Annotated in this window: 35 protein-coding genes; 24 read left to right on the top strand and 11 right to left on the bottom strand. The window is 44.7% G+C overall.

Annotation, left to right across the window (positions count from 1 at the left end):
* Window positions 1-192: 192 nt before the first annotated feature.
* Window positions 193-891 (top strand): recombinase family protein, encoded by a 699-nt coding sequence (locus ABD949_RS19725; RefSeq protein ID WP_345246177.1) that lies wholly within the window; start codon window positions 193-195, stop codon window positions 889-891.
* Between the two features lie 112 nt (window positions 892-1,003).
* On the opposite strand, the gene ABD949_RS19720 is transcribed toward ABD949_RS19725, so the two are convergent.
* Both ABD949_RS19720 and ABD949_RS19715 read right to left on the bottom strand, forming a co-directional pair.
* The gene (locus ABD949_RS19720) at window positions 1,004-1,681 is read right to left on the bottom strand and encodes an endonuclease/exonuclease/phosphatase family protein (RefSeq protein WP_345246175.1); all 678 of its coding nucleotides are present in this window, start codon (window positions 1,679-1,681) and stop codon (window positions 1,004-1,006) included.
* Between the two features lie 43 nt (window positions 1,682-1,724).
* Complete coding sequence (locus ABD949_RS19715; RefSeq protein ID WP_345246173.1) at window positions 1,725-3,674, bottom strand: DUF3472 domain-containing protein; 1,950 nt, start codon at window positions 3,672-3,674, stop codon at window positions 1,725-1,727.
* Window positions 3,675-4,212: 538 nt separating this feature from the next.
* On the opposite strand from ABD949_RS19715, the gene ABD949_RS19710 reads away from it, so the two are divergent.
* Both ABD949_RS19710 and ABD949_RS19705 read left to right on the top strand, forming a co-directional pair.
* Window positions 4,213-6,216 (top strand): McrB family protein, encoded by a 2,004-nt coding sequence (locus ABD949_RS19710; RefSeq protein ID WP_345246171.1) that lies wholly within the window; start codon window positions 4,213-4,215, stop codon window positions 6,214-6,216.
* A gap of 2 nt (window positions 6,217-6,218) precedes the next feature.
* Window positions 6,219-7,370, top strand: coding sequence for an McrC family protein (locus ABD949_RS19705; protein ID WP_345246169.1), 1,152 nt, complete (start codon window positions 6,219-6,221; stop codon window positions 7,368-7,370).
* A gap of 49 nt (window positions 7,371-7,419) precedes the next feature.
* Here ABD949_RS19705 and ABD949_RS19700 read toward each other — a convergent pair whose 3' ends face one another.
* Window positions 7,420-8,877 carry a sigma 54-interacting transcriptional regulator gene (locus tag ABD949_RS19700; RefSeq protein ID WP_345246167.1) on the bottom strand — a complete coding sequence of 486 codons (1,458 nt, stop codon included), beginning with the start codon at window positions 8,875-8,877 and terminating at the stop codon, window positions 7,420-7,422.
* A 118-nt stretch (window positions 8,878-8,995) separates the two neighbouring features.
* On the opposite strand from ABD949_RS19700, the gene ABD949_RS19695 reads away from it, so the two are divergent.
* The 7 genes from ABD949_RS19695 (at window position 8,996) to ABD949_RS19665 (ending at window position 20,353) form a co-directional block, all read left to right on the top strand.
* A complete protein-coding gene (locus ABD949_RS19695; RefSeq protein ID WP_345246165.1) occupies window positions 8,996-10,234 on the top strand; it encodes a DUF2130 domain-containing protein in 1,239 nt (412 codons plus the stop codon).
* A 62-nt stretch (window positions 10,235-10,296) separates the two neighbouring features.
* The gene (locus ABD949_RS19690) at window positions 10,297-13,551 is read left to right on the top strand and encodes a DEAD/DEAH box helicase (RefSeq protein ID WP_345246163.1); all 3,255 of its coding nucleotides are present in this window, start codon (window positions 10,297-10,299) and stop codon (window positions 13,549-13,551) included.
* A 77-nt stretch (window positions 13,552-13,628) separates the two neighbouring features.
* Window positions 13,629-16,055 (top strand): N-6 DNA methylase, encoded by a 2,427-nt coding sequence (locus tag ABD949_RS19685; RefSeq protein WP_345246161.1) that lies wholly within the window; start codon window positions 13,629-13,631, stop codon window positions 16,053-16,055.
* A 13-nt stretch (window positions 16,056-16,068) separates the two neighbouring features.
* Window positions 16,069-16,995 (top strand): hypothetical protein, encoded by a 927-nt coding sequence (locus ABD949_RS19680; protein ID WP_345246159.1) that lies wholly within the window; start codon window positions 16,069-16,071, stop codon window positions 16,993-16,995.
* A gap of 11 nt (window positions 16,996-17,006) precedes the next feature.
* Window positions 17,007-18,569 (top strand): type I restriction-modification system subunit M, encoded by a 1,563-nt coding sequence (locus ABD949_RS19675; protein WP_345246157.1) that lies wholly within the window; start codon window positions 17,007-17,009, stop codon window positions 18,567-18,569.
* Between the two features lie 23 nt (window positions 18,570-18,592).
* Complete coding sequence (locus ABD949_RS19670; RefSeq protein ID WP_345246155.1) at window positions 18,593-19,174, top strand: hypothetical protein; 582 nt, start codon at window positions 18,593-18,595, stop codon at window positions 19,172-19,174.
* Between the two features lie 27 nt (window positions 19,175-19,201).
* The gene (locus tag ABD949_RS19665; RefSeq protein WP_345246153.1) at window positions 19,202-20,353 is read left to right on the top strand and encodes a restriction endonuclease subunit S; all 1,152 of its coding nucleotides are present in this window, start codon (window positions 19,202-19,204) and stop codon (window positions 20,351-20,353) included.
* Here the strand turns inward: ABD949_RS19665 and ABD949_RS19660 are convergent, their stop codons facing one another.
* Together ABD949_RS19660 and ABD949_RS19655 are read right to left on the bottom strand one after the other, a co-directional pair.
* Window positions 20,354-21,223 carry a DUF3037 domain-containing protein gene (locus ABD949_RS19660; RefSeq protein ID WP_345246151.1) on the bottom strand — a complete coding sequence of 290 codons (870 nt, stop codon included), beginning with the start codon at window positions 21,221-21,223 and terminating at the stop codon, window positions 20,354-20,356.
* The gene (locus ABD949_RS19655) at window positions 21,220-22,086 is read right to left on the bottom strand and encodes a HipA family kinase (protein WP_345246149.1); all 867 of its coding nucleotides are present in this window, start codon (window positions 22,084-22,086) and stop codon (window positions 21,220-21,222) included. Before ABD949_RS19655 ends, ABD949_RS19660 begins: the two co-directional genes overlap by 4 nt.
* 59 nt (window positions 22,087-22,145) lie before the next feature.
* On the opposite strand from ABD949_RS19655, the gene ABD949_RS19650 reads away from it, so the two are divergent.
* The 4 genes from ABD949_RS19650 (at window position 22,146) to ABD949_RS19635 (ending at window position 35,672) form a co-directional block, all read left to right on the top strand.
* A complete protein-coding gene (locus ABD949_RS19650) occupies window positions 22,146-25,526 on the top strand; it encodes a DEAD/DEAH box helicase family protein (RefSeq protein ID WP_345246147.1) in 3,381 nt (1,126 codons plus the stop codon).
* A 78-nt stretch (window positions 25,527-25,604) separates the two neighbouring features.
* The gene (locus ABD949_RS19645) at window positions 25,605-29,150 is read left to right on the top strand and encodes a DEAD/DEAH box helicase (protein ID WP_345246145.1); all 3,546 of its coding nucleotides are present in this window, start codon (window positions 25,605-25,607) and stop codon (window positions 29,148-29,150) included.
* Window positions 29,151-29,187: 37 nt separating this feature from the next.
* Entirely contained in the window at window positions 29,188-33,921 is a 4,734-nt protein-coding gene (locus ABD949_RS19640) for a DarT ssDNA thymidine ADP-ribosyltransferase family protein (RefSeq protein ID WP_345246143.1), read from the top strand.
* A 551-nt stretch (window positions 33,922-34,472) separates the two neighbouring features.
* Window positions 34,473-35,672 (top strand): tyrosine-type recombinase/integrase, encoded by a 1,200-nt coding sequence (locus ABD949_RS19635; protein ID WP_345246141.1) that lies wholly within the window; start codon window positions 34,473-34,475, stop codon window positions 35,670-35,672.
* Between the two features lie 253 nt (window positions 35,673-35,925).
* On the opposite strand, the gene ABD949_RS19630 is transcribed toward ABD949_RS19635, so the two are convergent.
* A complete protein-coding gene (locus ABD949_RS19630; protein WP_345246139.1) occupies window positions 35,926-36,315 on the bottom strand; it encodes a hypothetical protein in 390 nt (129 codons plus the stop codon).
* Window positions 36,316-36,430: 115 nt separating this feature from the next.
* Window positions 36,431-36,862 (bottom strand): winged helix-turn-helix transcriptional regulator, encoded by a 432-nt coding sequence (locus tag ABD949_RS19625; RefSeq protein ID WP_345246137.1) that lies wholly within the window; start codon window positions 36,860-36,862, stop codon window positions 36,431-36,433.
* A gap of 142 nt (window positions 36,863-37,004) precedes the next feature.
* Here ABD949_RS19625 and ABD949_RS19620 point away from each other — a divergent pair, with 142 nt between their 5' ends.
* Both ABD949_RS19620 and ABD949_RS19615 read left to right on the top strand, forming a co-directional pair.
* Window positions 37,005-37,907, top strand: coding sequence for a pirin family protein (locus ABD949_RS19620; RefSeq protein ID WP_345246135.1), 903 nt, complete (start codon window positions 37,005-37,007; stop codon window positions 37,905-37,907).
* 48 nt (window positions 37,908-37,955) lie between these two features.
* On the top strand, window positions 37,956-38,339 hold the full coding sequence (locus ABD949_RS19615) for a DoxX family protein (protein WP_345246133.1): 384 nt from the start codon (window positions 37,956-37,958) through the stop codon (window positions 38,337-38,339).
* 274 nt (window positions 38,340-38,613) lie between these two features.
* On the opposite strand, the gene ABD949_RS19610 is transcribed toward ABD949_RS19615, so the two are convergent.
* A complete protein-coding gene (locus ABD949_RS19610; protein ID WP_345246131.1) occupies window positions 38,614-38,835 on the bottom strand; it encodes a cupin domain-containing protein in 222 nt (73 codons plus the stop codon).
* Window positions 38,836-39,034: 199 nt separating this feature from the next.
* Here ABD949_RS19610 and ABD949_RS19605 point away from each other — a divergent pair, with 199 nt between their 5' ends.
* Together ABD949_RS19605 and ABD949_RS19600 are read left to right on the top strand one after the other, a co-directional pair.
* Window positions 39,035-39,484 (top strand): LexA family protein, encoded by a 450-nt coding sequence (locus ABD949_RS19605; RefSeq protein ID WP_345246129.1) that lies wholly within the window; start codon window positions 39,035-39,037, stop codon window positions 39,482-39,484.
* Window position 39,485: 1 nt separating this feature from the next.
* Window positions 39,486-40,766: a Y-family DNA polymerase gene (locus ABD949_RS19600; RefSeq protein WP_345246127.1), complete on the top strand. Its 1,281-nt coding sequence runs from the start codon at window positions 39,486-39,488 to the stop codon at window positions 40,764-40,766.
* Between the two features lie 10 nt (window positions 40,767-40,776).
* On the opposite strand, the gene ABD949_RS19595 is transcribed toward ABD949_RS19600, so the two are convergent.
* Genes ABD949_RS19595 through ABD949_RS19585 form a run of 3 tightly spaced genes read right to left on the bottom strand, consistent with a single transcriptional unit; the run spans window position 40,777 to window position 44,040 of the window.
* A complete protein-coding gene (locus ABD949_RS19595) occupies window positions 40,777-41,523 on the bottom strand; it encodes a LytR/AlgR family response regulator transcription factor (RefSeq protein ID WP_345246124.1) in 747 nt (248 codons plus the stop codon).
* A complete protein-coding gene (locus ABD949_RS19590; RefSeq protein WP_345246122.1) occupies window positions 41,523-42,932 on the bottom strand; it encodes a sensor histidine kinase in 1,410 nt (469 codons plus the stop codon). The genes ABD949_RS19595 and ABD949_RS19590 overlap by 1 nt, the downstream gene beginning before the upstream one ends.
* Window positions 42,933-42,969: 37 nt before the next feature.
* The gene (locus tag ABD949_RS19585) at window positions 42,970-44,040 is read right to left on the bottom strand and encodes a hypothetical protein (protein WP_345246120.1); all 1,071 of its coding nucleotides are present in this window, start codon (window positions 44,038-44,040) and stop codon (window positions 42,970-42,972) included.
* 377 nt (window positions 44,041-44,417) lie between these two features.
* Between ABD949_RS19585 and ABD949_RS19580 the strand changes: the two genes are divergently transcribed.
* From ABD949_RS19580 to ABD949_RS19555, 6 genes are all read left to right on the top strand, one after another.
* Window positions 44,418-44,954: a helix-turn-helix transcriptional regulator gene (locus tag ABD949_RS19580; RefSeq protein ID WP_345246118.1), complete on the top strand. Its 537-nt coding sequence runs from the start codon at window positions 44,418-44,420 to the stop codon at window positions 44,952-44,954.
* 171 nt (window positions 44,955-45,125) lie between these two features.
* Window positions 45,126-45,371 (top strand): helix-turn-helix domain-containing protein, encoded by a 246-nt coding sequence (locus tag ABD949_RS19575; RefSeq protein ID WP_345246116.1) that lies wholly within the window; start codon window positions 45,126-45,128, stop codon window positions 45,369-45,371.
* Between the two features lie 245 nt (window positions 45,372-45,616).
* Entirely contained in the window at window positions 45,617-50,743 is a 5,127-nt protein-coding gene (locus ABD949_RS19570; protein WP_345246114.1) for a methyltransferase type 11, read from the top strand.
* Between the two features lie 228 nt (window positions 50,744-50,971).
* Window positions 50,972-51,304, top strand: a complete 333-nt coding sequence (locus tag ABD949_RS19565) for a hypothetical protein (RefSeq protein WP_345246112.1) — start codon at window positions 50,972-50,974, stop codon at window positions 51,302-51,304.
* A 62-nt stretch (window positions 51,305-51,366) separates the two neighbouring features.
* A complete protein-coding gene (locus tag ABD949_RS19560; RefSeq protein ID WP_345246110.1) occupies window positions 51,367-52,341 on the top strand; it encodes an ArdC family protein in 975 nt (324 codons plus the stop codon).
* Window positions 52,342-52,577: 236 nt separating this feature from the next.
* On the top strand, window positions 52,578-52,725 hold a 148-nt coding region (locus ABD949_RS19555), incomplete at its 3' end, for a helix-turn-helix domain-containing protein (RefSeq protein WP_345246179.1).

Raw genomic sequence — 52,725 nt, 5'->3', positions numbered from 1 at the left:
TTCGCAATAAGTTAATCTTACGGGCCTATGCCGTGGTGGGTAAAAACCAGGAATATGATAAAACTTATACATACACACTTGCTTAAACCATAGAAAACTCTAAATTTATAAATGCCAGTTAAGGTTCAGTACGGGTATTTACAAAGCCATAAGGAGCGTAACGCCTTTGTAAAATTCGCTATCTTAGACCCCATGGAGCAGAAATATATCGTCTACTACCGGGTGTCCACCAAGCGGCAGGGTGACAGCGGCTTGGGGCTGGAAGCTCAGCGGGCCTATGTTGAGCATTTCTATAAGAGTAAGAATATTATTGCCCAGTTTACCGATGTCCGCAGCGGTAAGACCATTCACAAGCGGCCCCAACTCCAACAGGCACTGGCGCTCTGCCGACAGGAAAACGCTACGCTCGTGGTGGCCAAGATCGACCGGCTGAGTCGGGATACGGAGCAGGCGCTTTGGCTCTATCAGCAGTTGGAGGGGCGCCTGGAATCATGCGATATTCCTCACCTGGATAAATTTACCCTTACCTTATTTATGGCAATTGCCGATCGGGAGAGGGAACTCATTGGTATTCGGACCAAACAGGCTCTACAGCAGAAAGTAAAACAGATTGGTGAATGGCGGTTGAAGGGCAAGAACGAGAAAAAGACCGCAGCCGCTGCGGTTGGGGCTCGGCTAAGCCGGGAGATGGCTAATGAAAATGAGAATAACCGCCGGGCAGCCGTGGTAATCCGGAATGGTCGAGAAGTGGGTAAGTCCTGGTCGACAATTGCGGCCGAGCTGAACGCCAACGGTTTCAAGACATCTAAGGGTAGAAACTTCCAAGCTGTTCAGGTACAGCGTATCCACCGCCGATACGAGGTTCAAGAGGCGGATGTTGCAACTGTGTGATCATTTTAAGGCTAAGCTTAGTAAGCCCCATACCTCTCCAAAGACGCTGAGCCAACTACTAAGGTCTTCGAAGCTCTATGTAAAGAAGTGATACGGAGGCTCAATCAGGTGGTCAATCTATTTCTGCTAGCATGGGTGCATGATCCGACAATTTATTATCCAGCTCATTTAGTGAATACCAAGAGCGTTTGATACGTGGTGCCAAGTCTTCAGTAGCAACTATATGATCGGGACGCGAAACACCGCCGGCAGAACTTCGATAAGACCATAAGGTTTTATCGGGGTTGTCTCGTTTCCATATATCTTTCCATCCAGCATTCCAAAGAGGCTGAAGTTGATTATAATTTCTTGGGTTTGAGCCTTTGGGTCCAAAGTAAAAATCTCCAGTGGCCAACGTTAATTTAGGACGGTAGCCATTTTGCAAAGCTGAAAGAAAACCGAAAAAGTTCTTTCCTACATCTTCCCTGGCACAGAAGGTACCGATGATGGTTACATCTCCTATTTTAGTAGCTGTAACATATTTCTGCAAAGCAGCAGGAACCTCAATTAAAGCATCGGTACCAATCCAGCGGCTAGCAATTACAACGCTATTATCATTTGGGAGAGCCTCCGCTTTTGTATGGTGCTCTAGCCCTAAATCTTTCAAATTCTTCAGAAGTTGCTGACCACTCATTCCGTTCCGGAACTCAGTCAGTACGACTACATCCGGGTTGTGTTTTGCAATAGCTTCCGAAATTGCGTTTAAATTTTTTGCTCCGCCATGGCAGATATTCCAATTTAGTAGTTTCATATATGCAACAGGTTTTTAGCCAGGCTGGAAGATTTACAGTACATTATGGTAAAGAAGCAAAGTCAATGATAGGGGGAGTACCCGTTGCCCCCCTACTAAAACTGGTGCTTATCTGAGTGAAGTCGTTAAAAAACCCACAATTTCTTAAAAAGAATCTTCCATTCAGAACCCCTCCAGAGTAATCCATTCTGTAACCTCTAGACGCTGTTTCATCAGCTGAGAATGTAACTCTGCTCACTTCAAACCGGTTGCCTCCCTTTGTAAATGCCCATTGATTACCGTAGTAAGCGCTTCGCTCGAGATTACCAGTGTTAGGATTGAAGTTCTCAAGGAAGGAGTATAAACCTTTGAGGTAGGTGTTGGTTTTAGGCCGTGAAAAGCTGGCTATTAAACGCCAGGTACCTTCTTCAGGCGCAAAAAAGTAAGCGCTGAAATCCGTATAATTGTTCATAGCGGGACGAGCACGAACTAAGAACTTATACGTATTTCCTGCCTTCCAATTATATCGCAAAAAACTCTGTCCTCCCGAGCCCTCATTCCCAAATTCGCCCGATACTACCTCACTCCCCTTTTTAAGTAGTTTAACTTTCTGGTCTTCAGGAATCTTGGTTGGATCATCAGTTTGGAATGGACTCCAAATTGAAAAGAGGATACGTCTCTCCGTAGTAGAATTCACCTGCATACCAAAGTATCCCCCGTCAAAGCCATTGGCCATATAATACGAACCAATTACATCGGAATTTGCAGGGACCGTTACTTCATTATAAAACCACTCTACATCCTCTTGTGTCGGTATAGTATACCATAAGTGAACAGATGGTCCGCGTCTTCCCCAATGAAAGTAGTTGTCGTTATTATTAGGTACATAAGATACCTGACCAGCAACGGAGGTTCCGCTAACTGCCACGTTGGTAATCAAACCGAACAATGTTCCAGATTTTGAAAGCCCTTGTAAATCAATTCTGACATAACCTGCATTAGCAATAGTCCACTCATCCACCATGTATTCAATCTGCTCAGTTCCTTTAGCTGTAAATTGTACAGTTTTTCCAGCAATAGTAACAGCGAATCTGCTTTCTCCATTTGGTACTCTAAGACCCACGGAAACTTTAAGGCTGCCTGCCTGAGCTACTCGTACATAGGTAGTCAGTGTAGTCTGTGCATTCTGCCAATTTTCTAGGCCCTCATTGCTTACGAATTCTACTCCACCTGTAGGACTTATAACCCAAGAGTTACCACCTACAGGAATAACCTTTTTATTACCATCGTGGACCATGTTTGTCTGAGGAGTTGCTTTATCTACTTTGACTTCATACACTTGTGTGCTACCGTCTTCAGCAGTTACTGTGTAGTTAACAGGATTCACGAAATTCTGAGTCACACCCGATGTAGGTGATACTGTTGCTTTTGCTGATACAGTGATGGTTGGTGTTAAAGCTGATAAGTTGGCATTGGCCGGAAGGGTAGCCGTGATCTTTTTGGTTGTTTGGTCAATGGTTGCTTGTACAACAGGGTTAAACGCTTCAAACGAGAACGCTGTTATTTGCTTCTCGGTCGCTTTTGGTGCTGCCTGAACAACAACTCTGACAATATATGTTCTGCTGCTCTTATCTTCGGCTGTAACTGTGTAATTAACAGGGTTTCTAAAATCCTGAATGGAACCAGACTCTGGTCTTGACGTCGCCCCTTGGGGCAACGAGAATGTCACATTAAGAGCAGAAACGTTGGTACCAGCCGGAACGGTAACAGAATAAGTACTGATGGATTGGTCAAACACAATATTTGCTCCAGGCAATCCCTCTACCGCTAGATTTGATATGTCTTTCTTGTCGCTCTTAACTGCATCCGGTTCAGCCGTTTTGCAAGCCAAAACGGCTATACATAAGACAAGCATAAAAAGAAAAGAAGAGCTTAAGAATAATTTAGAGGTAAGATGTAGTAAAAAATGTTCTGTAGAATTGATGAGGTTAGTGGGTCTGTAGACTTGATGCATGATTTTACTTTAAAATTCTCGTGACCTAGTTACAGATGAATTTTCAACTTTTCAATAACCGACTTATTAAACGGTAGTTAACTTTTACCGTATAAAGGAAGTATTGCTCCCGCTTGTATTAGTACTTGTATCACCACCAGTAACATCCTAATATCAGAGGGGTTACTCTTTGAAGTAAAAAGATAGCTAAGCCTCTGTTCATTTATACGAGGGGTTTGCTGGACAGTCCCTCCTTGGCCTGCCGTTTAAAAATTTGTGCTCAAAGGTGTTCACAATTCTTGTCTAGCATTATCTGTTCATTATTTTTGAAACTTGACCTTTTCTCTGTACAAAGTAGATCGTCAGCAGACGCTCGGCATCGATCAGTATCAGCAAACCCTTGTTTTTGGTCTGTGGAGCCTTTTACAGCGAGAACAGGGCTAGCGCTAAACCAACATGCAAGAATTAGAAGCCTTCACAGCTATCATCACTTGGGTGAAGGATAAGTCTCTGCCAAATAATTTTTCTACACCCTTAACAAAGAAGTTTACTTAATTCTATGTCATTACCGATTCAAGCTCAGCATTACCTCGAGCTGTTCAACCTAAGTGCCGATGCATTCTTTCATGAATTTGATTTTCAGCCAGATCGTATTCAATTCTTTAAGAAATTCAGGGAGAAATCTTTTTTAGAGACAGCCCAATGGCCTGACTTTCAAGCTTTACGTCTAAACTTGCATACTTTTCAGTCCCTTCGCTTAGCAGGGGCTAATGCTTTAGGAAACCCAAATCATTCAATTGAGCATTACCGGTCTGAATTTATTCAGCTCCTATATGGCGAGGCATCCCTCGCTACCCGTTTTGATCATTTCCAAAAGAGCGTAGATTATTTTGGGGATGCTACCATTTCCGAAATCCTCCAATGGTGCTTTCCTGATCAATTAATAAGCATGAATGATAGGACAATAAAGACCATTGAATATTTGGGGGTTTCGATAAAATACCCTAGGGGTAGTTCAAAGGGCAAACGGTTTGAGGTATTTACGGAGTCAATAAAACCTCTTATACAAGCTTATTTAGAAATTGTAGGGCAAAGAACTTCTACAACCGCCTACGTTGAATTTGACTCCTTCTGTTACTGGCTGACTATGAACATTAACAATCTACCACTACCCCCTAAATTACCTTCTCTGCCGCCAGGTCGGCGATTTTGGCTATTGGGCGCAGGAGCGAACGGTACAGAATGGGAGAACTTTCTAAACGATAAAGTTGCAGCTATTGGCTGGCCAGAATTAGGTGACTTAAGGCAATACGATACTAAAGAGAAGATTAGAGAGAAGCATATAGAAGTATATGGTGGTGAAACCAACCAAAGGAATAATGCTTTAGCTTGTTGGCAATTCGCACATGACATAAAAGAGGGCGACATTATTGTTGCCAAGAAAGGATTATATCATTACCTGGGTTGGGGGATTGTCACTAAAGAATATCTATTCGACGAGCAAGCTTCAGAGGCATACCCTAATCGGATCGGAGTGGATTGGAAAAAACAAGGGCTTTTTTCCCACGACCCGAAATTTCAACTTTCAATGAAAGCTTTAACAGACATTACACGGTATACCGACTATATCCAAAAGGTAATGCTATTGTTGGCTATTGAACTAGATGGATCAGGGGAAGTAAAGGCCAAAGAACCTCATATTCATGACCGCACTTACACCCTAAGTCAAGCTTTTGCAGACGCTCACCTCTCTGAAGATGAATTTGAAAGGTTAATTGCACTGCTAGAGCGAAAAAAGCAACTGATCTTACAGGGGGCTCCTGGAACCGGTAAAAGCTATTTGGCTAAAATTTTACAAAGGTATTTAACGGATGGGATCAAAGACCAGGCCGAAGTTGTACAATTTCACCCTAGCTACGCCTATGAAGACTTTGTAGAAGGTTACCGACCTGTTGAAGGAGGAGGAGCTACTCTGATGTCAGGCATATTTAAACTCTTCTGTGAGAAAGCCCTAATTAGCCAAAGAGCCAACGATGGTAAAAAGTATGTACTCTTAATTGATGAAATAAATAGAGGCAACCTGGCTAAAATATTTGGTGAGTTACTTTTCCTGCTCGAATACCGGAATGAACGAATAAAACTTACTTACCGTCCTGAAGAAGACTTTCATATTCCGGAAAACGTCTATTTGATAGGTACAATGAATACAGCCGACCGCTCCCTCTCCTTGGTTGACTACGCCTTACGTAGGCGCTTTTCATTCATCACACTTCGGACTGACTACTTGCTCGTTGCCCAACTGCAAGTGACAGGTTTTTCGGCTGAGAAGTTAGCTGAAAATCTAAAGAAGATTAACCTACAACTAGCTACTACGCCCTCACTTGGAGAAAGCTTTGCCATCGGCCATAGTTATTTTGTAAGTCCCAGATTGCCCTCTCCCCTTACTCCTGAGCTCTTGGAAGATATTTGGGAATTCGATCTGCAACCTTTATTAGAAGAATACTACATGGATGATTCAGCAAAGCTCTCCGAACTTAAGAGTTTATTTTTCAATCAATTATAAGCATGGAGTCCTTATTTCTCCAGGAACACGCAACTTCAGAACCAGTCTTATTACAGCCAGATGAGATAAAAGCTTTATTGAGGCTGGCCCCTCATTTAATAACCATTAAGCCGGCAGAACAAGGTTGGCGGATTACTACTCATTCGTGGGTAGGCAGTATGCTCTTGCCTACTGGACGCACCTTAGTGGTGCAGCCCAAAGTGCCTATTAATAATCTTCTGTTTATGCTGGCTAGTCAGTACCAGCTAGCACAATGGGAGAGGTACACTCAGTTAGATGCCTGCAAAAATTATGATCTATTAGATATCTATGTTTTTGTTTTATTAGAATGGTTGGAAAAGCTATTACAACGAGGCATGTTAAAAGAGTATCAAACATTGGAGGAGGACTTAGCTCGCGTGAAAGGTAAATATAAAGTAGGGCGTATACCAACTGAGCAAACTCGTTTCCGTTGCGAATACGATGAACTCTCGCACCAAACAGTAATGAATGGTATGCTACGAGGTACCTTGCGGCTGGCGTTGCAACTACCCCTTCAAAAACCACTGCTGACCCGAGTAAAGAATTATTATCGTCGATTGGCAGAAACAGGTGAAGTCAATCTAACAGAAGCTATGTTTCAGCGGCTGGCATATAATAAGCTTAACCGTCATTATCAATCAATTATTAACCTGTGTTATCTGATTTTTTCCAACACAGTGCTACATGAACGAAGTGGAGAGAGTCTGTTCTCAGGGTTTCTGGTTGATATGAATCGGCTTTTTGAAGATTTCATTCGTTCTACTATTCAACGGCAGCTACCTGAACGAAGAGTGGTAAAGAGTGTTAAAACAAACTGGGCGCAGGCAAGGCAGACGATCAGTCATTTACCTGCCCTTATACCTGACATTCTTATTGAGGGTAGAAAAATACTGGACACAAAATATTACCGAAATGCCATTCATCAAGAAAAACTGCATAGTGCTCATCTGTATCAATTAGCTACTTACTGTGGTGCTTATCAGCTTGATGGCATATTAGTATATCCTGAAAACGGACAAGCTATCAACGAAAGTTACCAATACAACGATACTTGCCTAAGCATTCGAACCATAAAGCTAGATGGCACTATAGCTGAACTGATCCAGTCTGTTGAAGAGCTGACGCTAAGTTAGTATATGATCCAAATTTTTGACGTCTTTCAAAACCTAAAAACTCCAATATTTAAATTTTATATTCTTTAATCCTGTCCATCAACGTATTTATTGAGCCATAGCCCAAAGCTTCTTTGGCTTTTGATTTATTGCCATTGAAATATTGAAGAGCACGCCGAATCAGCTCTTTCTCATGAAACTCCCACTTGAAGCTGCTTTCAGGGCTGTCCGGATGCTGGAGCCAATCCGGCAAGTCAGCAACATCAACGGTACCGTCAGTAAATACGTATAGTGATTCAATCAGGTTTTCCAGTTCCCGAACGTTTCCCGGAAACAGGTACATGTCCAGAAGCTTCTTAGCGGCTGTTGTAAACTTGAGTGGGTTAGGCTTACGAAAAGCTTTCTGTTTTGCTTTTACGAAATGCTTTATGAGTGCCTGTTTATCAGGTAGACCGCGTTCAGAGAGCGGTGGTAAGTAGAGCTCAGCAACAGAAAGCCGGTAAAATAGGTCCCATCTAAATTGTCCGTTCTGACATGCTTGCCTGAGTGGTTTGTGAGTGGCTGCTACTATTCTCACATCAGCTTTACGGGGCTTTGTAGCCCCTACGGGGGTAAACTCCTGCTCCTGCAATACGCGTAGCAACGTCTGTTGCATATACGGCGAGATGTCGCCGATCTCATCTAAAAATAAGGTACCACCCTTTGCCGCATCAAAGAAACCTTCAGTTGCTTTTTCCGCCCCGGTAAATGCCCCCTTTTCATGACCAAATAACCGGGATTCAAGCAGGGAGTCACCTAATGCGGAGCAATTCACAGCTATAAAGGGGCGCTTCACTCGATTTGATTGTTGATGAATGTACCGGGCCAGGTGTTCCTTACCCGTTCCGCTGGCCCCCTGTATCAGGCAGGTCACCCGTTCAGTTTCTGAAATACGTTTGGCTCGGCTATAAACAGGGCTTAATGCATCTGTAATTAAATAATCACTCTCTTGCTCAGGTGAATCGTTTAGCTGTTGTCGTACAACAACGGATATAGGGATAGTTGACTGCTCTGCTTCTACTGCTATCAATTCTGGAAGGTTATTCTGGGTGAATTTAGCCTCACGGGTCTGTAACAAGCGCATAGGAAGTCCCAACCCACTTTGACATAGATACCAGACTACCTGCATTGCAGGAGTTCCAGGTGAAATAAAGACATCAATCTGCTTAGCAGTAGCGGAGAGCTCCAGCAACAGCGCTTCTACTTTGGGTTTGAGTGCAAAGACATTGATTACATCATTATCCGGAATATTCATGTACCGTCCTTCTATTTTATCCCGACGGTCCGGGAAGTCAAGCATCAAGCGATTTAACAGCTTTTCCAGCCTAATATCTTCATCCGGTTTAGATGATAAAATAATATGCCTATCATGCGTAAAAAAATACTGGTGAAACTGCCAGGTCGGTCCTGACGTCTTTACCTCCCCCTTATCAAAGTCATTATTGCTCGCAATCCAGGACAGTAAGATTTTGCTATCATTTTTTGACATATAAATTCAATTATTGAAAAATAAATATGCAATAATTCCGCAAATAATCACAATTTTTGATTGGCACGATATTCGTACCCTGGAGAGACGTTGTCCACTTCAAAACTTCTTCCTGTCTATGAACCAAGCCTTTAGTTGTCCTCACTGCCATCAGCCAATCGACCTGGAAGCTTCCTTTACGCATCAGGTTGAACATCAGTTGGCGCGAAAGTATAACCAGCATTTTGCGGATCTGAAAGCGGAAATCAAAAAACGCGAAGAAGAACTGCACCGCGATAAGCTGGCTATGCAGGCTAAAGAAAAGGAATTACAACTGGAGGTACAAAAGGCAGTAGATACCCAATTGAAAGCCTTGCAAGCGGAAGCGCTTCAGAAAGCCCGTTCTGAGCAGCAATCCGCCATCGACCTGTTGCAGGAAGAACTTCGTACCAAATCGGAGACGGTCAAGTCACTCCAGCAGAAAGAATTGCTTTTACTACGGCAACAACGTGAATTGGACGAACAGCGGGCAGCCTTGGAGCTGGATGTAGAGAAGCGGCTTCAGAGCACGCTAGCGGAGGTTGAGCGAAAGGCTTTAGAAAAAGCCCGTGAGGAGACCCACTTAAAGGAAGAGGAACAGCAAGGGTTAATAAACGCACTTACGGCTCAACTGGACGCTATGAAGCGTAAAATTGAACAGGGTTCCCAGCAAACCCAGGGCGAAGTTCAGGAGGTTGCTTTGGAGAAACTCCTGAAGGATACCTTCCCTTTTGATGAAATTGAGGAGGTCGGCAAAGGCGTTAACGGAGCTGATTTGATCCAGGCTGTACGCAATGAGTATGGCCGATTCTGCGGTCGAATCGTGTATGAGAGCAAGCGTACCAAAGCCTTTAGCCCGGCCTGGATTGATAAGCTAAAAGCCGATCAACAGCGACACAACGGCGATATAGCGGTGTTAGTGACCGATGCGATGCCTAATGGGACGACCCATTTTGGCGAAATTGAAGGTGTATGGGTTTGTTCGTTCTCCAACGCCCGTGCCCTGGCTACTGTACTGCGTATGGGAGTCCTGAAAGTATCAGAAGTTCAGACCGCCAGTGAGAATAAAGGCGATAAAATGCAGCGGCTGTATGAGTATCTGACCAGTAATGAATTTCAGCAGTGCGTTCGGTCTATTGTTCGGGCCTTTCAGTCGATGCAGGCCGGACTTGAACAGGAAAAGCGCGCCATGAAGAAAATCTGGAGTATGCGTGAAAAGCAAATTAATGCGGTGATTGACAGTACAACCGCCATGGCGGGCTCTATCGGCGGCATTGCCGAAGGTGTAATGCTGGCTTTACCAGAATTAGAACTGGATACCTGTGAGATTGAAATCTGACTTGCTAAACAGGCAGAAAGCAACGTATATAGAACTTTAAACTTCCAAAACCATCCTCTTTTATGTTCACAAACTTACTTCCCTGGCACCTTACCCAACTTAACGCTAACTTCCCTTCTCAGAACCAGGTGTTTGTCTACAAAGGACTGCCCGTGTCCTTTGTGCAGGCAGTTGCCGCACATTTTCCGTTGATCGACTCGCAGGCTATTAATGCATCCGGGCAAATTGACCTGGATTACATCAACGAGACCATACTGGATTATGTACCGATTCTGCGCAAGCCCGCTTCGGGTAATCAGATAATGTTCTATGAGGAATTCCTTAAGCTCTCGCAGGAAGTACGGAACATGGAGCGAATGGGACGACAGTTTACCATTTTCGATAATACCTTCTACCGCCGGGTGCCTAATCAGGCGAACCATAGCTTCATTGACCTGGAATGGACAATAGAGCAGAATCGGCCTTTTGACGATGATGAAGTGTTTTGTTCGTTTTATGCCAACTGCTTTCGACAGCATGATAAGGATTACGTCCAATTCCTGGAGAATGAAGCCACTGCTTCCCAGAACGTAAAACGCCAATCGTTCTTTGACGGAGTTGATGTGCTGCCGGCAGCCCTACCCGTTACGGAGCAGCGCCTTCCAGTTGGAGCGATCCAGTTTAAGTCATCTGATAATGCCTATCAGGATTTTAAGTGGCAACTGTTTAGCGGTGAGTCGCCGGCGGAGCCTATCGAGATCCTGATCGACGAGAGCAATATCCGGACAGCAAGCGAGAAGCGGGAGCTGGCTATCCTGCACTTCATGCTCCAGCAGGCTAATGTTGCCTTTCAGTTTTACATCCGGAAAACGGAACGGGATACGTATTTCCGGCCTGAGTTACTGGCCATTCTGCAACGGCATTGGCGTACGGCAACAAATCCGGAGCCAAGTTTCCGAACCCTTAGGATTTATGATGATCCGGCAATCAGCAATGAACTGATAGAGGTCTCTCAGGGTGCGGTCGTTGAACACGTAGTGCGGCAGACGGAAGCGGCTCAGGCCAAAAAAGTGTACGAAGACGTGTTCCTGACCTCTCCAACGGGTGCCGGTAAATCCGTACTTTTTCAGGTGCCGGCCATGTACCTGGCCGACCGCTATGAGCTGGTCACAATTGTGGTATCTCCCCTTAAGGCGCTTATGTACGACCAGGTGGAAGCACTACGGCGCGACCGCCATTACGACAAGGCAGCCTATATCAACTCGGATATTACCCTCACGGAGCGTCAGGATATAATTGATAAAATTGCCCGTAAAGATATTTCGGTGCTGTACCTGTCTCCTGAGCTGCTGCTATCGTATGATATTCGCACGTTTATAGGCGACCGACAGCTTGGTTTACTGGTGGTTGACGAAGCCCACCTGGTAACTACCTGGGGCCGTGATTTCCGGGTAGACTACTGGTTTATGGGCAACTACATTCGTAAGATCCGTAAGTACTACGACTATCGCTTTCCGGTAATGGCACTCACCGCCACTGCCGTCCACGACGGACCGAATGATCTGGTGTATCAGACCATATCCAGCCTGAACATGCAGAATCCCACCAAGTACATCGGCAACATTATCCGACCGGAAATTTCGTTTCGGATTGACCGCCTGAACATCAACGTGGGAAATCATGAGCAAATCAAGCTCGATCAGACAGCCAGACGAATCCGGGATATGGTAGCGAATGGCACTAAGTCGATTGTGTATTTCCCGTGGGTACGCCAAATTCGGGATATTATGTCCCGTTTGGATGCATCGACTCGGTCAAAGGTGGCTATTTACTACAGTGGGGTAGCTCAGGCCGAACGAGAGCGTGCGCTTAATGGCTTCAAAAATGGAACAATCACGGTCGTGCTGGCCACCAAAGCCTTTGGTATGGGCGTAGACATCTCGGATATAGTAGAGGTTTACCACCATGCCCCTTCAGGTACCCTGGCCGATTATGTGCAGGAAATTGGCCGACTGGCCCGGCAAACCGGCCTGACGGGTGTAGGTAGTCTGGACTATAACGAACGTGATCTTAAATTCGCCAAAGTTCTGTTTGGTCTCTCATCATTGAAACAGTACCAGGTTAACCTGGTGTTGCGGAAGTTGTGGAATGTCTACCGACTGAAACACAAGCGGAATTTCCTGGTGTCGGTTGACGACTTCAGCTATATTTTTCCGCATGAGGATGATCCGGAGCAAAAAGTTAAGAGCGCTTTGCTGGTGCTGGAGAAGGATTATATAGCCCGCTTCGGGTACAATGTACTTATTGTTCGGCCCAAAGCGCTGTTCTCGACTGTTTACGCCAAAGTTAGCTACGAGGAAACAGCCGCTTTTGAAAGACAGTTTGGTCAGTTTGTTAGACGGCTTAACCGGCAGGAAAAAGTTAACAATGCGGTACCCTTTTCGGGGCCGGGAGGAGGCTTTATCATTCCTCAGGAGGATAAAAGTACTTGTTATAAGATTGAGCTGGATAAGCTGTGGGAGGAGTTTGCCCCGAATGAGAGCTTTCCGAAGGTAAAGCAGGAATTCTTTAGCGGTGAGTTCTTCACCCGGTTTGGCTTTTCCTCTGTTCTGCCCCGTCTCCAATACAACCTGACGCTTGAAAATGGGTGGAAAGAAACGCTCGATCTTTTGACGGCTCAACTAAATAAGCTGGAACGGGTACTACTTAGCTTTGCCGGCTTCTTCAGTAAAGAACAACTGACTCAGAAGTTGAATGTGGAGTTCGAGAACGAAACATTAGCCCGTAAAGCAGCTAACCTGCTAACCTCATTGTATAGCGAAAAGTCAGACTTTGGCCGAAATGGACACACGCAGGCTACGGGAACCAACTTTATCCAGACCCGCAAAGCGCAGACCAACGGGGAAACAGAGTACCAGGTAATCAACCTGGCACTATCCAAAGTGAAGAACTCTACCCGCCAGAAGTTCCAGAATCTGTTTGGAGCCCTTGCGGAGACGGAGACCACCTTACAACACTATATCTCTGTTAAGCCGGAGAAGAACCAGGAATCGCTCAAGCTTGCTTATATTCTGGAGATGTTTGATCTGGCCACGTATGAACTCTCTGGCGGCGAACTGCCTCAAATTTTTATCCGGATCAATGACCCTCTGAAGATTGAGCGCTTTGCTACCACAAATTATGAAAACTCCATTGTAAAGGATGTCCACCAGCGGCAGGAGCGTTCAGTGGAGCTACTTGGTCGCTTCTTCCAGACCGACATGACCGATGACAGGCGCTGGAAATTTGTAGAGGATTACTTTTTGGGGCGGGATGTGGAGGAGGTAGAAACGGTATAATATTAAATGAAAGTAGTCTAGGGCTCTCATGAAGTTGAGCCTTAGATTACTTTCACACAATCACTTTAGTAGAACTTATGAATGAACAGGCAAAAAAAGCGGTACTGCAAATAGCAGACATTCTCCTTAGGACTAGCCTCAAAGAAGATATAGTTATATTGCCAACGTTGCTGTATTTATCAAAGGGTCACCAGGACAGAGAACCATATAATTGGCTCTCATTAACTTCTCTATCACCAGAGAAAGCCATACCAACGTTTTTACTTGATATAGCAATTCAGAATGATCTAGAGCCTACGTTTCAAAAGTTAAATAAGCTACCTCCAAGCACATTATTTAAGATTATTACTGCCTTTGCCAAAGCACAGCAATCTCTGCACACTATTACTCCCGACGATTTTTTAGAAGTTGTTATCAAGCAGGGCAGCACGCCTAGAAAACATAACATCTTTTCACCTTTATTTATTGGTAGCCAAGTAGCCAGGCTTCTTAAAGAACAAGAACTAAAAAATACGGAGCCGATTTCAGTATTAGATTTAGGAGCCGGCCTTGGCGTGCTTACAGCTGCCTTGTTCAATGGTACATTGAATAAACAATTTCATTATTCCCTAATTGATATTAATAGTGAAATGGCATCTCTCGGCCAAATGTACCTCCTTTTATCAGGTTTAAAGAGAGAAGAGTTTAACTATACTGTAGCAGATGCATTAGCTTCCGATTGGGCGGGCAAAAAAGAATATGATTTAATCATTTCTCATCCGCCTTTCGGGACAGACCAGGCAAGTGTGAAAAAGTATGGATTGAACTTCTTTTTTGAGATTAGGTTTATTGAGCTTGCTATAGAATTATTAAGCTCAAGAGGAACAGCAATATTCGTTGTACCAGATTCATTACTTACAAGGAGTAATAGTCAACAGTTAGAAATCAGAAAAACTTTAGTCAATTCACAATTAGTGGTTAAAGTAGTTTCCTTACCTAAAGATGTTATTGCGAATGTTGGCGTTAGAACATCCCTCCTTCTAATTAGCAGAGAGAGTAGTTTTAACCGAAGAAATATCATCCAGTTTGAAGAGCTACAAGTTAGAGACTCCGTTACCAGTAAGGATTTTAATTTATCTGATCCTATACTAGAAAAAGTTTCAATCAACAAACATGCTGACGAGATCGTTAAAAATAATTATATATTATCGACACGTTACTACTTGCTTCCTAAACCAGAAAACGAAGAAGCATTTCACCCTTTAAGCGACTTAATTACAACTACTCGCCCAATCAGAGTTCAGAATAGTAGCCTTTTACAAGGGCTTCCATATATCAATCTACGTCAATTAGCAAGGAGTGCAAAATCCTTCCAAATCAACTATGATGATTTAGAAAGGATCAGAGCTGATATGAATCCTTCAGGCCAGATGGTTTATCAAGGAGATATTTTGGTCGCTAGAATGGGATTTAAGCTTCGAGCCTCATTATACAATGTAGATAAACCAGCATTTGCACCAATGGGAATACACGTACTTAGACCAGACACTACTAAAGTGCTTCCTGAGTACTTGGTAGCTCAACTCTGGAGCGAATATACCCATCAGCAGGTTGAGGTATTTAACTCGGGCTTTATGCTTAGCTTAATGGACCTTAATCAGATAAAGATTGAGCTTAGAGGTCTAAGTGAGCAAAAAGATTGGTTAAATAAATACCTAACCTCCTCCCTTCAGGAAAGTCAAGTGGCTTACCGTACAGCGCTTCAGGAGGAGGTATTAGTTACTTCCAGCCGGCTACAGCATACCTTAGGCAATTCGTTGCGAACAATCCGGATGAACCTGCAACATCTTATTAAGTTTGTTCAAGAACATCAGTTTGATCCGATAACTAAGCCAAACTCTCGTCCAGAGATCGCTGCTGAGAGTCGCCTGTCAGCTATATTGTACGAAATGCTCACCGAGACGGACCATGCCCAGCATTCTATAGGGTTGGCTAAAGAGTGGGTAACGGTGTCTAAAGGGCTCCAGAACGGAATGACCTTAGGTATAAAGAAGTTTCTGGAGAGTAATGTAAAAAATGGCCCTTGGCGGGACTACTGCTCAGTTGAGGTGATCGGGGACGAGATTGAGGTAACTTTCGATCCCAACCTGATTCTTATTCTGATCAGGAACTTCATGGACAATGCCGTTCGTCACGGGGAATTCCGACTCAGACCCAGAGAAGAAAACCGTATCCAGATTGAAATCGTACGAGTAGAGGAGGAACCCTCAGGTGAGACAGAGGACCCTACTGCGAAACAGGCGAATACAGTCTTTTACATTCGTAACAATGGGAAACCGTTTCCGGCTGACTTCACTATTAAAGACTTTACGGCTGAGGGTAATCTTGACGCAGGTAGCGGATACGGCGGAAATATGATTGACAGCATTGTAAAAGCTCATGGCGGAACGCTGTCTATAGTGTCGCCGGAACTGGTTGAACTCAGCGAATTTCCTGTACAGTTCAAAATAGAATTTCCTATCTAAATCCCTTAAGCTTATGAGTCAGGTTAAAATAAGGCTTCTGCTCGTCGATGATAAAAGTAATTTTAGGGAAGCATTTGTGAGAAAATTCGACGGTGAAGAATTTGAGGTGTATACCGAACCTCACCTGGTTGGTGCTCTTGACAAGCTCAGGGCAGATTTCTTCGGGTACGACTTTGTCATTTTTGATGGCTTAGGGCATACCAAACCAGGTTTAACTGAGGATCGCGGGGAGAAAGAATTTGCCTATAAGGCTATCAACGAGTTGCAGGCCCTTACCATGCAGTATAAGCGTGAGCTTCCCTGCTGCGTATTTACCATGTACCAGACAGAAGATATGATTCAGATGCTGGACAAGGTGTACCCGGACATACCAGTGTTTGCCAAAGATGATGCCGGTGAAGAACTGATGCTGAATTATGTGCGTGAACAGTATGCCCGACAGGCTGAGGCCACGTTTCGCCTGCGTCATCCTGAGATCGGGGTTATTTTCCAGAATGGATGGCTTCAGCGGGAACATGAGCAGGAATTGATAAAACTTTTTGAAAAAGTTGATTCTGGCGAGGTAATGCTCTTAAAAAATGCAGCTAGTTGTATCCGGCCTATTATGGAAGGGGTTTACACTAAGTTAGCAGAGCTGGATCGCCGTTTAGTCCCTGAAGGCTTACAACATGATAATCAACAAAGTTTAGGACAAGCAATTTATCATATTGCTGGGCAACCAAAGTGGGATAATAATACCCGAAAGTACTCTTTCAAGTCTAACCCCTTTATGCCTTTGCACCTATGGCTCACAGTTAATGCGCTTCAGAATGCAACCAGCACCGTATCTATGCATGCCTATACGCATCCAATTTCCCGCTACACTCTATCGAGTTATGCGAATATTTTAGCAGATTTGTTGCTTTGGTTTTCTGATTTCATGCAAAAACGCCCTCAATAGCGCCCTTATCTATGCTCACAGGTGAATTACGCTCCAGGATTGATAAAGTCTGGGAAACCTTCTGGACAGGTGGTCTGACTAACCCAGTTTCCGTTATTGAACAAATTACCTACTTGCTGTTTATCCGGCGGTTAGATGAGCTTCAGACAGCAAAGGAGCAGCAAGCCAACGATTTGCAGGAGCCTATAGAGGACCCGATTTACCAACCAGATCAGTACGAACTGCGCTGGAGCCGGTTCAAGGACAAAGACCCTGATACCCGTTTTGAGCTTTTCCGTAAGCAGAACGGCGTGTTCGATTTTATGCGCTCACTTGGTAAAGAGAGTAACTTTGGCCGGTTCATGAAGGGCGCTAATTTCATGATTCCGACACCGCGTCTGCTAGATCAGGTGGTGAGTCTGCTCGATAATATTGAGATGCGCGACCGCGATACCAAGGGGGACGTGTATGAATATCTGCTCTCCAAGATGGCTACTTCCGGCACCAACGGCCAGTTCCGGACACCCCGCCATATTGTGAAGATGATGGTAGCTATGATCGCTCCTGGCCCGGAAGATATAATCTGTGATCCATCGGCTGGCTCGGCAGGCTTCCTGGTATCGGCCAGCGAATTTGTAGCTGAGAACCACCGACAAACACTGTATAAACCAGCCGTACAGGAGCACTTCCGTAAACGCATGTTGATGGGTATGGAGTTTGACCCGCACATGATCCGGATTGGGGCCATGAACCTGCTGCTGCACGGTATTGAGCCGGAACGGTTGCTCGATGTAGATGCGCTTAGCAAAAGCAACAGTGAGTTTAAAGAAGAGGCTACTATTGTGCTGGCGAATCCGCCCTTTAGAGGTTCCCTGGATGCCGACCATGTGTTGCCGGACCTGCTTCAGAAAACAGTGACTAAGAAAACCGAGCTGCTATTTCTGGCGCTTATACTTCGTGGATTGCGTATTGGCGGCAGAGCAGCGGTGGTAGTCCCCGATGGTGTCTTGTTCGGGGGCTCAAAAGGACACTTACAGATTCGTCGGGAGCTGGTTGAAAAGCAGAAGCTACAGGCGGTTATTTCAATGCCTTCCGGAGTATTTAAGCCGTATGCTGGTGTAAGTACAGCTGTGCTCATCTTTACAAAAACCAACTCTGGTGGTACCGATAAAGTATGGTTTTACGATATGCAGGCTGATGGCCGCAGCCTTGATGACAAACGTACTGTAACTGGTGTAGAGTTTGAGACATTTGCTGATCTTAACGGACTGATTGAAAAGCTCAAAAACAATGAAGCGAACACCGGCGATTACAAAAACGACATTCCTGACCTAGTAATGCGTTGGCTAAATTTAGATGCTGAAGCTGATCGATCCCGCACCGAGCAGAGCTTTTTAGTATCTGTAGACGACATCCGCGCTAATGCTTATGACCTCAGCATCAACCGCTACAAGGAAGTGGTCTACGCCCAGAAGCAATACGATACGCCGGGTACCATATTGGAGCGGATCAAAGCCCTGGATGCTCAGCGACAAGCCGATTTGCAAGCGCTGGAGCAAATGCTTCAACTGACTAATGAAGTAGTCGCTGAATAATTATTATCCAGATTTATCGAGACATGGACTCATTTTCTTTATCAGAAGCGAATGCTTGCGTAGAATCACTAGTTGAGGAGATTATTTCAGATTTGGAAGATATACCAGGGTCGTATGCCAATCTGGAAAACTGCTGGGAAGAGATTTGCGTACAGCGGCAAAGTGAAGAGTTTTTTGAATGGTCACTTTACGAAGCAGCCATTGAAGGGGCTATTCATAACTGCTTTAAAGATTTACCACGCAAAGATAAATTGCTTGTGAATTATGCTGCGTTAGAGGATGCTACAGATATTGATGATGATGAGGTGGATTATGACTGCCTCTACGTTGACGAAATTAACAGTTACCTGTACAAAAAAGTACTTCTACGTGCGCTGAATGACAGACCTCCTCGTGTTAAGGCTTTTTTTGACGATGATATAGAAGAGGAAGATGACCAACAATACGTTGATAAATACCTCGTCCTGCGTATCGACCCTTCACGGCGAGAAGACTATTTAACCATGCTCAGAATGATTGACGGTGTTCAGTTAATTGAACTGGAAGAAGATGCAGTACCAATATTTAAGGAGTTGCTCGATAGCCTCAATGTTGAAGACGAGTAGCAGCCCCAATATTTAATTTCAAATTTTATGAGCAAAACTGTAAAGCTTGGCGATATAGCAACATTCGTGAATGGGTATCCGTTTAAACCAACGGATTGGAAAAAAGAAGGCTTACCCATTATTCGAATTCAAGACCTGACAGGCAATGCATATGAAACAAACTATTTTAACGGTACCGTTCCGGCGAAGTATTATATCCACAACGGCGATATATTAATCTCTTGGTCGGCTAGCTTGGGAATTTATGAATGGCAGAGAGGTAATGCGGTTCTAAACCAGCACATCTTTAAAGTTGTGTTTAATAAACTACCAATTGATAAGCAGTATTTCAGGCATATAGTCGGCCATAAATTAAATGTCATGGTAGCTCTTACTCATGGAGCTACCATGAAACACATCACAAAAGGGGATTTTGACAATATTCCCATTCCCCTCCCCCCCCTCGCTGAGCAGCACCGGATTGCGGCTTTACTAGACAAAGCTGATGCCCTCCGCCAAAAAGACCGCCAACTGCTGTCTCACTACGACCAACTCACCCAAGCCATTTTCCTAGATATGTTTGGTGACCCGGTGAGGAATGAGAAGGGATGGAAAGTAGATAAGCTGTCAAAAGGAGCTAAACTACAAGGAGGGTTTGCCTTTAAAAGCTCAGATTATAGCAACTATGGTACAAAATTAGTAAAAATTACTAATGTTCATTTTGAAAAGCTAATTTGGGACGATATTGACTTCATTCCAGAGAATATTGCTAAAGCCTATCCCAACTTCATGCTTAAAAGCGGTGACATACTTATGGCTATGACACGTCCTATTATTAAATCGTTATCGTCAGCAAAAGTTGTTAAAGTAGAGCACAAAGATTTGCCATGTATACTTAACCAAAGAGTTGGAAGGTTTATTATTGATAAAACCAAACTTAATACAAGTTTCCTATTACAACTCTGCTTTTCAGAATACTTTAAAAATAGAGTTGAAGAATGTTGCGCTGTAGCTTTACAACCTAATATAAGTAGTAAGCAAATAGAAGACTTTTTGATTTATTATCCTCCTTTACTCCTTCAGCAACGCTTCGCCGAAATGGCTATTCAAATTGAACAACAAAAGTTAATAGCCCAACAGCAGATGATGAACAGTGAGAATTTATTTCAACGTTTGTTACAAGAAAGTTTTGGAGAGTAATTAATCCTCCTGAAGCGCTTCAACTGTCTGGTAGGCATACTCTTCTAAGTGCTCCTCAGAAATAATACGCACAGATTTTGGGCGGTGCAAAACATCAAGTGCGCGTTCGTAATACTCCTGTAAAGAACGCTCCCGAGGAGCAGCAACCAGTACATCAAACTGAATGGTTTCTCTTTGGGCGTACTCGTCTAAAAGGGTAAATTCAGCAAAGTTGTTATATGCTTTTGTCTGAATAGATTGGCCTTGCTGCAAATCAAAGCTAACGGTCTTTACAAGGTGTAAAGCATGATTCTGCCAGCCGAAATCAAAACGAGCTGGTGCCACGGTATGCTGAGCCTGCTCAGGCTCTATAACGTAGTTTTCTTGAAAGGTCCGCCTAGGCGTTACAGATTGTAGTAGTCTCTTTACTTTGTTCTTGTAATTGGTCTTCAAATATTGGTCATCATGCCGTTCCACCTCTTCAACCGGATCGTATAGGGAAAGGTATTGCTGATATAAAGCTTCTGTAATCTTATTCAGGCTCTCCGTATAGAGGACAGAGGTCTTGACCGGCGCAAAAACCAAGGCACTGGCATCGGCTGCCAGAAACTCCCGGTGGATAAAGGTTTGGGGGTTCTGCTCGTAATCGTCAAAAAGCTCGGGCTGCCGATTAAGCTGCTCGGCTCTTTTCAAGAACGTTTTGAAGTAAGCCCTTAGGGTTTTCTCAGGTACATTCCTGTACAAGCTCTTTAATCGGGTAAGGCGCTCCGGAAACAGGAATCGTACCTGCTTCTGCACAGGAAATAGGACCAATACGCCCACATTCAGCACCTCTCCCAACGCTTGAGAGTGCCGATACTGGAGTAAGCTATATTGAAACACCGCCTTCATGCAATTAATGTTTTCAGTAGGTTGGTAAACTCAGTATGTCTGGCTTTAGTTTCCGACAGGTAATTTGTAATTCGGTCAACATGGCCGATAGAAACTCCTAATCGTTCTAGCTCACGGGCAGCCTGGCGTATAGTTCGTATATCCAGGTGGCGAAGATGTTCCTGAAACGTGTCGAAGGCTTCAAGTTTAGCCGTTTTTCGCAACTCCTTAAGGTAAGGAAGCAGCAGATGCTTATGGTAAGCGAAGTAGATCTTAGACCACTCAGTTGCATCAAACGACCAATCTACAGAAGCATCCGCATCAACGTCATCGGCGAAAGGAAACGTCTGTTCATGGTCGATAAGGAGAAAATTGTCATCGTTAATCAGCAGGTTTGGTTTATCGCGCAACCCACCCCGATCTAGGTTTTGCACCAGATTATCAAACGCAAAGATAGTGCCTAAATTATACTCTTTCAAGAAAGAAGGCAATAACCCCTGCTTAAAGATGGCCATGTCGGTGGCCAGAGCACTCCCGTATTTAAGTCCGCCATGACAGATTTTTAGCCTATTCAGTTGCTCATCAGACAAGGTAGTCATAAACTCAGGCCCGAACTCAATAAGGGCAAAATCAGGCACCGGTAGTTCAAATTCACACGCCAGCAGGTTACCATAAACCTCTTTGGCCACTGCATGTTGCTGTTCAATTTGCCGTTTAGTAAAAAGTTTTACCACATATGGCTCAATAGTATCTCGGTGGGTGAGTACCCGAATAATCCAGGGGTTTGTAGAACCTCCCTGATTTACAGGCGCATCGAACGATACAGCTTGATAGATAGGCAAATTCAATGGTGTATGGGTAGGCAGACTGTTAACAACAAACATACACAGTTTATCCTATATTTACTTTTCTGCTATTCCTAAATACCTGAATTCACATTTGCATGAGTTCTAACTTTACCTTCCTTGACTCAACGCTACCCGATGTTGGCGAGACCGCTGCGCTGGCCGAACAGTTTGCTTTAGTAAAACCTGTAGTGGCAACGGCCATGTGCCGCAAAGGGCTTGAGGAGTTGGTGATGTACATGTACGCCAACGACCCGCGTCTGACACCCCATTTCCCTACCGATCCCAGAGACCGCACACTGGCAAAGTTGATGGGACAGTTGGAGTTTAAGAAGCTAGTACCTACTGCCCTTAAGGATCAGCTTTATCTCCTGAAGGAGTATGGTAATCAGGCCGTTCATGCCAGTGACGCAAAACTTACCTCAGTTCAGTCGCTGGTAGCCCTAAAAGCGCTCTATGGTATTTGCGTGCTGGCCGTCAAAACATACTTCGGACCATCAATACCCGTCTCGCCTTTTGACGAGTCCCTATTACCAACAAAGGCCATCTACCAAACAGCCGATCAGATTGCCGAACTGGAGGCTAAGTTGCAAGAGCAGACGCTGCTTACTGATATTCATGCCGAGCAACTGAAGGCCAAAGAAGCCGAAATTGCTAAGCTCAAAGCGCAGCTTGATCAGAACACCGAAGCACTCCAAACCTACACGGGTGCATTCACCGAAGCAGAAACCCGCCAATTGTTCATCGACAAACTGCTGCGGGAAGCAGGCTGGATTATCGCACCCAAACCCGGCCGACGGGCTTATGGCGAAAATGTCTCCATCGAAGAAGCAATTACGCCGAGTGACGTTGCCGATTATGTGTTATGGGGAGATGATGGCCTGCCCTTAGCCGTAGTTGAAGCTAAGCGTACAACCGTAGATTGGGAAGACGGCAAACGGCAGGCTGTGCGCTACGCCAAGGCACTGGAACAACGTTATGGCCGTCGACCGCTGATTTACTATACTAATGGATTCCGGACCGGCTTCTGGGATGATCAGCGGTATATTCCCCGTACCGTGCAGGGATTCCACAAAGCCGATGAAATGGCCCGCATGATCGCCCGCCGGACCGAACAAAAGCCGGTTAAGGACATGAAGATTAATACCGCGATAGCAGACCGGTATTACCAGAAGCAGGCCATTGCCGCCGTAGGCGAACACTTTGCCGACAATTTCCGAAAGGCGCTCCTGGTGATGGCCACCGGCAGCGGAAAAACCCGGACCGCAGCCGCGCTCGTTGATGTACTGGTCAGAGCAAACTGGGTAAAGCGGGTGCTGTTTTTAGCCGACCGTAAAGCGCTAGTGAGGCAAGCCCACGAAAACTTCGGCCGCTACGTGCCAAGCCTGACGGGGGTAAACCTGCTAAAGTCGGATGAATACGAAGATGCCCGGATTGTGTTTTCAACCTACAAAACCATCCTGAACCGAATCGATACCGAATGGAAGAACGGAAACCGGGTATTTGGTGTAGGCTACTTCGATCTGATTATCATTGACGAAGCGCACCGAAGCATTTATAAGCAGTACAGAGCCATCTTCGAGTATTTTGATAGCCTGCTGGTAGGCCTGACCGCCACCCCAAAAGACGATACGGACCGGGATACTTTTGCTTTCTTTAACCTGTCGAACGGCAACCCTACCTATGACTACCCACTCAGCCAGGCCGTTGCTGACGACTACCTGGTGCCTTACAAGGGCAGATCTGTCCCGCTGAAATTTATGCAGCAGGGTATCCGGTACGATGAATTGTCGGATGAAGAAAAAGAGGAATACGAAGAAACTTTTGGGGATGAAGACGGCAATATTCCGGAAGGCTTTGATCCGGAGGAGTTGAATACCTGGCTTTTTAATAAAGATACAGTGGACAAAATGCTTGTCCATTTGATGGAGAAAGGTCATAAAATTGAAGGCGGTGACCGCATCGGCAAATCCATCATTTTTGCCAAGAAGCACGAACACGCCAAGTTTATCGTCGCCCGCTTCAACGAATTATTTCCACAGTATAAAGGGCAGCTCTGCCAGTTAGTTGATTACTCGCTGGGCAACGAAGCCGAGAGCCTGATCACTGAATTCGCCGACGAAAACAAAACCGATTTTCAGATTGCCGTTTCGGTAGACATGCTCGACACCGGTATAGACATCCCGGAGGTGGTCAACCTGGTATTCTTTAAGCGCGTTCTGTCAAAAGCCAAGTTCTGGCAGATGATCGGGCGCGGAACCCGCCTGCGGCCAAACCTCTTTGGCCCCGGCCTCAACAAGAAGAACTTCTATATTTTCGACTATTGCGGCAACTTCGAGTTTTTCGCCCAGCAGCTCGATGAAGCCAGTCCAGCTATTCCACCGAGTTTAAGTGAGCAGATTTTCATCACCCGTTTACGGTTGGCGTTAGCCCTTCCTGATGACCTGGATGCCGAAACACAGGAGCTGAAAGCCACCTTGCTAAAGACCTTACAAGCGCAGGTACAAAGTCTGGACGAAAACAGCTTCCTGGTTCGGCGCGAGTGGGAGCGAGTCATCAAATACAAGGACGAAGCGCGTTGGAGAGCCTTGGATGATGCCGATGTAACGGAGTTGGAAACCTACATAGCCCCGCTCATCAGCGACGAGAAGTCAGACGAAACCTCCCGGCGATTCGACCTGCTCTTACTACAGACCCAATACAACAGCCTTGTTGGCTCAAAACAGAAGGTAACTACGCTGGTGAGTAAGGTCCGCCGGATCGGACATGGTCTCCAGAAAAAAGGGGGCATTCCGCAAGTGGCCAATCAGATGAAGGTGATTGATGATGTTGCCGGAACTGACTTCTGGAAAACGTTAACTATTCCCTCCTTAGAGCCGGTACGGCTGTCATTACGAGGTTTGGTAAAGTACCTGGACAAAGAGAGCCGCCCCATTGTATACACCGACTTTACAGATGAGTTTTCCGGGGAGGAGCTGGTGCACGAGCATACTATAGGCTATGTAAGCAGCGAGGCCTACCGGGACCGGATGGAGCAAATTATCAGGCAAAACCAAAACCATCTAACAATCTGGAAGCTTAAAAATAATCAGCCGATTACGGAAGAAGAGATAAACGAGCTGGATCGGATGCTATTTGAAAGAGCTGATGTAGATTCCAGGGAGCACTTTGAGGAGGCTTTAGGAAAGCGTCCATTGGGTGAATTCGTGCGCAATATTGTGGGTATCGATAAATCAGCGGCCAAGGCAGCCTTCTCCGCCTTTCTGGACAACGGTCCTATGTCTACCGCTCAAATAGAATTCATCAATATGATTATCAACTATCTGGCAGAGAACGGAGTCATAGAAAAGAAAGTACTGTACCGCCAACCCTTTACGGATTTTGACAGTTCCGGCGTTTCCGCCCTATTCCAGAACAAAGTAAGCCAGCTATTCAAAATAATAGACGACATCAACAACAACGCGCAAGCGACGGCTTAATTCTGCATTTTTTAGTATAATTCAATACAACTCTATATAATACCATAGAGCTAAAACAAAGATCACACCTTAAATTTTATGGAGCCATCCAAAAATAACCGTCAATTCAGAATGACTCATGAAACAAGACAAAAACCTAAGCAGGTTACATCAAATCCAAAATTAACAGAAATCAACTTATGGTCTAAGTATATAAAAGCTCAGAAGAAAGTTCTGGAAAGCCTTTCAAAACCTATAGGTATTCTATATAGTGATCTTATTAACGAGGGAACTCTACGGGTTACAGTTAAGCCTAACGACGATAAAGCTGAAATACAGAATACTTTAATAAACAGGCTGGGAGTCAAACCGCAAAATATTCATTTTGATGATAGTTACTTTATTATACCAAATGATATACAAATCAAAAATGAAGTTATTGACGAGGTAAATACCAAATTAAGTAATAATTACTGTCGGGTTATACCTAGACCAGAAATTGACGGTGTTTTCAAATCAACAAGAGATAGTTTAAATAAATTGTTAGAAGAATTGTTACCTGATGAACCTGATATAGAAAGCCGCTTCTCGCAAGACAGTGCAATTTTTCTTTCTTTCGAAGAAATTACTAGACTTGATGACCTTCTTAAAAAGTACCCCAACCTAAGTAGGGATAAACGTATAGGTTGTATTTACAGTTATTCTGTCAATCCTATTGCGAGTCATATTCAATCTTTTTACAAGCCTCTTATCAATGTCGAGTCAAAATTTACAATCGTCAATGAAAAAAGTCTTGAATTTAAGTTAAGATCTAATAAAGTAAAAATAAGCAATGGATCTTTGCATGGTGAGGTAGAACAAGAGCTGAAAGATTTAATACGGTTAACACGACTTAACTTCACAATTAGTATTACAGACAATATTTCTGGAGAAACTTCTTTGCGGACTTTTTACGATAAGAATATAAACAATGTAGGTTCAAATGGAGATGAATTTGAAGAGTCTAAAGGTTCTTTAGATAATAGTGATTTTGATAATGCAGATGAAAGCTTTGCTTTTTGGTATAAGTATATCTTAAATGATAAAGTAAGGGGCAAATACACACTTAAGGTTGAAAACTCAACTTATGAATATGATATAAAGCAATCTATAGAGCATTGGCACTCACTTTCTAATGCAAGTAATGAGCTTATTTATAGATATCTGAATAGAACTTTGGAAACTACAAGTAAAGAAAATGATTTTCAATTTTACCCAGATGAAAGACGAATTGCTTTTGATATTTTAAACTCAAACGACCTTTTAAAGAAGCTTCAGCGTATCATTAATATACCGAATCTATTACTAAATCATAGAGGGAAAGACCAACGTTATAAAGTACGTTTAAAATATGAGTCTCCGCTTAAGCAACTAGAGGAACTTATTAATAAGTATCTTCCTAATGCAGAATATATTTTTGATACACATAAAGATCGACTCCGGCTATTTATAACAAGAAATAATAGTAAAATCTGGTCAATTATAAATGAGAAGTTATTTTCTGACAATTGGTATTTTGAGCTTTCAACAACAGCCGCGCTTTACCAAACTTATGGTTTGCTTTATGATGCAGAGCAACGTAAGGCTGACGACATCCGCTTATACAGGTCTCTAACTGGCTGTGAAGTAGGGATTAGTAAAAAAGAAATAATTGGTCAAGTACGAAGAGTCGAGTACCCTTCGCTTGATATTGAGTTAGGACAAGGAATTAATCTATCGCAAGAAATAGACTTCATTATACCTGTTTTTACTGGTGAATATGAAAGAATTTATAGATTAAATGAAGTCTTAGAGGTTATTCAGCAAAGGCCGTCATCTCATCCAAATAATTATAAGGTGGCTAAATATTTATTTGATAGTTCAAAAGCTAAGTCAATTCCGGAGACGATTAACCTTTCGGTGGACGGTGACGAATGGCAGAAGATGGCCGAACACCTTTCTTCGAAGACAATAAATAGATCTCAGTTTGAAGCTATTTTAAAAGCTATCCATGCTCCAGAGCTAGCGTTGATTCAGGGACCACCAGGTACCGGAAAGTCAACGGCCATTGCTGAGTTAGTATGGCAGTTAGTCAGAACCAAGCCGGATGAGCTTATTTTATTAACTTCTGAGGCACATCTGGCGGTTGACAATGCGATGGAGAAGCTCTCTAACAGCAACCACAACTTAGTAAAACCAATACGGTTCGGAAATGAAGAAAAACTGGAAACCGAAGGAGCTAGATATTCATATGATAGACTTAGTAGCTGGACAAGAGGTCAATCTTTGGAAGAAGAATCTCGTGTAGATGAGTTAGAAGATAATATTCTTGTACGATGGCACCAGAATATCATTAACCGCTGCCTTTCTCAAGTAGATGAAGAAACAAGGGAGCTACGTAGCCAATGGGCAAAGGTATTCAACACAGATAATGATTATATACGTAAAATTCTATTTGATCAATATATTGAGCATACAAATGTAATAGGAGCTACTACTGGTTCTATTGGGTGGAGAAACTCAGAGGGTAGGCCAACGAGCTTTTTGAGAAACTGGGATGAAGTCTATCCTGGAACTTTACGACAAAGAGAAAATCCAATAAAGTTTGATACAGTAATAATTGATGAGGCTAGCAAAGCTACTCCTCCAGAGCTAGCCCTACCCATGCTCTATGCGAAGAAAGCAATCGTTGTAGGTGACCATCGGCAACTTCCTCCTATGCTTGATGAAGGAGAATTTGCAGAGGTACTGGACAAGATAGGTGAAAATGAATTAGCTCAGTTCTTCCGGAAACAAGATAATAGGGTGTCACTCTTTGAAAAGCTTTTCCTGAACCCCAAGCTCTCACCATCTCTGCGAGGAACGTTTAATCAGCAATACCGGATGCATCCTGCTATAAATGATGTTATTAGGCAATTCTACTTAGAAGATGGTGGTCTTTACTGCGGGCTTGACCTTAACTTAGTTGATAGTCCGGATTTATATGAGCCACAAAGCCGCTATCATGGTCTTTCTCAGGAAGGTTTCCTTTCGGAGGACACTCACTGTATTTGGGTTAATGTAACCACCCCCGAAGTTAAAGAAAGGACTTCACGATCTAATGTGGGTGAGGTTAAAGTAATTAAGAAAATACTACAAAGAATAGCCAGTTCAAAAGGTTATAAGGATTACATGGACTTTTGGGATCAGCCGAAATATAAACCTGAGGAGCGTGAAATAGGAATAATTTCATTCTATGGAAGCCAGTTAGGTCATCTGCGTCAGATTTCAAATGAAGTAAGTCAAGAACTACAAAATATTCAAATTAGACTTTCTACCGTGGATAGGTTTCAAGGTATGGAGCGAAATATAGTTATTGTTTCCCTAGTACGGAGTGACCGTATAGCTTCGTCAATTCATCATGCACCTGATTGGGAGGAATATCCAGAATTAGGGTATAGCAGTCAGAATGATCTAGGGTTCGCTGAGTTCCCAAACCGCTTAAATGTGGCTTTATCTAGAGCAAAACGTTTGTTGGTAATTGTAGGTAATTCAAATCTGTTTACTCGAAAATTAATTTACAAGAATGTTTTTCAAACAATAAAAAATTCTAAATATGGTAAAGTAATAAATGCAGATGAATTATAATCATGGATTTTAAACTCAGACAAGCTGCCTTCGGAATATGGAATTAATTTGTTTAGTAGATCATAAATTAACGGTTTCAGAATACGTCTACCCAGTAATCTTTAAAACTACTCACCTTGCAGAGAAAGAAGATATAATTCTTTGTGAAGTTGTTCAAAAGAAAGGAGGACACATTAAGAAGGCTGAACTAGCTTTGTTACTTGGCCTATCCATAGAAGATACGCCACAGAAAAAAATATATGCAGACCCTGGTGAACAAAAAATATTTTCGTTCTTTGTAGATAAACTACAAAAGTACCATCTATTAGAAGAAAAAGAGATAAAGGTTTTAGAAAGTAAAGAAGAGTTTTTATTTATTACAGACTTAGGCGAAGGAGCAATAGAAAGTGGGAACAAACACTTGTTTTCTAAAGAAGGTATCTTTAAAGGTTATAAGTTTGACGACTTATCCGCAGATGGAAGCTTCCCATTTTATAAATATTTCGAATTAAATAATAATACAAATAGCGGTAAAAATTGTTCCCCACGGGAGTATCTTGAAATTAAAATTAAAGCCAAACCCTTTCAATTCTATACAGAGGTTTTTCAGAATGAGGTAAATGCGAAGGAAAACGGCATAGAAGTTACATGTATAGGTAAAGGTAACTTTCATTATCGATTTGACGTGGTCTTATCTTGTAAAGTTGAGCTAAGTTCTACGGGCGACTACTATGTAACTGCTATACATGACGAAAAGGAGGATAGTTACCTTACTCATCTACTAAACGTTATATATAATGAAGCAATCAAATTAGAAGTAATCAGAGAAGCACAATTTCAATCCTTATGGGGTAATCCAACTTCTGTCTTTGATAGCAATAACATTTCTGAGTTTAAGGATAAGTGGAACTGGTCAGCGTTAGTTATAGACAAGAGGATTCAGTGGGATGATCCCTATATTTTTGAGCAGTTTATACAGCAAGACGTAGAGATATGGTCAACTGTTAGCGAAGTTGCACCCATAAATTTTATCCAAGAACATTTATTTGAGTACGTCTCTTATTGGAACTGGACATCCATCTCTGGAAGGCTTCAGTCTGATTTCATATTAGAGAATATCATAAAAGAAGAATGTCACTGGGACTTTGAAGAGCTCTCCACTCGTGGAAGTGAATTTATTAGAGACGGAGTATTACTAACCTATAGTAATAAAATATATCCACGTTGGGCGATTCATTTGTGTCAAAGCGAGCTAAGCGATAACTTTATTTATGAAACTTTCAACCAATTTTCCAATTATAATTATCAAGAACTACAAAGTAGAGGTGAATCACTTGTGGTTAAGATTCTTAACAAATCCGCTGAAACTGGATATAGGCCGCCCTTCGATTACAATGCTTTGACGAATTCACTTTCATTAGACAATATCAAAGAGAGTCTGTCAAGTTTAGGGAAATATCTTAATTGGAGCATATTAATACAAAGAGTGTCTGTTGAAGACCCAGACTGGTTAACAAATCCGTCCTTTTTAGAACACCTAAATGGAAATGCTAATAGAACAAATTCTTTTACAACAGAGAAGCTGGAGTGGGATGAAGTGTTGATAGATCTCATGGATGAACTAGGTTTACTCCGGTGGAAAAGTTACGGTGCTGATAAAGGATTTGAATGCAACGAACATATCAAATGGTCATTACCATTATTTTCGAGATATAAAGAAAAAATTTCTTCAAAACAAGGTCACGCTCATGTAAGTGCGTCTATAAATTCTGTCGAATTCATCCGACAAAACCCAGAGTTTAGTTGGGATTGGGTCCAAATTGCCCTTAATAAACATTTTCAAATTGATGAGAACATACTCGACGAATTTACTAATATTGTAGATTGGAGTGCTTTATCAACTGAGCTTCCTGAACTATTTATTGTTACAAGGCTTGAGCGCTTCAAAGAAAATTGGGATTGGGATGTACTATCTAAAAGAATTTCTGCCGATATAATCAGCTACTCTCTTAGAGCTTTCCCTTGGAACTACCTAATACTTTCCAATAGAGAAACGTCCTTTTTAGACAAAGTTCTCCAATTTGATAATGCGTTGTTCCAAGCATGGAACTGGTCAAGTTTAGCTAATAAACTTTCTATAGAAGTATTGTATAGATTATTAGATGCTATATTCACAAAGCTTGATAACTCTTCAAATGAAATTACCACATTTTGGGAGCATTTAACTGAACGTTTACCGGCTATTTATATTCTTGAACATGCCCAGTATCCATGGAATTGGCATTATCTGACAAGAAATATAAATAAAGAAGCTATTACTGCGTACTTAGTTCAACGCAGGGACAAATGGGATTGGGTTTTCCTAACTAGTGTTATATATGCAATAGAAGAAATTAAGAATTTATCTCTTACTTATAAGGATATTACTTCATATTGGGACTGGCCATTCATTATAGATAAACTTTACACAACAGAAGCTATAGAAGCTGATTTTTATTTTATATGCGACAGCTTGTATCTACTTAAAGGTACGGATAAGTACAGTACTTCATGGAGTATAATAACTAGGAAAGTCAATACAGAGTTCTTATACGGACGCCTTATGCCTAATGATGATGGAGATTATATCGCTCTAGACTGGGGATATATATCTACCTCGGGTAGGCTTCCTTGGGAAAATAGAAGTTTCATTGAACGTTATTTGGAGAAGTGGAATTGGTTGGAATTGTCTAAGAATAACAAAGTAAATGCTAGACTAGAATATTTGAGGTTATATCGTAAAAGATGGGACTGGACTTACATATCAGAAAAAAGTTGGTTTTTGCGTAACGAGATAAAGGACAAAAACGGGAAGGAGTTTGGTGAAGAGGAATTTTCTGAGGTCAGAGATCGAAACTTAAGTGTTCTTCGTCAATTTAAGGACGAAATTGATTTTGGAGCTTTATCGAAGCGAAGAGATATACGTTTTGATGATAAGCTTTTAGCAAAGAGTTCCCGTTGGGATTATCAAATTCTTTCCAAAAGCATAAATCTATTTATAAGTTCCGAGTTTCTTATTAATAATCGAGATATTGATTGGGATTGGCAGGCCCTTTCGAGCTATTCTAATATTACACCATTATATGACGAAAAAGGCGAAGGTCTCCTTAGCAATGATGAATTGATAAAGAAGCCTTGGGATTGGTATACCATTGGTAGTCGTAAGGATGTTGTGTTTTCCTTTGACCTAGTTAAAAGGACTAGCGATAAGCCTTGGGACTATTACAATTTAACTCCAAAACTTTTTCTTGACTCAACTAAAGTTCGCCAACTTCTTGGATTACTTAAAGACAAGCCATTAAACTGGCAATACATATCTAAGAATATTGACTTTGCTAAAGCTGATGAAGATCAATCTGAAAAAAGGCAATCTTTGCTTTCTTTGTATAAGGAGCAATGGGACTGGAATGAACTATCACTTTCAGCAAGTTTAAAATCTAAATTTGTGGATATTACCTTTATTCAACAATTTGAAGAAAAGTGGAACTATAGATTGCTTAGTAAAAATCCAGAAGTTTATGAAAACTCTGATGTTATAGCTAAGTTGAAACATAAACCTTGGGATTGGAAGTTTCTTAGCGGAAAGATCAAAGCGACTGATGTTTTATTGGAAGAGTTAAAAGATGTTTTAGACTGGTCCACCTTATCTGAATCATCTTTGCTTCAGATTACAGAGGATGCATTGATTAGATATAGACGATATTGGAACTGGAACTCATTATATAAAAAATCTATTGAAAGAGAAGAGAAATTCTTTTATAATACTATAAATAAACTTTTAGACCAGGATTGTCGACTTTTATTTCTAAAAAGATTATCTGAACAAAATTCTCCTTGGAAAGGAAACATCTACCATTACGCTCATCTTGAGAATGCTGCTTCCATTCTAAATCAGGGTAAGATTAAAAGCCGTAGATTGGCAGCTTTTAAAGATACAGCTGCTCAGCAGATTGTTTGGCGCCGGACAGATCCGCACTCTTATGCAAGGTTTTACTTTCGCCCTAAAACTCCTTATCAATTTTATACAGAAAGGCTTGGACGCAAGTTTGGTTCGCCTTTTCAGGTTGAATATCCAAAATGCCCCGTTCCTGTGTTTTTCCAACTTAATTTATCAGAAGTTCTGTTTGATGAAGAAATACAGGATAGTTACTTTATATCAAATAATAATTTTCATGCTGATTGGACAACAATTAGCAGTCTAGATAAAGCGGTTCATACTTTTTCCTATTCAGGTGTATATAGAAGGTATCAAAGAGATATACCAGATATTTCTGAATATAAACGACAAGTGCAGCAGGAGTTTGTAATCTCAGATGAACTCGATATCACAAAATACGAGTCACTTTTGATTATCTGTGAAACCTCAAATGATGCTCGTTCTTTGTTGAGTAGCTTAGACAATCCAAGAAAATGGATGGATAAAATCAAAGTTTCAGAAGGAGATTGTTTTATGGACTTAAACTCCTATGTAGATGTCCAACAGTATTCAGATATAATTATAGCTAAAGCTGTTCAAAACGAGTATGCTCCTGTTATTGGTAAAATTAAATTTGCCTCTGACGATGAAAATTTTGAGTGTATTAGCTCAGGCCGTATTTACAGAGAAACAGCTAAAAGTATTACAGCTGATGGGTACTTAGAACTGAAGTTAAGCACCCCTGAAACTCAATTTACAATCCAATGGATTGATGAATCAGAAGTGGCATGGAATGTATATAAATCGAATGCTCAAGAGCAAGTAGTATTTATTTGAAGTCATTAATTATTTGACGTTAGTACGACCTTTACGGCACTAAGCTATACGAGTTTAATACTCTCTACTTCATCTTTGATCCCCTTAGAGTGAGGTGTGTTGAATTTTAATATAGGCTCCACTTCCAAAGGTAGAATAACTAGCTTGGCAACTCAAAGCTACAAAGTAAAAATTTGACAGTCATTGAACGAGGGTCTAGACAATGTCAAAGTCGCCGTTGTGAACCTATTAGTTACAAACAGAAAAAATTTACAACCGTCGAACGAACGTTCGCTAGATGTCAATGTGCTAATTTTGTATAATAGGTTACACTACAAAAATTTTACAAATCTTAAACGCCCGTTCAAGCCTTGTCTCCTGTCCTGACTAGAATTTCCTCTTGCCTCTTCTAATCTAAAACAGATATGTAACTATTCATGCTGATTTAGTAGCTATAACATTTTAACAACGGTCGTTCTTAGCAAGTTTTTTCACCATCTTGTAAAGACTAATTTATAAGAATTGGTGAAATAGGAAAAATTTCCTTTCTTTACAGGCATATCTAAATGCATATGTCGCTGTTGGACAGACTCACTAACCCCTTATCAACAGAGCTAGGTAAAGCTCAGTCCCGATATCCGGTTAGTCAACTCATTCGCTACTTTGCGGCTGACTTGCCAAAGTCCAGTAACTATCCACGCCATGCCAAAGCGTACGTGCGTTACTGTCTGATGGAGAAACTGGGTATTGATTCCTTTAGCTTCGGCCGCTACACAGCCGATCTGCCACCCAACTGCGTGTCTCCACTGCGAAAGTTTATGCTCTTCTACCAGGCTATCGGGCAGCCGCAGGTGGTGGCCGATACCAGGCAGCCGAAGGTTCCGCCGGCGGCTAATGATCTGGTGCTGCGCTTTATTAGAGAAGCTAAAAATCTCAGGGGCGAGCATTCTAAAGAAACTTATACCAAAGCGCTCAATACTTTTTTTGCGTATGTGGCCGACCAGCAGCAGTTAGGCCAGTCCGCTTCGCTTAGCGGCATTACGGTTGCTGATTTTGTGCAGTATCTGAAGGCAGAAGATTACTCGGCCTTTACCGTTAACCTATATCTCTCAGCCGTCAAACAACTGGCTAGCTGGTGTATCCGCAAACGGGAGGAGTTAAAGCTGGAGTCTGAGCAGCTTAACGCCCTGCGCGACATTGCCGACGTGAGGGGACTCGCTATAGAACGTACCTTTTATAAGGACAGCCTGGAAAGATCCGAGCGCCAGCAGCTGCTGGCCGATACCGAGTCGGCCCGCGATAAAGCGATGCTGGCCTTACTGGGGCTTGAAGGGCTCCGAACGGTAGAGGTAACCCGGTTGCGGCTGGGCGATCTGGATTTTATCCGTGGGCAATTGTTGGTGCTGGGCAAAGGGAAGCACACCCGCAAGGCCATTAAATTCTTTGCCGCCTGCCGGGAGCTGCTGCAGGCTTATCTGGAGGAGATCGGCCGGTGGCCGCTAAAGCCGGAGCATCGAAGTGAATCCCTATTCCCAGACCTGAAGACGTATCAGATCCGGTACGTAGTCGATAAGCAACTGCGGAAACAGGGACTCAAGCGCAGCGGGATGTCGGCCCATAGTCTTCGCCATTCGGCGGGGCAGTTACTACTTGAAGATGGCGTTAGCCTAGAGCATGTGCAGCAGCACCTACGACATGAAACGCTGGAGACCACCCAGTTTTACACCAAGAAGAAGACTCGCAGTACGTATTTTCAGCAGTTACCGGATTAGGGCTTGACTGATGCCTATACAAAACGAAAGGCACCTCCTGGTAGAGGTGCCTAATTCGGGTATGTGCTTATGTCATGTAGTGATGGTGTGGATGACAAACACCCTGATTTGGCTGGATGGCCCTCTGCTCGTGTTTGTAAAACAAAGCTAAAGACTAGTTCACCTGGCTCAAGGCCTGTGTATGCTAAAGGGGAAAAATCGCTTGTTCAACCGTAAAAAAAGGAGTCTCAATCGATACCTCCAATCAGCCTCTTTAATGAATCTGACGGATTTTCCGAATAGCTTTAACCAAGTCAACAGAGGCTGAGTCTGTACCTGGCTTGACAATGCCTCCACTCAGGCCTTTCACTCGGAATGACTCATGAGGCTTGATCTCGTGCCAAACTTTGTGGAGATGCTCGTCCATTAACCGGTGTTGCCTGTCAAAGTAGCTGATTCTGACTATGATCTGCGTAAGGCTATCGGAGTTGTTTGTTAGGGTGAAATCGTGTTCACAAACTTCGACTTCGTCATAGATGTGATTGGGGTCGGACCTGGTCCATACCGGATTACTAATAACTAAGTCGGTTGGCGGCTGGTAGATGGAGTCATTTACCGATTGACAGGCGGCTAAAAGCAGAAATATAAACAGGATTTTGTCCATGATATGTCTGTATTAATAGCAGCAACAAATGGCTCCAGATGCAAAAAAGCTGATACTGCACTGTTTACTGGTAGCCGCTTCCATTGATTCAATCAGATAGGATAGAGCTAGCCATTTAATCGGTTATTAACGGTACAATAACCTCGTTCCCTTTGTTTACCACGGCATTTGCCTGCTGGGCTGTTTCGTTAAGCGGGCTCTTCAGAATGAACTCCCGATGGGAGACACCCCATTGCCGGAGCGCTTCAATAACCTCCTCCAGCGATTCACTGTGCGGAGTCAAGGCATAGGTCACTTTTATGGGGAAGGTATCCTCAACCGTTCGCTTTACCAGGCCGTTCATCACCAAATCCTGCAACTCTTTGGATAACACCCGGTCGGTAATGCCATGCACCTCCCGACCAATTTCACTAAACCGCTTTTCCCCAAAGGTCAATGCAACGATGATTGGCAGTTTCCATTTGCCATTTAACACATCCAGCGCGTCCCGAATGGGCCTCAGAATGGACATACACTCGGTATGGCTTGCGTCCGTTGGTTTTTCCATAGCCTTCACTGCACTATCCTGAAGTATAGTGCTATCTAAAAGTATAGTACTTACAAATGAATAGTAAAGGTACGTACTTTTGGTCAGTTATTTACCGGTTGGCACATAACAATTGTATGCGCTGGCCTAACTGAACAACAACATGGAAAGGCAATTAACAATGTCACGCGATGTGGCACTTACACGCAAATTAGTCAGTATACAGACTCCTGCTCCACAGCCGGGTTTTCTGGGACCGGGCCATACCGCCCGACCCGTCATTCAGGTAAGCTATTCCGACAGTGACCCGTTTATTATGCTCATGGACGATTGGCTCGATAAAAAGAGCGATGAACCCGTTGGGGGTTCGCATCCTCATGCCGGATTTGAAACCGTTTCATTACTGCTGGAAGGCGAAATAGGTGGTTCACCACACCGCATGAAAGCAGGCGATTTTCAATTAATGACTGCCGGAAGCGGTATTATTCACACCGAAACGATTGATACCAAAACTCATATGCGGCTGTTGCAACTCTGGCTGACGCTGCCCGAAAAAGACAGGTGGGCTACTCCACGGGTGCAGGACCTGCCAATTGAGCATGTACCAACCCTAACTGAAAATGGCATAACCATCCGACTTTACAGTGGGAAGTTTGCCGGACTGATCTCACCTGTCCAGAATTACGTACCCCTCATCATTGCCGACATTCAACTTCAACCGGGTATTAACATCACCCAGCAGTTGCCGGCATCGTTTACGGCCTTCTTATATATTATTGAGGGCAGTGTTGCCGTAGGAGAAGAGCAAAAAGTGCTGCAACAGCACCAGGTAGGTTGGCTGAACCGGTTTTCTGATGATGGCCCAAGTGACCTGGAACTAACCGCTGGGAAAGATGGCGGTCGTCTGGTGCTATACGCCGGACAGCCTCAGCATGACCCTATTGTTTCACACGGCCCTTTCATTGGGGATACTCCGGACGATATTAAACGACTGTATCAGGAATTTCGCCAGGGCAAAATGAAGCATGTATCAACCTTACCGGATGCCCTGCAAATCAGGTACTGATTTCGTTCGCGGAAATATCTCTTTCTAATTACAAACCACTTTACACTCATGAGTCCTAACGTTAAACGTGTTCTGACTATCCTATTTACAGTGCTCGCTGCAGGTATGGTCCTCCTTAGTGGCATAATGAAGCTGATGCAATCGCCCGACACGATGGAAGCATTCCGCAAAGCAGGTGTTGCGCAATATGTAGTGCTCCTGGCTGCTATGGAGATTGGCTTTACGCTGGTGTATCTGTACCCTAAGACCATGAAGCTGGGGTTTATTCTGCTTTGCTGCTACTTTGCCGGTGCTATCGCTACCGAACTTTCGCACAGCACACCGCTGAATGCTATCCTTCCCATGGTACTTATCTGGATATCCGCTTTTTTGCGGGATAACCGCATTTTTCTGCCCGGTCAAAATCTAAAACAATCGGGCATGCCTGGCTGATGATTTACATTGATCCAATATGCTTGATTAGTTCTGGCATTAGCGTTATCAGGAACAAGAAAGAAAAAATGTTCGCTTTTCATTTCTTGTTCCTGATTTCTTTATGGCATGGGGAAACAAACCAGCCCTTGTAGAGTACTCTGCTCTATAGCCTGAAGCATCAGGCATAAATTTTGACCATACAGCCTTACCTAAATGGGTGCTGGCTCCGTTCAATGTCCGCATTATCCGCATAAAAGAGAGCCAGCCAGATTGTTTCCTGCGCTGGATCGGTCTAGGCAACCCGGTGCCTGAGATGCGCCGGTATATTCACGTGCATGCCGGCGGATAAACGGATGGAGTCGGTTTGAGCCTCCACTTCCAGAATTGCCTCTCCCTGTAATACCAGCACCCATTCATGTTCCGTTTGATCATACCAGTAATCTGGCGGTGACTGGTGGCCACGGGAGACAATCCGCTCCAGCCGAAATTCTCTGCCCATCAGCAAAGTCTCCATCAATTCCTCAGGCAATTGGCTAGGGATGCCTGTTAATAAATTCCCTATTTCCATACATGTTTTGGTCAGTGTGCAGACCGGTTCGTTTGATGGTTAAGTAAGCACATCAGACTTCTATACCATCGGACTGGGTGAGCAATAATTGCTTTACCGCTAACATTCGCTTAATATAGCGCCCAACAGTAAACAACCAGCGGGCATGATAGCGGAGCGTGACTTTATTCCGGCCGAGGACATCATCAAAGCAAGTGTCTCCTCAAAGCTGCTAATCCCTTTTTTCCAGTCCTACGTCCAAGCGGGATTTCCGTCGCCAGCCGACAATTACCTCGAACGGGTCTGTGACCTCAACGATCTGTGCGTCACCAACGCAGAGGCTACGTATTTTGTCCGGGTCACCAGTGACAGCATGTTCGACGATCGGATTGAGGCCGGAGATGTCTTGGTAGTTGACGCTTCACGAGATCCGGTGGAAGGGAAAATCGTCGTAGCCAGTTTAAACGGTGACCATACCGTCAAGCGCATTCATTATTCGCGTGACGGGGTGGTGCTGCTGCCAGCTAATAACAAGTATAAGCCTATTTCAGTTAAAGCGGGTGATGATTTCAGGGTACTGGGCGTAGTAACCTATGTGATTCATAAACCCATGTAAGATGATCGCCTTAGTGGACGCGAACAATTTCTACGTTTCCTGCGAGCGTAGCTTCAAGCCGGCCTTGGAGGGACGTCCCGTTATTGTATTGTCCAATAATGATGGCAATGTGGTAGCCCGCTCCCCGGAAGCCAAGGCGATCGGCATCAAAATGGGGCAACCATTTTTTGAGGTTGAGGAGCTTATTAGTGAACACAACATTGCAGTGTTCAGCAGTAACTACACCCTCTACGGAGACATGAGCGCCCGAATCATGAGCACGCTGGGTCGTTTTGTGGAAGAGGTAGAGGTATACAGCATCGATGAAGCATTTCTGAATCTGAAAGGGTACGAGTCCGTTTATCCGGATCTGGTTGCCTTGGCCCAGCAGATTCGGGCCACCATTGCGCAGTGGCAACGCATCCCGGTTTCCATTGGCATAGCGCCGACAAAAACGCTGGCTAAAATTGCCAACTGGTACGTAAAACGACAGCCGGCGCATAACGGGGTTTTGTTGCTTAGTGATCCCGTAGACATCGAAGCCAGGCTGCAGGAGTTTGACGTTAAGGAACTGTGGGGGATAGGGCACCGGTACACGAGCCTGCTGAAGCGTAATGGCATCAAAACCGCCTGGCAGTTGCGCCAATGTCCGGACGACTGGGTCCGCCAGCACATGACCGTGAATGGCTTACGGTTAGTCTATGAGCTTCGTGGTACGCCCTGCAAAATGCTCGAGCTGGAGCCTGCCCCCAAGAAAGCCATCTGTACGGCAACTAGTTTCGGGCATCTGGTGCCTGACTTAAAGAACATGACCGAGGCCCTGACTACCTATGTGGCCCGAGCGGCCGAAAAGTTGCGCCGGCAGCACTCAGCGGCCGGGGTAATGACAGTATTTCTGCATACCAACCGGTACCGCCGAAGTCCTAACGGTGAGCCCGCTAAGCAGTACTACAACAGCCGCACCGTCCAGCTTCCCCACCCCTCAGCCAGTACACCGGAATTGGTCGGTTATGCACAGGCGGCTCTCACCTCAATCTTTCAGCCGGGTTACCTGTATCAGAAAGTAGGAGTGATTTTGACTGGTTTGGTACCGGATAGCTATATACAGAAGTCGTTTTTCCAGGCAGATCCAAGTGAAGACCTGTTGAAATTGACGCGCATCGTCGATAAACTTAACAGACGCTACGGCCGGGATAAGGTGCGTCTGGCTGGCCAGGGCTTCAGCCCCACCTGGCCGATGAAGCAAAAGTATCTTTCACGGTGCTATACCACCCGTTGGAGTGATATTTTACAGGCCGACTAAGTTTCTCCCCTCACTGGTTCGCTATTTTTCTTCTGAGCGTTTTCTGCTCAATAGCTTTCAGGAACGTCTTTTTGTATAGCTCACCCAGCGGGATGAGTTTAGGCTTTTCCTGCCGTTTCACCGAAATTTGTTCTTTGTCAACCTGATCAATCTTGCTGTAGGCTACAATAAAGGACTTGTGAACGCGGGCAAAGAGTTTCTTCGGAAGCTGATCTTCAATATCACTGATGGATAACAGCACATTGATCCGGTCCGCTTCCGTGTAAATAGAGATGTAGTTTCGTTCGCTCTCAATCCAGGCTATATCCTCAAAGTAAATGCGCTGCAATTTCCCTTCCGACCTGACATAGATATACGTGTCAGGGCCTTCTGTGCTTTCCTCTTCCTGCCATCCGCCAATTACCTGCCTGGCTTTTTGCACCGCTTTTGAAAAGCGCTCGAAAGAAAAGGGTTTATGCAGAAAGTCTATTACATCGTACTCATAGCCGGTCAGCGCATATTTCGGATAAGCCGTGGTAAATATATAACGCTGGGTACTCCCCATAATCCGAACGAAGTCCAGGCCGTCAATTGAAAAGTTGGGCATCTCCATATCCAGAAAGATCAGGTCGACTTTATGATTTTCCAGATACAGTAGGGCTGAGTTGGGATCAGTAAAGTAAGCTTCCAGCCTCAGAGTTGGCACTTTTTCAATGTATTTGCTAAGCTGGGTGATGCAGATGAGCTCATCATCCAGAATGATGCAGGATAAAGCCATTAATTGTATATGATTAAGTGACAGGAAAAAACGTCGTCGGTTTGGTTGATGTCGAAGTGGTAGCGTTGATAAGCCAAATCCAGCCGTTGCCGCATATTGGCAAGCCCGATGTGATTGCTTTCAAACCGCTGCTTTTTGTTTTTCAGATTCGAGGTAAAGTACTCGATACGGTCCTCATAGGCAATCAAATCAATGATGAATGGATGCTCCGGATTAGTGAGGTTACCATGTTTGAACGCATTTTCAACCAGACCAATTAGCAAAAACGGCAGGATCTCTTTCTGCTCAACCGGCCCATTTACCGAAAATTTGATGAACATCGGGTAGCGCAATTCGTGCAGGTTGATGAACTGCCTCATATAGTTGATTTCCTCCTGCAGGTTCGCCGTTTGAAAATCATTGCGCATGCTATAGCGCATTATCTCCGACAGCTTGATGATCGATTCGGCCAGTTCCGGATAAACATCCTGGGATTTGATATAAAAGTAGTTCAGGGTATTATAGAGAAAATGCGGATTTACCTGCGCTTTGAGCGCTTTCAGTTCAGTGCTTAGCGATTCCTGCTGTTGCAGAAGCCGTTGTTCCTCTGCGCGTTTGGTAGCCTCAATGGCATCTTTGATGTCGTCGGTAACCTGCGGTATAACCTTGAACAGATCCAGAGCAACCCCTGCAAAGAAATAGGCCGTTGCCGCTGCTACCAGCAAAAAGATAATCCAGGTATTGAAATAGCGTGAGGCACGTGGAGGATTTAGATGGCTGGCTTTTAGGACTTCCTGCCGTTTTAAAGCCCAGGGTTGGTGTTCTTTGAGTGCGTTCTCGTAGCGGATGGATTCCTGGGGTGTCAGGTAGTTATATTGGTAGGAGTAGTTCAGTTGTCCGAACGTCACGTACGAAAGTATACCAATCACGACACCGGTCCAGGCCATCATCGCGGCCCGGCCAAGTACCATGGCCGACAAGACAATCAGCGAATGGGCTAGCCCGAAATCAGTGATAATAGCATCGGTCGACGGATTGCCAACGCCCAGCATGTTGGCCACACTCATCAGCATGACCGACAAAACACTCGTCCAGCGGAGCGTTAGTTCAATTTTCTGGTTTTCTTTCAGTTTGGCGACATTCAGGCGAATGTTAAACACATAAATGTCGCGTTCCTTCAGGCTGAGATACGCATAAACGGCGGAAACAAGATTGGCAATCCAGACAAAACTGTAAATAAACCCCAGAATTGGAGCCGGCACAAACGAACCGGTCGCAATCTTCTCACTGATCAGGAAAAGTGGTGTTAAGATCAGGTAAGAGACATTCAGCAGATACAACATCTTCCGCTGAACATTCGAAAACGGTCTTGTCAATTGCTGACGCGAACGTTCGAGTAATTCTTTTAACTGAATTTCTTCGTGATTCATTAGTTGAGGCAGACAATAAGTTCGTTGCGGACAGGAGCTATGAATAATCAAAGCAGGACATGTATACGGGTGCCTGTCCTAAGGAAATATCGTTGGGGAGGTCAACCGCTTTAACCATTACATGGGTAGTTACTTCCGGCTGAAACTGGCTGAAAAGGCCCATTTTCTTTTGGGGCAGCAAGGTTATAAGGGGGTCTTTCTGGTCAATCTGCCACATGGCCGTGTGTATATTGAAGTGAGCCAGTACACTTTCGAGCAATACCGGCAACAGCTCCGGTCGTCCTTTTTCGACGTAGACACCTTCCAACACCACAAAAGCCTGCCGTGAGGGATTAAAGAACCGGCGCAAACCAGGGATAAACGGAGCTACTTTGCCGATGAGTGTGCCAAAGGGACCGGGTATATGCACCAGTTGCCAAACAATTGGATTCGCCTGCACGCCGGCTATAATGCGACCGTCCTCTTCCAGTGTAAAATATTGACGATTGTAGTTAATATTGATGAAGTTCTGAAAGCCATAGCCGGCAAACTGCTGTTGAACAAGGTGGAGCGTCCGAGCCGGGTCAATGGTAGACGCTTCCCGAAAACGGGTGTCTTTAACAGGCGAGTACCGCCGGAACATATACGTTTTTAGCTGAGCAACTGATTCAAAGTCTTCCTGTGTGGATACTGCCATGGAGCGAGTATTCTTCGCTTCGATGAACGAGTAGAACAGGTACGGCGGCTGTTCCTGCCGGTGGATGTAATCGACAGCCCTCGATTTAAGAAGCTGACCATATCCCTTGCACTGATCCTTATCGCGAACCGTCAGATAGCGGCCGTAGAAAGCGGATACTGATCCAAAAGGGAAACCAATCATGCGCTGATCCAGGCAGTAAATCCCGACGAGTTCGTCTCCCTGGTAAAGGTGGAAAAAGTATGGGTTATTCAACTGGTGTATTTTATTCTCCTGTCCAGTCTGGCGGTATCGAATTCCTTTCGTGCCGTAGGTAGTTTGTTGCAAAAGGAGGATGGCCTGCTCGTCGGCTTGTGAAGCAACAGTTAGCCTGAGGGGGCCATCCTGATACAGAATGGCTGGTCGAGAGATAGCAAATACGTTGAGTTTCATGTCGATTACTAAAAACCGAATTACAAATATAGCGAGTTGATAGACGAATAAGTATAAATTTTTATAACACTTGTAAACTTTTAATACCTACTTATCCGCTTATATGAAGATAAAATATCTAGAATGTTGCAATTAATACCGTTCTACTACAAGCACTCAACGTATTAAGAAAGTATCCTCTGTCCTCAAAAATTTCAGTTATGTCCTTTGCCATGGGGTGTTTGTACCAGGCGTAGGTTTTGAAATCGACTTTCCCAGTTATTTTACTACTAGGGTTGATGAGCGGCTGTTTTCCGGCTGAGATAAGAATAACTACGGTCGCAAAAACCTACGTCAGCTCAATCCAACCCGTATGAAAAACTTTTCAGAAATAGTGAATGAAGGAGATGAGCATAGAAAAAGCCGGAGCACCGGCGTATTGGGATGCCTATGACCTGCTGTACGAGTACTATACCTTACACGAATCCCGTTATCAGCACTTTCTTACAGGACCGGTTCAGGAAGACCTTGAATCTGGCATGTTGGAAAGTCTGGTGGAATACCTGACCATTCTAACCCTGCATGCCAGGAGTTTTCAGAAGTTCCTGAAAAAATCTGCTTATAAAAGGCTGGTAGAACAAGCCTATCAGCAAAGTAAAGAGGAGCCCGATCTTCCCTTAATTGGTGCGCGTACAATTGGCGACGCTTTACGCTGGGAAATTTTCATTGCTGATATGACCCTTGCCGAATTCGCGCGTAAGCTGGCCATATCTGTCAAAGATCTAAATGACCTGCTTACTGATAAAGCAGGCATTACTGAGCCAATAGCGCGGGCATTAGCCAGTATAACAACGCTGGACTATTCAGGATGGATGGCGTTGCAAAGAGAATGGGAACTGACTCATTCGGACGGCCGCAGTTCCAATTATGAATAAAGCAAGCTTCAACATTCAATAAAACAGCCGAGCCGGAAATAACTCACCTGCCAGTCTTGTACATACATTTTTACATACCCTGTCCGGTAAAATAGTGGTAATACGTATGTTGAGAAGCATTTTCTATGTATTTCCGAATACATTTGCAGCGTCAAGATATGAAAAGAAGCTATGAGCAAAAAAGAAGATTACGACCTCCTGCAATTATTGGCCGATAAAGGGATCAAACAAGGAAAACTGGCCGAGAGCATGGGCATCAAAGCCGACTACTGGCTGAAAAGCAGAAAGAAAGGCTTATCGAATCTATCTCTGGAGCGAATCATTCTCATGGCCGATTTTCTTAACATGGACCCCGAGGAGATCTTCGAATACAGCTACAGAACTTATAAGAAGCACAAAGGAAAAGTTAAAAATTAACTAATTTCCAATTAAGCTTTTTTCGTAAAGAATACCCTGGCTCCCCCATTCAGCGTATTCGATTTACCCGGCATGTTAAAGATTGCTACGGCACGCTAGTGGCTGTTTTTAGTAGTTGACTTTAGGGGAAATGGGCTATTTTTCTTTATTAGAATAAGTGTTAATGGTTTGGTAGATAAGCTGTTAATAAGTATATTTATATAGAAAATCAGTCAAGGCCGGCCCGGTGTGACAGGGCAAAGATCATGATTCGCCATACCCGGAGATCATCCGTTACCGCTGTGCCTGTCGGTAACCAGCTACCCCTTTTCGGCGATTACGCCAGCCCCTTCTTTGCGCAAAGCCATACCCAGCAACGTATTCAACAGGCAGTAAGTGAATGCCTGCTGTCGGCGGACGTTGAACCCGTCCCACCCAGCTATTTCCGCATTGGCTCCGATGCCATTTTGTTTCCAGTTAGCGAAGCCGCCCGCCTGAAAGCCAATGTAAATGCTATTCGACTAATAAAGTCCTTACAGAAGTTTCCTAAACCGGAGCTAACACCGCAGGAGCAGGAACTGTTGCTTCAATATGTGGGCTGGGGTGGACTGGCCAAGGTGTGGGACCAGGAGCCCTTTCAGCTGATGCAGGCAGGCCATACTGCCGATGCCCCTACGGAACGCTGGATACGTCAGTTCGGCTCAGCCCGTCTGGAATTGGAAACTCTGTTAACGTCCGAAGAAATCGCCTTAGCTGAAGCATCGACCCTCAACGCATACTATACCAGTCGGCTTTTAGTTGAGAATATCTGGCAGGCAGTATCCAGGCTTGGTTTTAGCGGGGGCCGGATTCTGGAACCCGCAGCCGGTACCGGTCACTTTAACGGGCTAATGCCGGATGCTGTCCGAAAGAATTCTTCGGTAATAGCCGTTGAAAAAGACCTGATCACCGGTGCCATTCTGCAAGCGCTTTATCCGGAAATAGAAACCCACCTGTCCGGCTTTGAGGAAGTAGAATTGGAAAATGCCTCCTTCGACCTGGTTATTGGCAATGTCCCTTTTGGCAGCTACAAAGTGTATGACCCGCATCACCCCGATTTATCGGCTCATCTGATTCATAACTATTTTATTGGAAAGTCGGCACGGCTGGTTCGGCCGGGTGGGTTAGTCGCCCTGATAACCTCTATGGGTACGCTCGATAGCCAGGATGATTCGTTTCGGAAATGGCTGAACGGTCCCGGTGACATGGATTTGGTGGGTGCCATTCGGTTACCGTCCTGTGCATTTGAGCAGAGTGCCGGCACCCAGGTGACAACTGATCTGCTGTTTTTGCAGCGCCGGGAGGGTGTTAGTCGCCGGTTTTTTGATAACGTATATACCCGTACGGCGACGTTGCTTTCTGAGCCGGTTGCTGGTTCGGACGGCGATACTGACGTTCGGCTGTTACAGGTCAACGAATACTTTACCCGCAACCCGGAACAGATGCTGGGTACCATGACATTTGCGGATACGGTCGGCAAAGGAGGTCTGTACCGGGGAGATCGTACCACACTTTATATGTCACAGCCGCAGGAACTACCGCAGCGGCTCACACAGGCTATTGAGCAGTTGCCGCAGCAGATTCTTTCGCTACTAAAGGACCGTAAATTAGACCAGCCGCAATCTCCCCAACAGCCGGAAGTACTGAACGAGTCGGTCAAGATTCGCGGTCGGTTCTATACTAAATCGCTGGTGATTCGGCAGTATGAGCTTCTGAAAACAGCGTTCTTAACATTAATCCGGAGTGAGCGAGCCGGGGAAGTTGATGCAGTACTCGACCGACTTAGGGCAGCTCTGAACGAGCATTACGACCGGTTTGTCCGCTATTTTGGTACGCTGACCGCTAACCGTTCGCTGCATTTTCTTGATGAGTACGATCCGCAATATGGTACTGTCCAGGCGCTGGAAGTTTTTGATAAAACAACCCGAAAGCTTAGAAAAGCGGATATTTTCCGCCATGTGGTCTATCCCCAGCTTTGCCCGCCGAAGCAGGCCGGGAACGTAGAGGATGCGTTGCGGTTGTCGCTAGCCTATGAAGGCTATATATCCCTCACCAAAATGGCGGAATGGTTGAGTATTCCAGCCGAACAGGTACGGGCACAACTACTAAACCAGCAATTAGCGTTTGTGGAGCCGGATTCCGGTAAACTCATCGACCGCGATAGTTTCCTGTCGGGCAATGTTCGCCGTAAGCTCATTCGGGCGAGCGAAGCCGCCAAACAGCAGCCGGAACTGTACCGGAATGTTCGGGCGCTGGAATCGGTATTACCGCCGGCTAGACCTGCCAGCCTGGTAAGCTTTCAATTAGGTTCGGTCTGGATACCCGACGACATGATTACCGATTTTGTCCGTCAGACCTTAGCGATGAGTAGCGTAACGATTCGCTACAACAGACGGGCGGCTGAGTACGAATTGGACCATGAACAATGGACGGTTCAGAACCGCAGTTTGGGTACCGATCGCCGGACCGCGTTAGACCTCATCGAAGCTGCCTTGAACCAGAAAACGGTAGTGATTACCAAAACCATAATCGACCTCGAAGGGAAAGAGCGGCAGGTAAAAGATGTGGAGGCTACCACTCAAGCGATTCAGGCGCAGGAACACCTGACCGAGTTGTTTACCGACTTTATTCGGGAGAACTATTCCCCACGTATCGAAAAGCTGTACAACGAATTGTTTAACAGTCACGTAGCCCGGCAATACCGCGAATTTCACCTGCCGGTTTATCCGGGCGCTAACTCTAACCGGCTCTTACGCCGGCACCAGAAACAGGGTGTAGAGCGCATTAAGGAGCAGGATACCTTATTAGCCCATGTGGTGGGTAGCGGTAAAACGTTGACCATGATTACGGCCGCTATGGAATTAAAGCGGCTGGGTATGGCACATAAGCCCCTGCTTGCCGTGCAGAATTCAACGGTGGAGGACTTTGCGGCCCAATGGCGTTTGCAATATCCCTGGGCGAATGTGTATGTACCAACCGCGGCCGATATGGAAGCAGCCGGTCGGAAGCGTTTTCTGCAACGCATTGCCACGAATGATTTCGATGGTATTGTGATTCCCCAATCGTTTCTAAAACTGATACCCGATGACCCCGCCAGCGAAGATGCCTTTCTGACGGAGGAGCTAGACCGGGTAGAAGCGGCCTACCAGTCGGCTGACCGTCGGGGTGATGACCGGCGAAAGAAACTGACGGTTAAGCGCATGAATGAAATCCGGATGCGCATTGAAGCACGTCGGAAACGCCAGGCTGACCGGCGCAAAGACAATATCCTGACGTTTGACCAATTGGGTATAGATGCGCTGTTCCTCGACGAGGCCCACGCCTATAAACGTCTTGGATTTAACACCCACCGCCGAAACGTAAAGGGCATCGACACGGCCGGTTCCGAGCAGGCACTTTCCGCTATGTTCAAGTGCCGTACGGTGCAGGCAAAAGGTGGCCGAGTGGTATTGGCAACGGGTACACCTATCTCAAACACCATGGCGGAGGCCTGGACGATGCTCAGGTACATTGCCCCGCAACGGCTGGAAGAAGCGTACCTAACCACCTTTGACCAGTTTGCCGGTACATTCGGTTCCATCATTCAGTCTTTTGAGTTAACCACTGCCGGGAATTTCAAAGCGGTAGAGCGCTTTGCCCGGTTCGTCAATGTCAAACAGTTATCGGAAATATACCGCTCGCATGTCGATGTTATTCTAAACGAAGATGTAATCGAGTTTCAACAAAACCAGACCTTGCCCAAGTTGCTGAACGAGGAATACACTCGGATTCAGCTACCACAGACAGAAGGTGTACAGGCAGAGTTAGAGCGCATTCGGGCTACCCTGAAATGGTACGAACACTTGTCGGGCGACGAAAAGAAAAAGAACATGCACATTCCGTTGGTGATGTTTGGGCAGGCACGTAAGGCAACATTGGATTTACGTCTGCTGTCGGCCGCGAATCCGGATGAAGCCGGCAGCAAGACCAATCAGGCAGTACAGCAAATTGTACGCATTTATCGGGAATCCGATGCTTACCAGGGTACTCAATTGGTGTTTGCCGATCTGTTTCAAAGTCCGGAGCGGGAAAGCATCTGGTACGACGAAGACAGCGAAACAGACGATTCATGCAATGGCAGGGCGGAGCGGAAAACCGTACGGTTCCACTTATTTGAGGATTTAAAACGAAAACTGGTTGAGCACGGTATTCCGGCCGAACAGATAGGCATTGTGCCGGAGGAGGCCCACAAGCGCGAAGCCTTGTTTGCGCAGGTTCGGTCTGGTCAGATTCGGGTACTGATGGGTACCAGCGAACGGATGGGGGTAGGCGTGAATGTGCAGGAACGGTTAGCGGCTCTCCATCATTTGGATGCACCGAACCGGCCGACCGATTTTGAACAGCGAAACGGGCGCATTATCCGGCAGGGCAACCTTCACGCAGTCTGGAATAAGCCGGTTGAAATCCTGACCTATGGCGTGGAGAAAACATTGGATGCCACAGCCTACGGCCGTCTGGCGATTAAGCAGAAGTTCATCAACCAGGTATTGAAAGGCAACGGCCTTGAGGATTCCATTAGCGATGTTTCCACCGACGATGATTTTTCGAGTATTTCCTTTGACCAGATGATGGCATCCCTCAGCGGTTCCCAAACGGCATTGCTGTACACTCAGAAGCAGTTGGAATATAACCGGCTGATTCAGCAGAAAAAGAACTGGCAGCGGACTATTCTACAAGCGCAAGTGGAAGTAGAACGAGCCCGTCGGTTCATTGCCGAGAAGACCTCTCTCCTACCCCATCTGGAAGCCGAAGTTGATATTTTACAACTGCGGTTCCCCCGCACGACCGAACGGTCACTTCGGATTGAATCGGTGGAGGTAGACGGAGTGGCGTATCACCAGGATTGGCACGAACCGCTGAAAGCATTGTTTGAGCGGATGAAGGGCGCTCTGAAACGGCACCTCGCACCGCAGGAGACCATCAAAGTAAATGGACTGCTGCTCACCCTGACGGCCGATTGGTATACCAACGGGTTAGGCAAAACGGTAACTGCTATCCAGTACCGCTGGGGCAATCTGATTCAGGGCAGTTTAACCACCGCACAGGGTTTAGCCGTTTCCCTACGGGCGCAGGTACAGGCCGCCGAAGGAGAACCCCACTATCTGCATCAAGAGTTAGAAAAGGCCAGAACGATTGAAACCGAATACGGCAAAAAAGTTAATCTGCCTTTCCAGCATGAAGTCGACCTGGAGCGCATTGCACAGGAAATAGCCGAACTGCAACGGCTGATGGAAGCGGAGAGCCAGGCGGAGGCTGTTTCTCCGCTCCCTACGGATAAAACTAATGAATTAGCAGCCGAGGCCATAGCTGCGTAGCCCGTAGGAGCAGGAAAAGAGAAAGTCTTTTCCTGCTCCTAAAATGGGTACTTTCCTGTACGTTGAAAAAGAACTTAAATCAAGGAATTTAGTGAGAGCATAAGGGGAGAAGGGGGCTGGTTCTCAATTAAGAAAACAGGTTAATAGCTTGGTATATAGGTATATAGCTGCTATCTTTATACAAGAAATCAATCGAAAGCCGGTCCGGTGTGATAGGACAAAACAAATATGGTTGCTTCTCCTGAATCCGTCTCTTTTGCGCAGCTATTTGCCCTAACCGCAAACTTTGCGGTCGATTATCAGCGAATCATAACGTCCATTCAGCAGCAGTCGCCCGGACGGGTGGCCGTGAACAGCTATCCGGTAAATAGCCTGGAAGAGGTGCTAAACCGGTTTACCCACCTGCATTTGACTACCACACCCGGAACCCGGACAAAAAAGGCTTTAGCCATCGCCGATAAATTAGGCTTTCAGGTGATCCCCTGTGAGGTGAACCTGGAAGCAGGCCGCCGGCTACATTACTTTCTGCTAACCCGCAGCCCAGAACAGCTTTTTTCCTGATTAAACTATTTTCTAATTCTTAATTGCAAACTGCCGGCCCGGTGTCACAGGGCAAAACACCCATGAAAACCCGTTCTTACCCCAAGTCTGCCCCAGCTTCTGCCAATTGGAAACCGGTGGACATTTACCAGCGCGTGACCGACCTGATCGTAAAGCGCATGGAGGAAGGTTTCTTCCCCTGGCGTAAAACCTGGTCAGTAACCGATGATGGCAGTGTTGAGTTGCCCCGCAATTACCTGACCGGACGGGTCTATTCCGGAATCAATCTGCTTCTATTGGGTAGCCTGCCTTACGACCGGCCCTATTACCTGACGTTTAAGCAGGTTAAACAGCTTGGCGGTACAGTCCGTAAAAATGCTTCTGGTGCTATGGTGGTGTTCTGGAAGGTAGAAACCGACGAAGAAGCCACCGAACGCGGAGAGCCTACCAGCCGTCGTTTTTTGTTACGCTACTACTATGTATTCAACATTGCCGATGTGGAGGGTATCGATTTTACACTGCCTGCGCTTATACCGCTAGCGCCTAAACTGGCAGATGAAAAGCTGATCGCCTGCCGTGCCCTTATGGATGATATGCCCAATCCGCCAGCTATTCGATACGGCAATACAAGCCGGGCATGTTATAACGTAAAGCGGGACATGATAAATATGCCCAAGCCCGAGAACTTTGAGACCAGCGCTAACTTTGCGGTAGTTGCCTTTCACGAATTGATTCACTCAACCGGACATCCCAGCCGTTTAAACCGGCCGGAGTTAGCTAAGCCTAATAAGTTTGGATCTTGCAACTACGCTAAAGAGGAACTTACGGCCGAGATCGGAGCCTGCTATTTAGCCGTAGTTTCAAGAGTTGACATTACTCAGGCGACCATTCTGGATAACTCAGTAGGGTACCTGCAAAATTGGTTACAGGCCTTAAAGAATGACAAAACGCTGATCATCAAAGCGGCCGGACTGGCCCAGAAAGCTGCTGATTATGTGTTGGGGGCCACCAGCGTGGAGTTGCAGGAGTTGGAAGAACCGGAAGCGGTAATCTGCTAAAAATTCGGCCAAGAAGGGGAGTCCCCTTCCTGGACCTACCCCTGTGCAACTCGCAAGCTTGTTAATTCCCAATTGGAAGAAGCTGATACATTTAAAATAGCTAAACTTAACACAAATACAATGCGAATTTCAGAGTGGGCGTGTTTACAAGTCACCACTTTCAATTATATTGAACTAGTCAAGACTTAATCTGACAGTTTGAAAGTTTTTGTACCTTCAAACCACTGATTAAGACGATGACAACACAAGAGAAAATCATTAAGAACAAGCTAGGTATTTTTAACCTAGCTGACCAGCTTCAGAATGTTTCTAAGGCTTGTCGGATCATGGGCTACTCCCGGGATAGCTTCTATCGCTTTAAAGAACTCTATGAACAAGGCGGAG

It is taken from the genome of Nibrella saemangeumensis (genome assembly GCF_039541915.1).
In the GTDB taxonomy this organism is placed as follows: domain Bacteria; phylum Bacteroidota; class Bacteroidia; order Cytophagales; family Spirosomataceae; genus Nibrella; species Nibrella saemangeumensis.
This window is presented reverse-complemented; position numbering and strand designations above follow the sequence as displayed.

Coding starts and splice junctions, on each gene's coding strand:
- ABD949_RS19630 (WP_345246139.1), bottom strand. CDS start 36,315: ATGGACAAAATCCTGTTTATATTTCTGCTTTTAGCCGCCTGTCAATCG.
- ABD949_RS19590 (WP_345246122.1), bottom strand. CDS start 42,932: ATGAATCACGAAGAAATTCAGTTAAAAGAATTACTCGAACGTTCGCGT.
- ABD949_RS19680 (WP_345246159.1), top strand. CDS start 16,069: ATGAGTCAGGTTAAAATAAGGCTTCTGCTCGTCGATGATAAAAGTAAT.
- ABD949_RS19600 (WP_345246127.1), top strand. CDS start 39,486: ATGATCGCCTTAGTGGACGCGAACAATTTCTACGTTTCCTGCGAGCGT.
- ABD949_RS19575 (WP_345246116.1), top strand. CDS start 45,126: ATGAGCAAAAAAGAAGATTACGACCTCCTGCAATTATTGGCCGATAAA.
- ABD949_RS19615 (WP_345246133.1), top strand. CDS start 37,956: ATGAGTCCTAACGTTAAACGTGTTCTGACTATCCTATTTACAGTGCTC.
- ABD949_RS19585 (WP_345246120.1), bottom strand. CDS start 44,040: ATGAAACTCAACGTATTTGCTATCTCTCGACCAGCCATTCTGTATCAG.
- ABD949_RS19655 (WP_345246149.1), bottom strand. CDS start 22,086: ATGTTTGTTGTTAACAGTCTGCCTACCCATACACCATTGAATTTGCCT.
- ABD949_RS19690 (WP_345246163.1), top strand. CDS start 10,297: ATGTTCACAAACTTACTTCCCTGGCACCTTACCCAACTTAACGCTAAC.
- ABD949_RS19595 (WP_345246124.1), bottom strand. CDS start 41,523: ATGGCTTTATCCTGCATCATTCTGGATGATGAGCTCATCTGCATCACC.
- ABD949_RS19720 (WP_345246175.1), bottom strand. CDS start 1,681: ATGAAACTACTAAATTGGAATATCTGCCATGGCGGAGCAAAAAATTTA.
- ABD949_RS19640 (WP_345246143.1), top strand. CDS start 29,188: ATGGAATTAATTTGTTTAGTAGATCATAAATTAACGGTTTCAGAATAC.
- ABD949_RS19675 (WP_345246157.1), top strand. CDS start 17,007: ATGCTCACAGGTGAATTACGCTCCAGGATTGATAAAGTCTGGGAAACC.
- ABD949_RS19560 (WP_345246110.1), top strand. CDS start 51,367: ATGAAAACCCGTTCTTACCCCAAGTCTGCCCCAGCTTCTGCCAATTGG.
- ABD949_RS19685 (WP_345246161.1), top strand. CDS start 13,629: ATGAATGAACAGGCAAAAAAAGCGGTACTGCAAATAGCAGACATTCTC.
- ABD949_RS19645 (WP_345246145.1), top strand. CDS start 25,605: ATGGAGCCATCCAAAAATAACCGTCAATTCAGAATGACTCATGAAACA.
- ABD949_RS19705 (WP_345246169.1), top strand. CDS start 6,219: ATGGAGTCCTTATTTCTCCAGGAACACGCAACTTCAGAACCAGTCTTA.
- ABD949_RS19665 (WP_345246153.1), top strand. CDS start 19,202: ATGAGCAAAACTGTAAAGCTTGGCGATATAGCAACATTCGTGAATGGG.
- ABD949_RS19700 (WP_345246167.1), bottom strand. CDS start 8,877: ATGTCAAAAAATGATAGCAAAATCTTACTGTCCTGGATTGCGAGCAAT.
- ABD949_RS19710 (WP_345246171.1), top strand. CDS start 4,213: ATGTCATTACCGATTCAAGCTCAGCATTACCTCGAGCTGTTCAACCTA.
- ABD949_RS19580 (WP_345246118.1), top strand. CDS start 44,418: ATGAAGGAGATGAGCATAGAAAAAGCCGGAGCACCGGCGTATTGGGAT.
- ABD949_RS19650 (WP_345246147.1), top strand. CDS start 22,146: ATGAGTTCTAACTTTACCTTCCTTGACTCAACGCTACCCGATGTTGGC.
- ABD949_RS19610 (WP_345246131.1), bottom strand. CDS start 38,835: ATGGAGACTTTGCTGATGGGCAGAGAATTTCGGCTGGAGCGGATTGTC.
- ABD949_RS19625 (WP_345246137.1), bottom strand. CDS start 36,862: ATGGAAAAACCAACGGACGCAAGCCATACCGAGTGTATGTCCATTCTG.
- ABD949_RS19715 (WP_345246173.1), bottom strand. CDS start 3,674: ATGCATCAAGTCTACAGACCCACTAACCTCATCAATTCTACAGAACAT.
- ABD949_RS19565 (WP_345246112.1), top strand. CDS start 50,972: ATGGTTGCTTCTCCTGAATCCGTCTCTTTTGCGCAGCTATTTGCCCTA.
- ABD949_RS19725 (WP_345246177.1), top strand. CDS start 193: ATGGAGCAGAAATATATCGTCTACTACCGGGTGTCCACCAAGCGGCAG.
- ABD949_RS19605 (WP_345246129.1), top strand. CDS start 39,035: ATGATAGCGGAGCGTGACTTTATTCCGGCCGAGGACATCATCAAAGCA.
- ABD949_RS19570 (WP_345246114.1), top strand. CDS start 45,617: ATGATTCGCCATACCCGGAGATCATCCGTTACCGCTGTGCCTGTCGGT.
- ABD949_RS19695 (WP_345246165.1), top strand. CDS start 8,996: ATGAACCAAGCCTTTAGTTGTCCTCACTGCCATCAGCCAATCGACCTG.
- ABD949_RS19620 (WP_345246135.1), top strand. CDS start 37,005: ATGGAAAGGCAATTAACAATGTCACGCGATGTGGCACTTACACGCAAA.
- ABD949_RS19670 (WP_345246155.1), top strand. CDS start 18,593: ATGGACTCATTTTCTTTATCAGAAGCGAATGCTTGCGTAGAATCACTA.
- ABD949_RS19635 (WP_345246141.1), top strand. CDS start 34,473: ATGTCGCTGTTGGACAGACTCACTAACCCCTTATCAACAGAGCTAGGT.
- ABD949_RS19660 (WP_345246151.1), bottom strand. CDS start 21,223: ATGAAGGCGGTGTTTCAATATAGCTTACTCCAGTATCGGCACTCTCAA.